Here is a 57,671-nt window from a genome sequence, read left to right on the forward strand (position 1 = left end):
CCTTTGGCGGTCAGCCATTTTTCTTTGATAATGGTTTCAAGCATGGCTTTACCATCTTTAAACAGCTTGCGCGCTTCTTCACCGACTACCTCGTCTTCAAGAATATCTGGGAAGCGGCCGTGCAGCTCCCAGCTTCTAAAAAATGGTGTCCAGTCGATACGGTCGACTAAATCTTCTAATGGGTAGTCATCAAACACTTGCTTGCCCAGCACTTTTGGGGTGAACGGCGTATAGTTATCCCAATCGTGTTGGCAGCGGTTTTCCCGCGCATCTTCTATAGAGACAATGTTTTTGCGCTTGGTTTGTGACAGACGCTTTTCTCGCATTACGTCGTATTCTTTATATATCTCATCAATCGTAGTGTGACGGGTGTCGTCGTTGATTAGTTTAGAGACCATAGGTACGGCGCGTGAAGCATCTGCAATGTAGATAGCGCCATGTGGATAGTGCGGTGCAATTTTTACTGCTGTGTGAATTTTCGAGCAGGTGGCGCCGCCAATGATGGCAGGTAAGGTTAGGCCTTCACGCTCAAAGGTTTTTACATTGTGTACCATCTCATCAAGACTTGGAGTGATAAGCCCCGACATCCCGATAATATCGACGTTTTCGGCTTTGGCGACTTCAATGATTTTTTCAACCGGTACCATTACCCCAAGATCAATGACCTCATAACCGTTACACGCGAGCACGACGCCAACAATGTTTTTGCCAATGTCGTGAACATCGCCTTTTACGGTCACCATCAACACCTTGCCGTTGGACTGTCCTTCGACTTTTTCGGCTTCAATAAATGGGTTGAGGTAGGCAACCGCTTTTTTCATAACCCGAGCTGATTTTACCACTTGCGGTAGGAACATTTTACCTGCGCCAAATAAATCACCCACCACGTTCATGCCGTCCATCAACGGCCCTTCAATGACATCCAGTGGTCTTGAGGCTTGTAGGCGCGCTTCTTCGGTGTCTTGGTCAATGTACTCTGTAATGCCTTTTACTAGGGCGTGAGATAAGCGCTCAGCAACAGGCAGCTCGCGCCAGGCGAGGTCTTCTTTTTTACCTGCTTGTTTGCCGTCGCCGCGGAACTTCTCTGCTACGTCCAATAAAATTTCAGTATTGCTGGTGCCTTCAACTGGGCATGGAAGGTTAAGTACTACGTTCTCAACTTTCTCTTTTAGCTCTGGGTCGATGTCATCGTAAATGGCTAGCTGACCTGCGTTAACAATACCCATGTCCATGCCGACTTTAATCGCATGGTATAAGAACACCGCGTGAATGGCTTCACGCACCACGTTATTACCACGAAACGAGAATGACACATTCGACACGCCGCCTGAGATCATGGCGTGGGGCAGGGTGGCTTTAATGTCTTTAATCGCCTCAATAAAATCGACAGCATAGTTGTCGTGCTCGTCGATACCAGTGGCAATCGCGAAAATGTTCGGGTCAAAAATAATGTCTTCAGGCGGGAAGCCAACCACATCTACCAATAGATGATAGGCACGGGTACAAATCTCGGTTTTACGCTCGCGCGTATCTGCCTGACCGTCTTCATCAAATGCCATCACAATGGCAGCTGCGCCGTAGCGTTTAACCAGGGTGGCTTGCTCGATAAAGGCTTGCTCGCCTTCTTTCATCGAGATCGAGTTAACAATGGACTTGCCTTGAACACACTTAAGGCCCGCTTCAATCACTTCCCACTTTGATGAGTCGATCATGATTGGTACGCGGGAGATATCTGGCTCAGATGCGATAAGGTTTAAGAACTTTTGCATGTTGGCGACGCCATCAAGCATGCCCTCATCCATATTGACGTCGATGATCTGCGCGCCGTTTTCAACCTGCTCGCGCACTACATCCAGCGCTTCTTCAAACTTTTCTTCTTTAATAAGGCGCAAAAACTTAGCTGAGCCAGTCACGTTCGCGCGCTCCCCCACATTGACAAACAGTGAGTCTGAATCAATGGTCAGCGGCTCTAGACCTGACAAACGACAGGCCACCGGAATATCTGGCAGCTTGCGCGGCTCAAATTGCTCAACGGTTTGTTTTATCGCGCTAATGTGGGCAGGCGTACTACCACAGCAGCCGCCGACAATATTAAGCATGCCAGCTTGAGCCCACTCGCCAATCACCTCAGCCATTTCTTCAGGCGTTTCATCGTAGCCACCAAACTCATTTGGTAGACCCGCATTAGGATGCGCAGACACGTAGCACTCAGAAATACGAGCTAGCTCTTCGATGTAAGGGCGCAGCTCTTTTGGACCTAGGGCGCAGTTAAGACCGATAGATAAAGGCTTGATGTGCCTTAACGAGTTGTAAAACCCCTCGGTGGTTTGCCCGGTTAAGGTGCGGCCTGACGCATCGGTAATCGTGCCCGAAATCATCACTGGCAAGCGCTCGCCAATAGTGTCGAATACTGACTCAATGGCAAATAGTGCCGCTTTTGCGTTAAGGGTATCGAAAATGGTTTCAACCAGAATGATGTCAGCGCCGCCGTCGATTAACGCTTGAGTGGACTCAGTGTAGGCAGCGACAAGGTCATCAAAGTGGATATTACGAAAGCCTGGGTCATTTACATCTGGACTGATAGAGCAAGTACGGTTAGTTGGGCCAAGCACACCGGCAACAAAACAGCTACGACCTGTCTCGGCCTCTACTTCATCTGCGGCTTCACGGGCAAGACGCGCACCTTCAAAGTTAATTTCGGCTGACTGCGCTTGCATATCGTAGTCGGCCATGGCGATGGTGGTCGCATTGAAGGTATTGGTCTCAAGAATGTCACAACCTGCGAGCAGGTATTCGCGATGGATTTGCTTGATGATATTTGGCTGGGTTAACACCAGCATATCATTGTTGCCTTTGACATCGCAGTGCCAGTCTTTAAAGCGTTCACCTCTAAAGTCAGCTTCTTCGAGCTTGTAGTCCTGGATCATGGTACCCATAGCGCCATCTAAAAACAGCGTGCGCTGCTCTAGCAATTGCTCTAGTTGCTGTAGGGTTTGGCTATGGGAACGCGCTTTATCCATTACTAAGGTACCTCTAAGTAAGCTTTTATTGCCGTTTATCATCCGCGTGTAGCATTGTGCTGAGTATTATTTATTACCACAATGTCGCTATCTAACTAACTATTTATGGGTATTTAATGATTTAAATAACTAAACTAGTTGAGTCTAGCAGCTCGGAGTTTTAGACTTTTATACGTATAGACGTCCATAATAAGCGAGTTGCTTAGAATAGAGCAAGGCGGTTTTATGAAAATTATTAAGTTGTGGTTATTGCGCCACGGTGAATGTGAGGGCGGACAAATTCTGCGTGGTAAGGTTGATGTCGCGTTATCTGATGCTGGACAAGCACAAATGAGCCGCGCAGCATCACGCATTGAGCCAAGCGTTGATAGAGTGTTTAGTTCATCGCTGCAGCGCTGCGCCAATTGGAGTCAGGGGTACGCAAAGGAAAAATCCCTTGAATGTCAGCTGGTTGAAGGGCTAGAAGAAATCGACTTTGGCGTGTGGGATGGGCAATCTTTCGAGCAGCTTTATCAAGACTATGATGAACAAATGCAAGCCTACTGGTGCGATCCATGGGATGAGCAACATACTCCAGAAAATGGTGAGTCTTTATTGAGTTTTCAGCAGCGGGTGTTGCTAGCATTAGAGCCTGTGATTAATGAGGTGGCGCAGATTGAACCTGATACCAATATTAGTGCCAATATGAGCTCCAACACTCATGTTAATCACAGTGGGGAAACAGAGGCATTTGTGCCTAGCGCGCTAATAGTGACTCACGGCGGGGTGATAAAAGCCTTGCTGGCACATGTATTAAGTACGGGGCAAACAGCCTCAATGTTCAGTCACTTTAAACTGCCTTATGCGGCGCTGTTAAGTTTGGATGTGTATGTCGAGGGCGATGATATTGATAATTGTCAGTTTTGTTTGAACTGGCCTGAAATATAAAGGATTTTGTAACGGCTATTGGAGAGTCGCTTAAGTTAGGCGATAATCAAAGCGTTATATGAAGGTTGACCTCAATTGTGAATGTCTATCGCACCTGTTATTCATGTGTATTGGGAGTATATGAGCTTTGAGGTAGCAAGCCTCTTTAGCAGGGATGCTAAAGTGGAGCCCATAATGTAAACATAGGGGACGATTTTACGGCGTCTTGCGCTATCAAAGTTCGTGTGCTCCGATGGTTAGAGCACTCATGCTCTTGCCTTGACGGTTAACCCATATTTAAATTCATTTTGATTTGGCATCAGGGAATCGGGCAATCCCGAACTGTACCCGCAACTGTGATGGTGGTTATTGTTTAACTTCACCTTTGAAGTGAATGAAGTTAGTGAAACAAGCCGCCTAAGTCAGATACCTATGCCGATGTCTTGCAGATGTCCTGCAGGATAAATCAAATCCAGTTTACCTAATTGATGCTGAGCGGGTTACTCAGCGGAGTAGTTTATGACAGCCATTTCTGTATCCGCCGTGAGTTGGACGGTGGGTAAACAGCTTATTCTTGATGATGTGAGTTTGTGTCTTGATAAAGGCAAGATGCTCGGCGTTATCGGCCCGAATGGTGCGGGTAAATCTAGCTTGCTGCGCTGCTTATACCGCTACATCACCCCAGATAGCGGTGACATTACCTTGTTAGGCAAACCGATTGAGGAATACTCGTCGCAGTCATTAGCCCTCAATGTTGCTGTGGTGCAACAAGATACCCCAGCCCATGTGGAGTTAACTGTTACTCAGCTAGTGACGATGGGGCTGACTCCGCACAAAGGGTTAATGGCAAGGCTTACCAAAGAAGATAAACAGCAAGTGAGTGATGCGATTGAGCAGGTAGGGCTGCGCGATAAAGCCTTGCAGATGTTCAATGCGCTTTCAGGTGGTGAGAAACAACGAGTGCTCATTGCCCGCGCCATAGTGCAGCAGCCACAAATTTTGGTGCTAGATGAACCGACTAACCACTTAGATGTGCGCTATCAAATTCAAATTCTTGAGCTGGTAAAAAGTCTAGGCATTACCGTGATTGCCTCAATTCATGACTTAAACCTCGCAAGCGCCTTGTGTGATGAGTTAGTTATGTTGCATCAAGGCAAAGTGGTTGCCCATGGAGAGCCTAAAACGGTACTGACCGAATCTCGCATTGGTGATGTATTTGGTGTGTGCTGCCAGGTTGGTGAGCATCCACAAAACCAAAGCCCATTGATTACTTATTTCTATGGTTACCAAGGTTCAAGCGATCTTAATACTCCTAGCTATAGCAAACATTCTCAACTGGACTCGGAGTTTGGGTCAAAGGAGTCTGCGCAATGCTAGGGCGGTTAACTAAACCAATAGCGCAGGTAGATAAACAGACGCAGCGCTATTATCTCGCTTGTGTGTTAACTGGCATCATGCTGATGATTACCCCTATACTGGCAGCCAGCTTTGGCGCAGCCAATATTGGCTTTAGCGATATTGTAACTGGCTTAGGCGCTAAAGTTTTCGGCGCTACTTTTTCCGACGCTGCAGGTTCAGGTAGTGAATCTGTATCCCCATTAGTTGAGCGCATCGTTTTTGAGCTTCGTTTTCCTCGGGTTATTCTGGCGTTTGTGGCAGGCGCAGGCCTTGCCATTGCGGGCAGTGTGCTGCAAACCGTGACTCGTAACCCACTGGCCGACCCTTATTTATTTGGCATAAGTGCTGGAGCATCATTTGGCGCTGTGGTGGTATTTAGCGTATTTGGGCAGTGGTTTGACTATTCATTGCTCGCCCAATGGCAAGATAACCCGCTTGCGCAGTTTAGCTTGCCAATCGGTGCATTTATAGGCGCGAGCTTGTCGGTGCTGCTGGTGCTGGCTTTATCCGGCAGCGGATTACATGCGCAAATTGAGCGCATGTTGTTGTCGGGCGTTGCCACCTCATTCATGTTTAGCGCACTTACCACACTAGTGTTGTATTTTTCAGACCCGCAAGCGGCCGCGTCGGTACTGTTTTGGACCTTAGGCAGTTTTGCCAAAGCCAGTTGGAGTGGCTTGCTATTACCTACGCTGGTGGTGGTTGGCAGCCTGCTGGTGATTTTAGCATTTAAACGACAAATTATGGCGCTGCAGGCGGGCGATGAGTCTGCGCACACGCTGGGTGTTAATGTGGCGCGTTTGCGTTTAAGCATGTTGTTACTTTGCTCGTTAATTACAGCAGTGCTGGTGGCAAGCTGCGGAGGCATCGGATTTGTTGGCTTGATGATCCCGCATACTATACGCTTGTGCCTACCTGGGCGGTCGCCATTATTACTTACTGCCTTGTTTGGCGGGTTATTTTTAGTTTGGGTTGATGTGGTCGCTAGATGCATCCTAGCGAATCAGGAACTGCCGGTGGGGATTATTACCTCAGCCATTGGTAGTGTATTTTTCTTATTAATTTTACGTCGCCGTCGTTAACTCACTGAGTTCAGTGCCCGGCGTTATTAGATTTTGTACTTCGGAGTCAAGATGTTTGCAGTAGATCCGGTTAGTCGCAAGTTTGATGAGCAAATCGCTCTCACCATTAATCAAAAGACCAAGCCGTTAGGCGCTTTGGGTAAATTAGAGCCGCTAGCTGCGCAAATTGCTAGAGTGCAGCTCAGCAAAGATTCTGAATGTAAAAAGTTGGAAATCACCCAACCCGGCATGTTGGTATTTGCTGGCGACCATGGCATTGCCAAGTTTGGCGTGTCGATTGCGCCGATTGATGTCACCAGACAAATGGTGCAAAACTTTGTTGCTGGCGGCGCTGCGATTAACGTGTTTAGCAAGCAAATGGGCTTTAACCTTGAAGTGATTGATTGCGGTATCGCGAAACCATTGGATAACTATCGCGGTGTCACTCAGCATAGATTAGGTGAAGGTACCAACGCCATTCACCAAGCGCCTGCGATGAGTATTGATCAAGTTCGTCATGGTTTTGGTTATGCAGAAGAAGTGGTTGAGCGTCATCATTTATCTGGCTCAAACCTGATTGCGTTAGGAGAAATGGGCATAGGTAACACCTCTGCGGCAACCGCAATGATGGCAGCGTTATTAGAGCTAGATGTGAGCCGCTGTGTTGGTCGCGGTACAGGTATTGATGATAAAACCTTTGAGCGAAAATCAGCCCTAATCAACGAGGCGCTGAAACTGCACCGCAGTAAGCTTGTATCTCCTATCCACATTTTGGCGCACTTAGGCGGTTTTGAAATTGTGCAAATGACTGGCGCCATTATGGCAGCAGCAGACCGTAAAATGATGGTGATTATTGATGGCTTTATTGCCACAGCTGCAGCCATTGCTGCAGTTAAATTACACCCAGATGCGCGTGATTACTTAATCTTTGCTCATAAATCTAATGAGCAAGGACACAGAATCATGTTAGAGCATTTAAAAGCTGAGCCACTGCTAGATTTAGATATGCGTTTGGGTGAGGGCACGGGTGCGGCGTTAGCATTGCCACTGGTTCAAGCTGCAATTAATTTTTATAACGACATGGCAAGCTTTGCCGCAGCCGGTGTAGAAGATGTTGTTTAGTCGCTTTTCGCGATCATTTTAAGCCTTAATTAACTTGATCAGTTTAAGACTTAAATAGGGGAATGTTATAGATGGAAAAGCCGAGCGTGAGTGCAAGTCAGCTAAATCTGTTGTTAGTTGCGCTTAGCTTTTTCACTCGCATCCCTGTGCCAAAATGGGTCGATTATGGCGATGATAATTTAAATCGCGCCAGTCGTTACTTTGGTATGGTTGGTTTGCTGGTGGGCGCACTCTCAGCACTGGTGTTTTATCTGGCTCAGCTAGTGTTGCCTATCGGCGTTGCGGTAATGCTGTCGATGATCGCCAGTGTGCTGATCACTGGTGGGTTCCATGAAGATGGTTTAGCCGATACCGCCGACGGTTTTGGTGGCGGTTGGACACTCGAAGACAAGCTCAACATTATGAAAGACTCGCGCCTTGGCACCTATGGCGTGTTAGCGCTAGTGCTGATACTGGCGCTTAAATGGCAGTTGTTGATTGAGCTTGCACTATACAGCCCTTGGGTGGCTTGTAGCGCATTGGTTGTTGCACACACGCTTAGCCGCGTGCTGGCGTCTAGCATGATATTTACCGAAAGCTATGTGCAAGACATTGATGTCAGTAAAGTGAAGCCGCTGGCTAACGAGCAGCACATTAATGACTTAATGATTTTGTTGCTGACGGGATTAGCTGTGTTGTTTTGTTTACCGTCAGTGGCAGGTTTTAGTTTATTAGTGGGTCTTTATATTCTTAGGCAGTTGCTATGCTTTGGTTTTAATCGTCAAATTGGTGGCTACACGGGCGATACCTTAGGGGCAAGTCAGCAAGTCGCTGAAATTGTCTGTTATATGATTTTATTGGCAGTGGGGTTTAATTCATGATCCAACTTATTCTAGGCGGTGCCCGCAGTGGCAAAAGTCACTTTGGTGAGTCAGCGGTAGCAAAGTTTGCCAACCTTGGTCAGTCTTGCGTTTATTTGGCAACGGCTCAGGCGTTTGATGATGAAATGCACCAACGCATTGAGCGTCATCAGCAAGACCGCGCCCACGTGACCCACCCAGAGCTAAAGATTGAGTGGCAGTTATTAGAAGAGCCGCTTTATCTAGCTGAAACCCTCAAACTGATTGATAAACCTAATCAAACCATCTTTGTTGATTGTCTAACTCTTTATTTAACCCAACACTTGCTAAAACAAGGTGACAGCAGTGATGAAGCGGTTGCGCTGCGTGATGCTCAGCCCAACGCTATTGTTCGCGCCCAGTTAGATAAGGTCAATCTCAGCCAGAACTGGCAGCAACAAAAGCAGCAATTATTAGCGGTATTGCCAAAAATGAAATCAAATTTGGTCATTGTTAGTAACGAAGTTGGCTCAGGCATAGTGCCGATGGGTGAGTTGTCGCGCGAGTTTGTTGATGAAGCAGGCTGGCTGAATCAGGCTATTGCTCAAATCGCTGATCAAGTAACACTGGTGGTTGCAGGTTTGCCACTGAGTTTAAAAGGCGATAAATAATCGACAAAGCGGCTGCGATTGAAGCAACTAAAGACCAGCGAGAGCAGCCCAAACCCATAAACATAACCCAGCAAGCCAATCAAAAGAGTAACGACAGCCCTTGTCTAAAGATTTAAATAAAAGTTCCAATGAAGAGTTATTGCAAACCGAGCAGGTTACTGGCGCATTAATGGTGCAAGGCACCACTTCAGATGCAGGTAAAAGCACCTTAGTTGCCGGCCTTTGCCGTTTGTTTACCCGCATGCTTTCCCGCCAAGGTGTGAACTGTGATGCTCGCGTTGCGCCATTTAAGCCACAGAATATGGCGCTCAATAGCGCAGTTACCGCAGATGGTGGCGAGATAGGCCGCGCCCAAGCACTGCAAGCCATAGCTGCCAAACAGCCGCTGCATACCGACTTTAACCCTGTGCTACTAAAACCAAGCTCAGATACTGGCGCGCAGGTGATTATTCACGGCAAGGCGTTATCAACGCTCGAAGCAAAAGCGTTTTTTGGGCCAGAGAGTAAACACTATAAATCGCTAGCATTAAAAGCCGTACTTGAGTCATACAACAGGCTTAAACAGCAATACCAATTAGTGTTTATTGAAGGCGCTGGCAGCCCTGCTGAGATTAATCTGCGTGAAGGCGATATTGCCAATATGGGCTTCGCTGAACAAGCTGATTGCCCGGTGATTATCATCGCAGACATTGATAAAGGCGGTGTGTTCGCTCACCTTGTAGGCACCCTAGCACTGCTGAGTGAGTCTGAGCAAACCAGAGTCAAAGGCTTTGTAATAAACCGTTTTCGCGGTGATATTAGTTTGCTGCAACCTGGTATTGACTGGCTAGAACAGCACACCCAAAAGCCGGTGCTTGGGGTACTGCCTTATTTGCACGATCTGCATTTAGATGCTGAAGATGCGCTTGTTTCAGGCGGCGCAACAACCACTAAGCAAGCACTGAATGTACTGGTATTAGTGCTGCCACGCATTAGTAATCACACTGACTTTGACCCGCTAAGGCTACACCCACAAGTTAACTTTAACTACGTTAGCATTAATGATGATGCCAAAACCGCATTCGAGCAGGCAGATTTAGTTATCTTGCCTGGCAGTAAGAATGTGCGCGCCGACTTAGCTTTCCTAAAACAACAGGGCTGGGATGAATTACTGCTAAGACACCTTCGCTATGGCGGCAAGGTTATTGGCATTTGTGGCGGCTATCAAATGCTTGGGCAAAGCATTAACGACCCGCATGGTATTGAGGATAAACCGGGTGAGTCACAGGGCTTAGGCTTAATCCCAATGCACACCGTATTGCAACAAGATAAAGCCCTCAAGCAAGTCACTGGCAAGTTAACCCTTAACGGACAAACTACAGAAATTACAGGTTATGAAATCCACTGCGGCCAGTCGCAACTTTTCGCGCACAGCACCGCACAATCAGCAGCCGAACCACTAATAGATAAACAACCAGTAGCCATTAGTGACTTACGAGGTAATCATTATCAAGATGGTTTTGAAAGCCAAGATAAGCAAATCTTTGCCACTTATGTACACGGCCTATTCGACTCAAAGCAGGCTTGTCAGCAGCTACTTAGCTGGGCAGGACTAGAGCAGGCACAACCTATTGATATTAATCAGATACGCGAGCAGCAACTAGAGCGCCTAGCCGATGTGCTTGAGCAGCATTTAGACATTGAAAAATTGATAAGGATAATCAGATGAGTACCGAACTAGATAACAGCACTAATGAGAATGCCAAGGTCGACAAGAACGAGCGTCACAAGCAGAGACAACAAAAAGTAAAACAAAAAGTTGATGCCAAAATTGAAGCTGCACAAATTGAGAAAGGCGTGCTAATGGTAATCACCGGCAATGGTAAAGGTAAATCAACTGCTGGATTTGGCACAGTTACGCGCGCAGTGGGGCACGGACAAAAAGCGGCTGTCGTGCAATTTATTAAAGGCGGCTGGGAATGCGGTGAGCGCAACTTACTTGAGAAAAACGGCGTTGATTTTCATGTTATGGGCACAGGCTTTACCTGGGAAACGCAAGATAGAGAAAAGGACACTGCGGCGGCATTAGATGCCTGGCAAGCTGCTGAAAAACTGCTGCAAGATGAGTCAATTAACCTAGTATTGCTGGACGAGCTAACCTACATGGTGACTTATAAATATTTAGATTTACAACGGGTTATTGACGCGCTCAATAAACGCCCAGCCATGCAACACGTCATCATTACAGGCCGCGCTTGTCACCGCGACATTATTGAACTTGCAGATACCGTCAGCGAAGTTCAGCCAACCAAACACGCTTTTAATGCGGGTGTAAAAGCTCAGCTTGGTTTTGACTATTAGTTTAGTTGTGCAGAACGGCATAACCGCCCAGAAGTGACTGGGCTAAAAATGCCATTGCAGGGTGACAGTTTGGTAGTTACTGCCCCCTTTAATTCGACCAAACGCTGAGCTGGACTCAAATATGCCAGAGCGGTGGTGAATACTATACCCGAGCCACAAATTTTGCATTGATTGACTGTTAATAACATCGCCAATATTGACCTCAAATGAGAAATCTAGATAGTTGAGCAGTTTAGATGGCTTGTAGCCTTTTTCTGCGATTTCTGAGCCTTCAATATAAGTAAGATCGCTAACATAAGATAGGCCTTCCGCTACCCCTAAGCGCCAGCGAGGGCCAAACTTGAAGGTGTAGAATGCCTTGATGGCGACAACTGCCTCGACAATATCGTTTTGCACTTCCGAGTCATAATGCCATACCGCACCTGGGGTGAAATACAACTCTATAGGTAAAGTAAATAAGGTGTCAGTCAACCTTGTGCCGTAAAACAAGGATGTCATTTGGTTATTGTAAGGGTCTTTTTCGGCGTTGCCCGATAAAATATCACTAAGGTTTGAAGGGGTCGCCCAACCATGAGCAATACGTAAGAATTGATCATTATCTTCCGTTGCACTTGGGTTTCTGTGGTCAAAACGTTGTTTGCCAGGCTCGGGGAAGAAACCAAATCCTAGGAAGCTCTCATACTGATATTGGCTATCAATTGTCGGCAATTCTGCGACAGCGTCTTCAAGTCGGCCGACGCCAAACTTGCCTAATAAGTAGAGGTTACGTGACACATGGTAGCGGGCGGTGATGCCGGCGTTGAATTGTAACCCTCCTTCGGCATCATATGTACCGACACCATAATAGTGTTGATTAAACTTATCGGTTTTCCATTGGAGCTCTGCATAAGGGATCAGATCCCAATCACCATTATGCCAATGGTATTTAGCACGTGTATACATGTAACCACGTTTGTTGGAGTCAGAAAGCAGTGCGACATCTGCTTCCCATGGGCCATCGTTAAACTTGTATTGCAGACCAAAATCAAAGGCCTGGGCCTGAGATTCATTTTGTAGCTCTTTGGGGATGTCTACAAATCGAAACCGGGTATACGCGTTCACTTGGTGAGCATCATTTTTCCAAAGATGTAGTCCGGCTTCCATACCGTCAATGAAGCCATATGCGCCTTGATACTTGAGCAGTGGCAGCACATCGTATACTTCATCATCTTCAACAGCGTATGGGATATCTCCTCGGCGTACACCGATAGCTATGCCCCAGGTGTCATATCGCAGACCATCGGATATTTGTGGTTGCGCTTGAGTGGTTTCGTCATTGTCGCGTTGAGAGGGATTGGCATATGCCAAGCTCATTGGGAGTATTAATAAGCTAATCAATTTGATGAGCTGGTAAGACATATTTCGAATCATAAGTGGCACTGTATTCCGCTCGAGGGCATTACACGAATAATGATAAAGGAATGTTATCAGGATAGCGGATTATTATCGAATTAGTCTGAAAATGAATGACTAATGGAAAGGTTGCTGAGCTAGCAGTTGCAATCAAGCACTAAAACATTGCTGCCTATGATTATTGAGCATCCCTAAATACCAAACCATGCTTGTTGAACTCACTTTTTCTTTTGAGCTTTAAAATTTCTAAGCAATAACACGCTCAGCTGCTGCTAGCGTGGTCAAGCTCTTCTTAATTTGTTGTCTTATAGCCGCTCCCCCGCTCTTAACAACATGGCTCTAAACCACTTATGTGCTGGTTCATTGGTGCGTGATGGGTGCCAAAGCATCGACATTGATACTGAGTCTGGTTGGAAAGGGGCTTCTACGATACGGCAATCAAATACGTTGGCATACTTTTTAGCTAAGGATTTAGGGACAACAGCTATCGCGTCAGAGCCTTGTACGATAGGAAACATCTCTAAAATACTAGCGGCGCGCCAGTAAGTCTCTCGTTGATTTAACAGTTCCACTCCCATCGGTTCCAAGTAGCTTGTACGTGAATCCCATTGAGCATGAACAACGTGCTTTTCTGTAATGAACTGCTCAGCACTTATCGAGTCATGTATTCGAGGATGCTCTTTAGCAGCGAGAACGACGAGATTTTCACTGAGTATTACAGCGTTTCTTAGGTGTTTATAGTTCTCAGGGTACGCACTCAAAATAATGTCAAACTTTTGAAAACGCAGCTCGGCCTCTAGATCTGCACCATAAAGTGGATGTACCTCCATTTTTACATTGGGTGCGTCACGCTGCAAAAGATGCGACAGCTCAGGTAGGACGTTATAACTTGCCACACTAATCGCTGCTATCGAAAAAGTTTTATCAACACTTTTCGCATTGAAATTACGGCTATTTGGAAACGTGGTGGTGACGGTATCAAGGGATTGTGCCAAGGCGGGATAGATGTCTATTGCTAACGTAGTGGGTGTCACACCATTGCCGGAACGGGTAAAGAGTTGATCGTCATAAAGTACCTTGAGCTTTTTTAGAGACTGGCTCACTGCAGGTTGACTAATACCTAGGCGCTGGGCTGCCTTGGATAGATTTCGCTCTTCCATTACGGCGACAAATATTGGGATTAAACTTAGGTCTGTATGCTTCATTCTCTTATATATAAAGCTTATTTTCCAATAATTATAAGCTCTGATTATAAATGATATTCGCTCATTTTGATTAAATTTTGAAATACTTCATCCGTATTGAGTTGATTAATAGGAAAACAGAATGAGAACAATCATAGCGACGAGTATTGTTACTGCTTTATTTGGTGCAAATGCACTGGCGTTAGCGAATGCTGAACCTTTAGAGATAAATGAGCCAATGATTCCGGTGCTTTCTCATAAGCACTATCTTGGTGAAGACTCGACGGCGACACACTATTGGCATGGTGAGAATCGAGGTGATATGACATGGACACCGACAGGTGGTAACGATGCGTATAGCAAGCCTTCAGCTAAGGTAAATCCAACACTAACAGCCCACTCTCAAAAAATGGATAGGGGCATATTTAGCTACAAAAACACTTTCCATACTGTATATGGCTATGGTTTGACATCGCCAACTATCATTGATGGTACAGATGGCCTGATTGTTCTTGACCCTGTTGAGTCTGTCGACAAAATGCGTGATGTAATGACTGATTTTCGTCGCGTTACGGGAAACAAAAAGCCGGTGAGTGCGATTTTATACTCGCATTGGCATCCAGATCACTATGCCGGTGTTCGTGGTATTGCAGGCGCTGAGAATGCCAAGATTATTGCACATGAATCGTTTATGGATAACGTAGTTAAAGGTTCTATGGGTGGCACAGGACCTGCGCTTGGGTTCCGTGTGGATTACTCATTGGGTACGCTGCTTAACGTAGAAGAGGGCGGAAGAATCAATGGTGGCTTAGGTCCAGACTTTGAGATTCGGGAACACAGTCTAATTGTGCCAAATGAATTAGTTACTGGGTATAGAGGCGAGCTGAGAACAACAATAGCAGGTGTGGATATGCAGATTGTTCACGTTCCCTCTGAAGCGTCCGATGAAATCATCGTTTACTTCCCTGAGCAAGAATTATTATGGGGCGCAGAAGTAATACAAGGTGAGAGCTTCCCGAATCTACACACAATCCGCGGCACTAAATATCGTAATCCGAGTGTTTGGTATCCAGGCATTGATGTGCTTCGCGAGTTTAACGCGGATGTTCTTTTAGTTTCTCATGGTCGCCCAGTAGTCGGAAAAGCCCATGTTGATGATACATTGACCGCCTATCGGGATGCGATCCAGTTTACTTATGATCAGTCCATCAAAGCCATCAATAGTGGTGCAACTCAAGAGGATCTCATTCGAGATATTACCCTACCACCACACCTTGAAAACCATCCATGGCTTGGTGATTTTTACGGTTCTATTCGTCACGCAACTAAGCAAATTTTTGTTGGCGAACTAGGTTGGTTTGATGGTGACCCAACTACCCTCAACCCACTTCACTCGGTGGAAGCATCAAAGCGCTATGTTGATATGGTTGGCGGCAAAGCTAAGATGATGAAGTTTGCGATTGATGCTTGTGACAATCAAGATTGGCAATGGTGTGCGGAACTATCTACTCATGTTGTGAGACTTGACCTTGAAGATATGGAACCTCGTCTACTTAAAGCAAGAGCGTTGCGTGCATTGGCATATCAAGAGACCAACAATAACTGGAGAAACTGGTATCTGACGTCGGCGCAAGAGCTGGATGGGACTATTGATTACAGTAAAAAAATCAACTTGCAAGCGCCTGATCTCTTGAAAGAGTTTACGACTAACCAATTGGTTGATGGTTTGAAGTACTCATTGAATGCTGAACGCAGTATAGACAAGCACTTTACTATTGCGTTTGCGTTTACCGATACTGACGAAACACACGCGTTGGAAGTTAGACGTGGAGTAGCTCAGTTCCATGAAGATTTTGAAGGGCAAGCACAAACCACTATTCGCATGTCTAAGATGGCATTTCTCGGTTTGCTGACTAGGAGTCTAGATCTTAACCAAGCAGCCTCTAGTGGTCAGTTAAAAGTAGAGGGAGAGGCTAACCTTGTCCCAATCTTCTTTAATCTGCTTGATAAACCTGCAGAGAATCCTGCTCTAACCGTACGCTAAGATCGTTGAAATAGTGGCACTGTTTAAAGATTAGAGAGTGCCACTAGTTAAGGCTCAAATATGAAAAAAGTAATGTATCTAACACTTTTTGTTGCTTCTCACTCTGTATTTGCTTGCGATGGAGATGTCGTTTTCACACTGCCCAAAGTGACTAGCGCCGATGATTTTTTAGCTTCGTTGGAGAAAGGCAAGTCGGTGCAACCAGCAGGTTATGATCTCGAGTCGATAATGAAAACGAAAGCGAGCCTGAAACTGATCAAGGTCTGCCATAAGCAAGAAGGTAAAAAGGTCTGTCACAACGTTAGAAGCTTTTAGTGAGTGTAGTGGCTTATCAACTTTGACCATCAGATAATAGGTTTCTACGCCCAATTTAAAATATCAATCGAAATATTCACCGACACTGTTCAAGTATAGGGTGACAGTGACCTACCAGTTGGTGTTATTGATTCAGAACTTTGCTGCTTGGATGCAAATAGTGAAGTCATCAGGGATAATTAACGGCGTCCTGTAGCAAGAAATCAGCAAACGGAGCATCAGAATCACTAAGCTCTTAGTTTTGCACTTTCACAAGCCAGCAACCAACAAAAAAGGCTAATCTCTCGATTAGCCTTTTGCTGTTAGCTTTGAAATCTTTAAGCTTTAAAGTCTTACAGCTTTAAAACTTCTAAGCGTTAAATCCAAAATTAGGATTTACTTCATCGCTGCAAATACACGCTCAGCTGCTGCTAGTGTGTACTCAAGCTCTTCTTCACCGTGCGCCATAGATAAGAAGCCTGCTTCATAAGCAGATGGTGCTAGGTAAACACCCTCATCTAGCATAGCGTGGTAGAAGTGACGGAAGTGCTCCATGTTGCACTTGGTTACTTGATCAAATGTAGTCATCGGCGCAGTGTCTTCAGTGAAGAAGAAACCGAACATGCCGCCAACATAGTTGATGCTTAGTGGAATACCGTGCTTGTCTGCCGCCGCTTTGAAACCTTCAGCAATACGTTTAGTTTTTGCTGCTAGCTCTTCGTATAGGCCAGGTTCGCTTAGGGCTTCCATTTGCGCAAGACCCGCAGTCATTGCAATTGGGTTACCTGAAAGCGTACCCGCTTGGTATACAGGGCCTGTAGGCGCGATAAACTGCATTACATCTTTACGACCACCGAAAGCACCTACTGGCATACCGCCGCCGATAACTTTACCTAAGGTTGTAAGGTCTGGCTTGATACCGTAGTGACCTTGCGCGCCGCTTTTTGAAACGCGGAAGCCCGTCATTACTTCATCAATGATTAGCAGTGCGCCGAACTCATCACACATCGCGCGTAGACCTTCAAGGAAGCCCTCAACTGGTGGAATGCAGTTCATGTTGCCCGCAACTGGCTCAAGAATGATACAAGAGATATCTTCTGGGTGTTGCTCGAACAATGCACGTACTGAATCTAAATCATTGTAAGTTGCTGTTAGGGTGTGTTTAGCAAAGTCTTCAGGGATACCAGGCGAGCTTGGCTGACCTAAAGTTAGCGCGCCAGAACCAGCTTTAACAAGCAAGCAGTCAGCGTGGCCGTGGTAACAGCCTTCAAACTTTAGGATTTTGTCACGGCTAGTGAAACCACGTGCTAAACGAATCGCACTCATGGTAGCTTCAGTACCTGAGCTTACCATGCGAACTTGTTCCATTGATGGCACCATTTCAATGACTTTTTCAGCCATTTGTACTTCAAGCTCTGTTGGTGCACCAAAAGATAGACCGTTCTCAACTGCATCTAGTACTGCTTGGCGAATTTTAGGGTGGTTATGACCTAAGATCATTGGTCCCCAAGAGCCAACATAGTCAACATACTTTTTGCCGTCTGCATCGTAAATGTATGCACCGTCAGCTTTTTCGATGAATAGTGGGTTACCACCAACACCGTTGAATGCACGTACTGGCGAGTTAACGCCGCCTGGAATGGTTTGTTTAGCTTGTTCGAACAAATCTGCAGAACGAGTCATTTGTGTTCCTTACCTTATACAACCGATTATCTATCGGCTTTGCGTGAATACCAATTTACTGGACACTCATACTTTTCGAGTTGATTTTCAACTCCAAGAGTTAATGCAAAAAGTGCCATACGAATAAGTAAGCCATTATCTGCCTGTCTGAAAATTGCCAGACTAGGATGGCTGTTTAAATCATTATCGAGTTCATTCGCTGCCTCGCGCGAGTCGCGTGGGAGCGGGTGCATGATCACAGTGTTCGATTTACAGTGTTGCGTGTAAATGGCGTGATTTAAGCGGAACTTACCACGATATTTGTTCGCTTCCTCTTGTGATGGGAAACGCTCTTCTTGAATTCGAGTTAGATACAGAATGTCGGCTTGGTTTAAGTTGCCTTCTAACTGTTCTGTTATTGTGATTTTATGGCCGGCTTTTTCAATGTCAGCGATCACATAATCAGGCATTGCTAATTCACTCGGTGATATCAATGTGAACTGGATATCTTTATACATGCATAACAATCGTGACAAAGAATGCACAGTTCGGCCATATTTGAGGTCACCTACTAACGCAATGTGCATGCCGCTAATGTCGCGGCCAGCATGTGCTAGCTCTTTTTGAATGGTAAATAGGTCAAGCAAGGCTTGAGTTGGATGCTCGTTTGAACCGTCACCGCCGTTAATTACTGGCACGCGGCTCCCTTTTGAGAACTCTTCAACCGAGTATGCATCTGGATGACGCATAGCGATGACATCTGAGTAGGTCGATAACACGCGCGCAGTGTCATACAGCGACTCACCTTTAGACAGTGAAGATGCGCCCATACCAACGGTTTCGCGCACTGCGCCGCCAAGTAGGTTGAATGCACAACCAAAGCTGACGCGAGTTCGCGTGCTTGGCTCAAAGAATAGGTTACCTAAAATTGCACCGTCTAACACCTTGGTACGTTTTTCACGTAGCGCGTAAGGAGTCATTTTGTGGGCAACGTTAAAGATGGTGTTAATTGCGTCCAGATCTAACTGGTTTACCGAGAGGATGTGTGAACCTTCAAACTGAGTCATCAGCCTATATTCCAAGTTTGGGGGCAGTATCACTGGGCTGTGATAATACCTATTGTTGTGTAGGGTGGCTGAGGCGCAATTGTAGCAAACTCTAATGAGCTAGGCTACACGCATAAGTTGAACTTAGACATAGCGCCAGATAGTGTGGCAGATGCTGATCCACAGTGATTTTAACAAGGCTTGATAGCAGCTAATCGCCCTGTGGAATTAAATGCAGCGGCGCATCGTCACTTAAATAGGTTTCATCAACTAACTCAAGGTGGTTATAGCGGATCATCCCTTGAATGCTATCAATGTACGCTTGACCTCGCTCTGAGTATTTGTCGAGCGTGGTGGCAAGTTCAAGTCCTGTGATGGGCTTGTCTTGGGCACGAAGCGAGGCGCGGTATTGGCGCATTGCCTGATAAGCTGGATTGGTGTTGAGGTTAAATAGGTAGCCTTTGACTGAATCTAATGGACTGTCGAAGCGAGCGATACCATAGTTACCTAGCTCTTTGCGTTGTTGCTTTGGCACCATGCCGTTGCCACTAAAATCCCACTGGCCAAAAAAGGCGTTGCCTTCAAGCGTGAAGCGTGACGTTCCCCAGCCACTTTCTTCTGCGCCCTGAGCAAGGACTAACGAAGGCGGCACTATGTCCACATTAATGAGTAGCTGCGTACGTTGTTCATCAGTCAATGCTTGCTGATTGTCTTTAGTTACTCGATAACGATTGGCAAGAATGATGAGGTCGGAGTCATCCGCTCTAGCATCTTGAATGAATTTGCGCGTGAGTAACACTTCTTCATTAGCCCTTAAAATTAACGGCGCCATTAAGCGAAAGAACACTTCTTTTTTTACATTAACCGGCAAGTTATGTGAGCTTTGTTGCCAATGCTTGCTGACGTGATTAAAGGTCAGTCTTGGCACCGCGCGATGCCCACGTTGCCAAGCTTCATAATCATAATTAAGTGACGAAAACAGTGACATGAGATCATCAAGAGAGTGAATTTCTACGTCTTTAGCTGGTTTTGACGGGCGATTGTTAGATACATAGCGAAAGCTTTTTTGTAGTCCGGTATTATTGCGATTCTCAAGATGTGGTAACTCGACCTCTTCCACGATTGCGGTTGAATTATTGGCATTTGCTGCATGTTGCTCTGACTTTTTCTGCTCATCAGCTTCGCTGTTATCTGCCCCGTCATTTGGCGCAGTATTGCTCTGGCTAACGGTTTTAACGTTAGCGCCTTCAACATTTGCGGCATCGAGACTCCCAGCTTGCGGTAAATCGCTATTATCTTTGCAGCCAACTAATCCAATGATGGCCATAATAAATAAAGTGACAAACAAAGTGCACAACAAGCTAGCTTGCCCGTTTATTGCTGAGATCAACTTCGTCATATTTATTCCTTGCGCTTGCGACAGCTATACAGCCTTTCGCCACTGAGAAATCGTAGTAAATGATGTTATTCAATTTTGTAAGCATAGCTCGCTTGGCTGCATTTACGAGTACTATAGCTGCCCTGAGCGGATCTCTTGATAAAGCATATTCCAGCTGATCACGCCAACGACGTTGTGCGGGTTTCCACGGTAGATGAACACTTCGCCGCTGCGTTTTTTCGACAGTACTTGATAAACATCGTCAAGGGTGCGGTTATCGCTTAGCCCTTCAATGGTGTGACGTGAAAGCGTGGTAGAGTCTTCAAATGATTGCATTTCCAGTTGCAGCATTTCAATTTCATCATTGTCATTTCTCACCAACACTGGGCGACCCTCGGCGCGTTTTAGTACCTCTAATAATAGCTCTGAGTCATCTTTTACAATCACAAAGCGGCTGTCCATTAGGGTACGAACCCCTTTCTTTTGCAGCCCTTGGTTCATTGGTGGCACCTTATAGCCAAGCCCCATAATATCGAGTTGCTTTAAGAACACCGATTTTGCCCCTAAGCCCTGATAAGCAAGCAGGTATGCTGGAATGGTCACGAACATTGCAGGCAAAATAATCGAGGCATCATTGGTCAGCTCAAGCAGCGCAACTAATGCCGCCAATGGCGCGCTTAAACACACTCCCATCATTACTGTCATGCCGACAATGGTATAAAGCCCAACAAAAGGCTCGATACCAGGGAACATCAACATACTTACCAGTGCGAGAATAGCGCCAACCAGCGCACCTATGCCATAAAGCGGGCCAATTAAGCCGCCGGGTACACCTAAGCCGATTGCGGCAATGGTTGCGATGATTTTGCCTGTGAGTAGTAACAACAAGAATAAGATGCTTGGGCTTTCGCTCACCGCTTCATGGATGGCTAAATCACCAGAGCCGAGTGCTTGTGGCAGCACTAACCCAATAAGCGTGGTGATAACACCTGCGGCCAGCAGCCTTTGGTGTAATGGGTAGGTTTGGCTGCTTTCAGTGACTTTGAGCAATGAGTAATTAAAGGTCGCAGCCGCTACGCCAAGTACGCCGCCACCGAGTAATAAAATAGGGTAGTGATCCAACGGAATGTGAATCACATTAATGAGATCGTACTCGTGAATATTGCCGAACACTAATTGACTGGATAATGCGCCACAAATCGCCGACAGCATAATCGGGAAGAAGTAGTGGATTTTATATTCACGGATAATGACTTCAAAAACAAAAATCACTGCAGCTAACGGCGCGTTAAAGGTAGCAGCAATACCTGCGGCGATGCCACTTGCGCTCATAATGCGTACGCTATTATCGGGTAGCTGGAATTTCTCAGCTAATACACTGGCGCTGACAGCACCTAAGTGAATGGCTGGGCCTTCTCGCCCGACAGAGAAGTTGGTGATGAGCGCAGCAAGTGCCTGAAAAAACTGTCCAGGTGCAGATTGCAGTGGCAGCTTACCGTAATGCAGCTTCATTCGGTGCAGCACATAAGCGATACCCATACGGCGGTGGCGCTTAGAGCCAATTTTGTACAATAGCCAGATAATGCCTGAACCGACAATAGGCAGATAGCTGCGCCAGTCGGTAATGGTTTCGTTAAAGTTGCTGGCTTCTGATATGGTGAAGTCGCTCGCCCAGTTAAGCAGCAAACGAAATAGGATAATCACCCCTGAGGCAATCAAGGCAAAGATAAGCGCCAGCGCGCACAATTGCACACTGATTTTGGCCTGCGACAACTTGTCGCGAAATTCATTACGCAGATATTTGCGTGTCGCCCGCTTGGCGTGAATAATAGCGGCTTTATTTAGTTTCGATTGCACAAGTTTGCTTTAAACCAAGTTGGCGAATTAAATAAACGTACTCAAAACCGAATCAATTTTGAATTAAAGGCTTGTTACTTAATGCTAAATTATCACCGCTGGTTAGATCGACTGCAAGTATTTGAACGTAAAAGTCGCTCATCTAGCTTTTATTTGCTGAGTTTGATGTGTGTAGCATTTTTACTTGGGGGCAGCGTTTACAATGTCGCTCACGACTGGGAAGAGGTGCAAGAGCATCAAGAAGACCAGCAAAAGCTTGAACTTGAGCGCCAAATAAAAAGCCTTAATCGTGAGTTGGCCAACATCAAATTGACATTGGGGGTAGCGCAGCAAGCGAATACTTCAATGCGGCAGATGTTCAATGAGCAGGTTCAGAAGCAGCAAGAGTTAGAAACAGAGCTTAAGTTTTATCGTAGCTTAATGGTGCCAGATGACAGCGTAGACGGCATTGGTATTCATGCGCTTGAGTTATCTCATGGCATGTTGCCAGATCAGTTTAAGTTGCGCTTGATTTTGACTCAGCTGCAAAAGCGCAAGCAGCAGTCCAAGGCCCAAGCGTTTATTACCCTTGTTGGTATTGAGCAGGGTGAAGCCAAACAAATTGATTTAGGCGAACTTGTTGATAACAAGTTCGAATTTGACTTTAAATATTTTCAGGTAGCTGACAGCGAGTTTAATGTGCCTGAGGACTTTAACTTGCAGCGTATTGAAGTCAGAGTAAAAGTAAAAGCTAGGCGTGGCGTGAAAGGTGGCGAAACCTTTGCAACTTTCCATGTGCCTGAGCTACTGCAAGGTGAAAAAGAACAGCGGGTAATACTTGAACAAAATAGTCAGGTAAAGGATAATCCCGAGCAGTAAACAGAAGTATGAGGTAGTAATGACTGAACAAACTGATGCAGCAATGCCAATTCAATTTACCGATGCTGCGGCAACTAAGGTGAAGGGCTTGCTGGAAGAAGAGCAAAACCCAGAGCTAAAATTACGTGTGTATGTGACAGGCGGTGGTTGCTCAGGTTTTCAGTACGGCTTTACTTTTGATGAAAAGGTAAATGAGGGTGATTTCACCATTGAGAAGCAAGGCGTACAGTTAGTTGTAGACCCAATGAGCCTGCAGTACCTAGTGGGTGGTGAGGTGGATTACACATCTGGCCTTGAAGGTTCACGTTTCTTCGTGAAAAACCCAAATGCGACCACCACTTGTGGTTGTGGTGCTAGCTTCTCGGTTTAATGAGTGCTGTCGCTAGCCGATAGATGTGCTTAGTGTATTTACTATGTGCACATAAAGTATCTAGGGTAGTAAAAACAAAAAGCCGTCTTAAGACGGCTTTTTTAGTTTTTATTAGTCGCTTTAACTAAAGCTTAATTAGTTAATTAAGCGCTTTAGTTAATTGAGCTAGCTTAAAATGTTCATATTTACTTTGCGCACAAAGCAGTTAGCGACACTTTTACTGAAACTTACCCACAGTTGCCATAGACCAAGCGCGAATAACAAGCCGTAAATAAACCAATCACCAAGTTCAATAAAGTACGGGCCAACTTCAAAGCGAGTGGGCTCTCGCGGCGTCGCATCGCCTGACATCAATAGCGGCAACATGCTGTAAAATGCCATTTGTACCACAGCATAACCGCGCAGCATATACAGCGCTGCTTTTTGGCGGCCAAATACCGCAGCAACCAACATTAGCGTGAGTACACAAAACAGCAGTGATTGTTTGTTACTGGTATCGCTGGCGAGCAAGCCGCTGACTGAGGTTAGAATATAAACTACCATCAAAATCAGTAATCGCTTAGGAAAGCGCGCTAGACTGACTTGTTCATTTGCTGACTGCCCATTTGCCACTTGCGCGTTTTCTGGTAGCTCACTTTCTTTTTGAGTAGATCGCTGCTGAGAAGGTTGCTGTTGGGCTGAGGCAGTTACTTCAAGCTTGTTGTCGCTCATATGGGTTAGTTCTCGTTGCTAACTTACATTTGTAACAGTGATTTAGTGCTTGATTTTAGCGCGTGGCGTTAGACGCTGATCGACTTCGTAAGGCGGCACAACCACTCCTAGGTCTTCTTGCACTGGGAATACCGCGATGAATAGGTCATCATCTTCCATGCCGCGAACCCAGCGAGCTTGAAATTCTTCTAGAGGGATCATCAGTGGCTCACAGTTTTTCCAATCATCAACTGCCCATAGGTTAGCGGTTTCTTCGCTTGGCCACATTGGGATACAGTCTTCATCTTCTGTGGTTAGCATCACGCAGCCGTCTTGGTCTTGCAGTGTCCAAATTTGTTTGGTGGTTTTAACCTGTTCAACTAGGTAGTCGTAACGTGCTTCAGGAGTAGCGTTAACTAGCTCTGATACAGACTTTTGTTTTTGGCTCATGACGATTCTCTTATCTCTGTAGAGGGGCTAACGGCTGTATAGCCGTTAGCGACATAATTTAATTGCGCAGATAATAGCATTCATCTGCGCTGAGGTTAATCTGTGATTAGCTGGCAGGATACAAGCAACCTAACACTGCGCGGCGGCTAGCGCCTGTGACCGCGGGCAAGTTGCCGGTTTGTTTGTGGTTGAAGCGCATAGCTAACCAAGCAAAGGCAATTCCCTCAACCCATTTAGGGTCGATATTCAGGCTTTGGGTGGTGGTCACCTTATGGTTCTCAAGAATTTGCGTGAGCCTTGCCATCAGCGCTTGGTTAAGTGCTCCGCCACCGCAAACAATTACTTCACCTGTTGAGGTCAAGCGGCGGATATCATTAGCAATGGAATAGCAGGTGAAATCAAGCAAGGTTGCTTGAATATCTTGTGGCTCAATTTGACTAAAGTTAGCCAGTTGTTGGCTTAACCAGTCGTTATTAAATAGCTCTCGCCCAGTGCTTTTTGGGTAGCTCATTTCAAAATACGAGTGAGACAACAGTTGCGACAACAAGCCTTTGTGTACTTCACCCGAGCGCGCCCAGTCGCCATTTTCATCATAGCCAAGCTGCTTTTCTTGTTGGATAAAGGCATCCATTAAGGTGTTGCCTGGGCCGGTATCAAAACCAATTACGGTTTCGCCATCGCCGCTTAGGAAGGTGATATTAGCAATGCCGCCAATGTTGAGTATGACTCGGTCTAACTCTGGTTGACTAAATACCTGCTGGTGGAACGCTGGCACCAACGGCGCGCCTTGACCGCCAAGGGCAATGTCTTTGCGGCGAAAATCTGCAATTACATCGATGCCTGTTTCAATCGCAATGGTATTGGCATCACCAATTTGCAAGGTAAAGCCTGGGTCAAGGTTTGGCATGTGACGCACGGTTTGGCCGTGGGAGCCAATGGCAATAATCTCGGTCGAGTTAAGCCCAGTTTGTTCTAGTAATGCATTGACGGCTTTAGCAAACAGTTGGCCAACGTGTCTGTCGGTTTGGCCTACGCGGTTAATCTCGTTGTTTGCAGGCGCGCAAAGTTGCTGCAAGTTGGCGAGAATATGCGGCGGAATAGGTTCGCTATGGGCGGCAACAAAGGCTGGCACGCCTGCGGCAAAGTCTACTAATACGGCGTCTACGCCATCCATACTTGTGCCTGACATCAGGCCAATATAATACTGAGGTTTAGTCATGATTGTTAAACTATGAACTCGGCAAGCCGCTAGCTGTTGTTATTCACTACTAGCGAGCTGCTGTTGCTGATTAGATTTAAGTTTAGCCATTAACTGCGCGCTAAGCTGTTTAAACTTGGCTTTTTCGGCTTTGGCTATTGGTGTCGACTTCGGCAATTTAACTGTGCGCGGGTTACGGTGTACGCCGTTAACGATGAATTCGTAATGTAAGTGCGCGCCGGTGACGCGACCAGTGCGCCCAAGGGTACCAATGATTTGCCCTTGTTTAACGGTTTGGCCTTGCTTTACTTTGCGTTTATTGAGGTGTAAATACTTAGTGGTGTAAGTGTCGTTGTGTTTGATAAATACATAGTTACCATTGTATTTGTTATAGCTAGACTTGATGACCTTACCTTTACCGGCGGCTTTAATTGGTGTGCCGATAGCGGCAACATAGTCGACGCCGCGGTGGGCTTTTACCTGACCAGTTACTGGGTGCAAACGGCGCGGGTTAAAGTTAGAGCTGACGTATTTGAAATCAACTGGTGAGCGTAAGAAGGCTTTGCGCATGCTGTTACCTTCTTCAGAGTAGTACTCGCCGTCGGTGTATCGCACCGCTGTGTATCTGTCGCCTTGGTTGTAGAACTCAGCAGCCAGGATATTGCCGTCACGCAGGAACTGACCATCCGCATACTCTTGCTCAAATATCAGCGCGAAGTGATCGCCTTTACGAATATCTAAGGCGAAGTCGACGTCCCAACCAAAGATATTGGCGAGCTGCATAATATGGTTAGCTGACAAACCTGCGCTTGCGGCGGCATTCCAGAAGTTACTGCTAATTTTTGCTTCAATAAATGCGGTGCGGGTTTCGACCTGTTTTTTCTCTACTTGCTCGTGATACTTACCGTCTTTTTTATCAATGATGAGCTTTTCAATCTTGCTCATTTGATAGCTTAGCTGCACGAGTTTGTCTTCTTGGCTCTTGGTAATCGCGATTTCTTCACCTGGCATAATTTTTAGCAGGTTCTTCTTCGCAAGTGGTAGCTGGGTGATGTCGTAAACATCTTTTGGAGTTAATCCTGCGCGGTTAAATAGGCCGCCTAAGGTATCGCCTTTAGCGACTTCATAGTATTCAATTTTATGATCTTGTCTTAACTCAGCTTTGGCTTGGTCAATTGCCTGCTCAACCTCGGCAACCTTTTCATCATAAGTAGGTGCATCTTGGGTGATGTCATCTTGGCCTTGGGTGTGTTTTTGGGTCTTTACCAGTCTGGTTTGGTTAGCGAGATGCTGGGCAAGAATGCGATCGTCTTCAGTGTCGGTACCATCTGTGCTTGAGCGGCGACTTGGCGCCGTTGGCGTGCGCTGGGAAAGGGGAACTTGATAACGAGTATTAAGGGCGAGCTCGTCAGTTTGCTCACTGGCATTGCCAGTTTGCTTTGATGCTTGAGCGTTGTCGGCAGGGATCATTAAGATAACAAGAGTAAATACAGCCAGCACACTAATGATTATTTGATGTGCCTTTGGCAGTAATTTAAATAATGTGATCAGCTTTGCCATTGACTTATGTACCAATTTCGCCTTTTTCGTTGTTATCAGCCCAGTGTACACTCTTTCATTTGCTGTGGCTAACAAGTAACATAGGCCTCTTTATTTTTATATTTTATTTAGGCTGTGGGAGTTGCGGCACAGATGGCTGAGTTAGAGCAAGTATTAGCAGAGATCAAACGTGGTACAGATGAGATTCTTCTGGAAGCAGATCTGATTGAAAAACTTAAAGAAGGGCGTCCACTGCGCGTAAAGTTAGGCGCTGACCCTACCGCACCAGATATTCACCTAGGTCACACTGTTATTCTTAACAAGCTACGTGCCTTCCAGGAGCTTGGACACGAAGTGATCTTCTTGATTGGTGACTTCACTGGAATGGTGGGTGACCCAAGTGGTAAAAATAGCACCCGTCCGCCACTGACACGTGAGCAAGTCATCGCTAACGCGGAAACCTACAAAGAGCAGGTTTACAAAATCCTTGACCCACAAAAGACTCGCATTGAGTTCAACTCAAGCTGGTTAGAAGAGTTAGGTGCTGCGGGTATGATCCGTTTAGCGTCTAAGCAAACCGTTGCGCGTATGATGGAACGTGATGACTTTAAAAAGCGTTACGGCTCTGGCCAAGCAATTGCTATCCATGAATTTATGTACCCACTGCTGCAAGGTTATGACTCAGTTGCTTTAGAAGCTGATATCGAGCTTGGTGGTACTGACCAGAAGTTCAACCTACTAATGGGTCGTGAGCTACAAAAGGCTGAAGGTCAAAAACCACAAACGGTTATCATGATGCCGCTACTAGAAGGTCTTGATGGCGTTAAGAAGATGTCTAAGTCAGCACACAACTACATTGGTGTGAGCGAGCCAGCTAATGACATGTTCGGTAAGATTATGTCGATTTCTGACGACCTAATGTGGCGCTACTTTGAGCTGTTATCTTTCCGTCCATTGGAAGAAGTTGCTCAGTTTAAACAAGATGTGGCGAACGGCACTAACCCGCGTGACATTAAGATTGCACTAGCTAAAGAGATCATCGCTCGCTTCCATGACGATGAACAAGCTGAAGCGGCTCACCAAACCTTTATCAATCGTTTCCAAAAAGGTGCGATGCCAGATGACATTGAAGAAGTGACCTTAACTGCACCAGAAGATGGGTTAGCGATTGCTAACTTACTTAAAGATGCAGGTCTAGTTAACTCAACGTCTGACGGCATGCGTATGATCAAGCAAGGTGCAGTGAAGATGGATGGCGAGAAAGTCGCTGATACACGCCAACGCTTTGAAGCAGGTATCACCGCGGTATTCCAGGTTGGTAAACGTAAGTTTGCCAAAGTAACTGTTGGTTAAGCCCATTCGCTATTAGAGCTAGTTAGTTGATAGAAATAGAAAGCCAGTCGCAAGACTGGCTTTTTTGTTTTCACTTATAAGTCCCAAACCACCCACTTCAGTAGGTGGCCACAATCAATTAGGCTTTGCCTGTATTTTTGTTTACATGACATGATTAGCTTGAGGTTGAGTTAGCTATGCAATGATATTAAAAGCACGCGGCAAGCACCTCCCTGTGGGCTCAACGAAAACATCCATGTTTTCAATGGCTTTAAATATCATTACTTATAGCTACCATTGAGACTACAAAATGACTGAAAGTCCCCTTTTAGGGAGGAAACACAAAGTTACCTTCTTTAGAAGGAGGTAATTTACAATTTGACTATGGTGGATTCGGTTACAATTACTGTGATGCCAATTGATCTGACATGGTTTGATAGTCCATCAAATCAATATGTTCGGTAACGCGCTTTTTATCCATATCAAACTTTAAAGTGGTAATGCCGGGTACGGCGATATCAATCACTTTACCAGGTTTGCCGTATTGTTCACCTGGGCCGCGAAGACGGTAACTGCCAATTAGCACGACTAGCGAGCCATGATTAAACATGTGGTCGAGGTCGAAGCGATATTCCAGCACACCACTGTGGGCGCGGGTGAAAAACTCGATAATGTTACGGCTACCAGTGTATTTCACATTAGCCGTTTTATCGAAAAAGGTACTATCGCGCGAGTAGAACTTGCGTAGCTCTTTATAGTTGTGGTGGGTGAGCGCTTGAATGTATTGCAGGGCGTATTGTTGCTCCATAGGCATTTCGCCAAAACCATTGGCTTTAGTTGGAAGTGACAACAAACACAGCAGCAAAACAATTACACGCACAATACTATCTCTTATATCTTTCGGTTATTTTTTGGTTTTTAGATCAAAAGCTGGCAATGATAGATGCCAATGAATGGCGCTAAGACGAATAATCAAGGTACTTAACATGGCTAACGATAATGCCGTCATGTTGCCCATCCCAGCTTGTAAACTTATGGTGTAGCTAATGCCACCAACAATTGATGCCGTTGCGTAAACTTCGGTGCGAAGCACCATAGGCACCTGCCTGCACAACACGTCACGAATAATGCCACCACCGACGCCAGTGATCAATCCTACCACTACGGCTGCCATACCGGATAATTCAAGCGATAGTGCCTTTTCAGCGCCAATCACAGTAAATAGGGCTAATCCAAAGGCATCTGCAATGGGCAAAGATTTGTTAGAAAGTTTGTACGGCTTGCGAATAAAGATAAGACAGGCCACCACAGTGGCTAAAATAACTGCAATATAATTAGGATCGGTAATCCAAAATACGGGCGTGGCACCAATAATGGCATCGCGAATTGTGCCGCCACCCACAGCGGTAACCGCCGCGAGCACGATAACCCCAAATGGGTCCATGCGATGCTTACCTGCTGCTAATGCACCTGATAGGGCAAACACGGCTGTACCACATAGGTCAAAAAAGTAAATCCAGTTCATGAATCACTCATTTCTTTTAAGTGAATGTTTAATGCGTCTACTGAAATGCGAATTTCAATCACAGATAAAATCAGTGAATACAGCAACAATAGTAGACTAAGGCCAAATACCAGTGAACCGACTTTATTAAAGCCGATGTAAATTAAGATCATACACAGCACGCATAGGGCAAAGCTGCTGACGCCAGTTTCTTGCATGCGTCTGATGATGGTAATGCGCTGCTTAAGGTTTTTAATTTGGTTTTGGTGCACTGGCTCGTTTGTCTGACTCAAGCTACGAATAAGCGCTGCCAATGAAAAAAAGCGGTTAGTGTAGGCCAGCAGCAGGAGTGAAATAGCTGGAAACAATAGTGCTGGTGTAGTGAGTGACACCTGAATATGTTCAAACAAGGCGATACCTTTTCGGTCGTAATTGTGATGCTAGGGATAGGCGCGATAATAACGCCTTTACAGGGGGAATTACATGCCCCTGATCCACTTTAGCGCAAACCAGATAATCGGCAACGCGAGGGTAAGTGCCAGCCAGAAGTAAAAAGCTGGGCTCACTAGCTTAGTCGCTGCGCCTATTGTATCTCTGCTCGGCATAGCTCCGGCGATGATTTTATCGCGCGCGACACGGGTGACTTCACCTTTTGTGGTCGACTCGAACTGCTGCGGCCCGCCAAGCTCAATCCCAAGCAATTGTGCGCCCAAATGATGACACGCATAGTCATTATTTGGCTGACGATTTGCCAGCTCAGCATTAAATGAAGGCATTGGCGAGCGACCTAGTGGCAGGGATAGGGTGGCTAGCCACAATAGTTTAGGAATGAAGTAAATCACCCGATTTAACGCAAATACCAATGACGAAAACACTTGATATTGCGGATGATAGCTTGGCCAGCTTAGCTCTAGCTGACGTAGCAGTTTGGCAGCAATGACCAGCGGCAGCCCGCCAATAAGGAATAGTAATATAACACTAATAAAGCCATACAGTGGCGCAGTAAGTTGCAGCTCAATGATGGCTTTGGCGATGCCCACTTCAGAGAGTGAATCGGTTTTAAACCCAACATGCTTGGCAAGTAATTCACGTGCTTTGGCTTTGTCACCATTTGCAAGCAACTTTTGTATTTGCGCGGCAACACTTGAAAAGCTTAGCTCAGGCAAGCAAAGGTATAAGATGAAGAACTCAAAGAACCAAGGGTAAGCGGCAAGTGAGGTAATAAAATAGCTGGCGACAATGATTGGCAGCGTTAAACAAAGGGTTGCCATTATGCCTGCTACTTGCCGCTGACTATTGGCTCGCCCTGGTTTATTGACCTTTGTCGCCATACCGTGAGCCAGCCGCCTAAATGCCATAAGTGGGTTTAATGCATTGATGATAGGCACATAACGGGCGAGCAAGATTGCCGACAGTAGTACCGCGCAACTTTGCAGTAAGCTGCCCTCGGCTGATGTGAGCTGTTGCCATATAGGCTCTAAGCTATTCATTTAGGCTGGTTCAATCCTTGAGGCTCTAGGTTGGATATGCTTGTTTTGCCGCTGCTACAAGGTTAGCGATCAGGTTCGAAAACCTTTACCTTTTAAAGATGCGCTAACCTAGCGTAGCAGATGCTATATCTGGTGGAGAAGCTATAGCTGTTGCAGCAGTGCAATTACCATTAGTGCGCTGTGATGACCTGCTTTAACAATGTAAGTGTCAAAGTCGACTGATGAGTCATCGTTAGCATTGTCTGAAATTGAGCGAATCACAACGAAAGGCGTGCCGAACTGATGACAAACCTGTGCAATAGCTGCCGCTTCCATTTCACATGCCGCCATGGTTGGAAAGTTATCAACCATTACTTTGGTGCGCTCTGGATCGCAAATAAAGCTATCACCAGTACAAATTAGCCCTTCAATGGCTTTTACTTCACCTAGCTCAGCAACGGCTTTTTGCGCAGCTTGTACAAGCTCAGCATTTGGAATGAAAGCTGCTGGTTGCGCTGCCATTTGACCAATTTCATAGCCAAAGCCGGTGACATCTACATCGTGGTAACGAACTTCTGATGAGATAACAATATCGCCAATGGCAAGTTCTTTAGCGAAGCCGCCTGCAGAGCCGGTATTGATCACTTGAGTAGCGCCAAATTTTTCAATCACTAGGGTAGTGGCGATACTCGCAGCTACTTTACCAATACCAGAGCGAGTGACCACCACGTCTTTACCAGCAATTTTACCGCTTACAAACTCGATGCCTGCAATTGTAGTGTGCACAGGTTCGACAATAGCCTGAGTTAAGTGAACCACTTCTGGTTCCATGGCGCCGATAATCGCGATAGTCATAATCAACCTTAAAAAATAACTGAAATTAAAGGCGACAATATAACATGGCCGCCAAGATTAATGAAAATCGTTGGCGGCCAGAGGTGAGCTTTATCTCACAGGTTTAGGTTGGTGAGTTAATCACTGAGTCATTGCTAATTACTGCTTATAAACCACGCCATCTTTCATCACAAAGCGTACTTGTTCCATCACACTGATGTTTTTCAGTGGGTCGCTATCTACTGCAATAATATCGGCTAGAAAGCCGGGCTTAATTTGCCCTAATTTGTCTTGTTTTAGCAGCGCTGCACTATTGATGGTGGCGGCTTGCAAGGCCTGAGCGGGCGTCATACCAAACTTCACCATACGCGAGAATTGCTTACCATTGTCGCCGTGTGGGTAAATCGCCGCATCTGAGCCAAATACCATTTTTGCACCCGCTTTAACTGCGCGGCGAAAGCTATCACGCTGGGCTTTTGATACCAGCTTTTCTTTGTTGATGTTTTCTTCCGGGACACCATTAGCTTCACCAAAGGCGAGGGTGTATTCGGTGTTGTAGATATCGCAAGATAAGTAGGTACCGGCTTTAACCGCCATATCAATGGCTTCTTGGTCCATAAAGCTGCAATGCTCAATACTGTCGATGCCAGCTTTAATAGAAGCCTTGATGCCGCTAGTGCCATGGGCGTGAGCAGCAATCACCATGCCTTGCATGTGAGCTTCATCTACCGCAGCTTTAATTTCTTCATCACTAAGTTGTTGGATGCCGACTTTAGTACCCTTGGAAAATACCCCGCCAGTGGCGCAAATTTTAATGGCGTTAGCGCCATATTTAATGTTTTCGCGCACTTTCGCGCGCACTGCCCATGGGCCATCTGCCACACCTTGGGCGCGAATTTGCTTTTCAGGGGCTGAGAAGTTGTCGTCGCAATGGCCGCCGGTGACACTAATGGAGTGACCCACAGCCCATATACGCGGGCCAACAATGTCGCCGTCGTTAATGCCATCTCGGGTGGCGATAACCGCATAACCCGATGAGCCAAGATCGCGCACCGTGGTAAAACCTGCCATTAAGCTTTTACGGGCATTTTTAACCGCCTTAATGGTCTTGCGCGGTATCGATTGGTTTTTTGCCGCGAGGAAGTTGTCATCTGCATTACTCGAAAGGTGAACATGCATATCCATCACACCTGGTACTAGTGTTTTACCTTTAAGGTCGATGACATTGTATAGGTTGTGGTTACTGAGCTTATCGTACTGGGTGACTTGAGTGATTTGATTACCGCTGATCACAATCGCTGCATCTTCAATGGTTTTGCCCTTGGCGACATCGACATAAGCATCAGCAATAATCAGGGTGTCTGATGCATTTGCTAGCGGCGATAGCAGTGCCGCCCCCAGAGTTAGCAGTAGTGTTTTTTTTATTTTGTTGTTATTAACTTTTGCAATAAGGCACATCTAGGAACATCCTGTATAAATTGTGAATCTAGATTCATCATAAGCGATAGTGCTGATTAAAATCTAGCCTTTGTAATGCGCGGATTTAAGGCCAGCTAGATATATGTTAAAGGGCTGACAATAAAAAGTGCGCAGCTGATAAAAGCCGCGCACTTTTTAGTTTAACCGTTTTAGCTATTTGAGCCGTTTTAGCTCTGTAGCTAGGTTAGGTGATTAATCTTCAAGATAATTAAGGATGCCTAGTGCAGCATCGCGACCTTCGGCGATGGCTGTAACTACTAGGTCAGAGCCTCGCACCATATCACCACCGGCAAACACTTTAGGATTGGTGGTTTGAAATGGATTGTCATCAAGCTTAGTTGCTTTAACTAGACCCCAATCATTGGTCTCAATACCAAAGTCTTTAAACCAGTCAGCAGGACTTGCCTGGAAGCCAAAGGCAATGATGATGGCGTCAGCTTCTAGCACTTGCTCGCTATCAGAAATCACTTCAGCACGTTGACGACCAGACTCATCAGCTTCACCCATTTGGGTTTCAACGCATTCAATGCCAGTTACCTTGCCATTTTGAGTTTTGATAGCCGTTGGTTGGCGATTGAATAAGAAGTTAACGCCTTCTTCTTTGGCGTTTTGTACTTCACGCACCGAGCCTGGCATATTGGCTTCGTCGCGGCGATATGCACAAGTTACGCTCGCCGCGCCCTGACGCACAGCTGTGCGCACACAATCCATAGCGGTATCACCACCACCGAGTACCACAACTTTTTGCCCTTCAAGGCTTAAGTAAGGCGTGTCAGCTGACTCTGTACCCATTAGCTGGTGGGTGTTACCAATAAGATAGGGCAGCGCTTGAATCACGCCTTCTGCATCTTCATTTGGCAGGCGGGCTTTCATTGCGCTGTAAGTACCCATACCTAGGAACACGGCATCATACTCATCCAGTAAGCTCTGGAAGCTAATATCCTTGCCAATCGTCACGCCAAGTTTGAACTCAATGCCCATGCCTTCCATCACTGCGCGGCGTGTCGCCATCACAGATTTGTCTAGCTTGAACGCCGGAATGCCGTAGGTAAGCAGGCCGCCAATTTGTGGGTACTTATCAAACACCACGGCTTGTACGCCATTGCGAGCGAGAATATCTGCACAGCCAAGGCCCGCAGGCCCCGCGCCAACAATAGCAACACGCTCTTTACGCGGCGTGACATGCGTCATATCAGGACGCCAGCCTTGAGCAATAGCGGTGTCGGTAATGTATTTCTCTACATTACCAATGGTAACGGCACCAAAGTCATCATTTAGGGTACATGCGCCTTCACAAAGTCTGTCTTGCGGGCACACGCGGCCACAAATTTCTGGCAAGGTATTGGTTTCATGAACTAGATCAGCCGCTTCCATAATCCGCCCTTGCTTAGCCAGCTTAAGCCAGTTCGGAATATAGTTGTGTAGTGGGCACTTCCACTCACAATACGGGTTACCACAATCAAGGCAGCGGTCTGCTTGCTCATCAACCTGGCCTTGTGTGAATGGTTGATAGATCTCGATAAACTCTATCGCACGTTTCTCGGCAGCATGTTTGGTTGGGTCTACGCGGCCGACTTCGATAAATTGAAAATCATTACTCATCTTGGTTTACCCCGCCTTTACCGCTAACTCTGGACTTTTCTGCTCGATTTTTAATAAATCGCCCACTGCAATGTTCTTAGGTTTAACCAGAACAAAGCAGTCAATCCAGTTGTCAAAGTCGCTTAAAATCATATTGGCGTGTTCGCTGCCAGTTTCTTGCACATGGGCTTGGATCAGCTCTTTTAAGTGTGCCTGCTGAATGCTTGATTCAATCTTATGGGTGTCGACCATTTCGGTATTCACCCGGCGGTGGAAGCGGCGATGTTGGTCAAACACGTAAGCAAAGCCACCTGTCATACCCGCACCAAAGTTAACCCCGGTTTTACCAAGCACAACCACGATGCCACCAGTCATGTATTCACAACCGTTGTCACCTAGGCCTTCGACTACCGCAATAGCGCCTGAGTTACGCACTGCAAAACGCTCACCGGCTTTACCTGCAGCGTATACGCGGCCGCCAGTGGCACCGTAAAGGCAGGTGTTACCCATAATCGCGCTGCGCTCTGACTGGAACGGGCTGCCCACAGGTGGGTGAATGACAATCTTGCCGCCACTCATACCTTTGCCCACATAATCGTTGGCATCGCCGCATAGTTTTAACTCAAGGCCTGGGCTATTCCACACGCCAAAGCTTTGGCCTGCACTGCCGTTAAAGCCTAGTGAGATGGTCTCTTTGGCGCCGTTTACGCCAACTTTGGTGGCGATAAAGCCAGAAAGACTCGCGCCCACTGAGCGGTCGGTATTGTTAATTGCATACTGATTTGCGTAAGGCTCACCATTCAATACAGCGGCTTCACAATCGGTCACTAAGGTTTGGTTTAATGCGCCAGGATCAGACGGTGGGTTAGTCTCTTTCCAGGTAATATCAGTGCCTTGTGGTACTTGTGGCTGATACAGGATTGGCGCTAGGTCTAAACCTTGTTGTTTTTCGGTTTGACCATCTAAAGCTTGCAGCCAATCGCTGCGGCCAACCAGTTTATCAAACTCGCTTACGCCTAGTTTCGCCATCCACTGACGCACTTCTTTGGCAACGAATTCAAAGTAGGTAACCACTTTGTCAGGTAAGCCGTGGTAGTGATTGTCGCGAAGAATTTGATCTTGCGTTGCCACACCAGTCGCACAGTTATTCAAGTGACAAATACGCAGGTATTTACAACCTAATGCGATCATAGGCACAGTACCAAAACCAAAGCTTTCTGCGCCAAGTAGCGCGGCTTTAATGACGTCTGTACCTGTCTTTAGCCCACCATCAACTTGCAAACGAATTTTATGGCGCAGGCCGTTTTCAACTAACGCTTGATGCACTTCGGCAAGGCCAAGCTCCCATGGTGAGCCGGCATACTTAACTGAGGTGATTGGGCTTGCGCCTGTACCGCCATCATAGCCAGAGACTGTGATCATATCGGCATAGGCTTTTGCCACACCTGTAGCAATGGTGCCAATGCCTGGCTCAGATACCAGTTTGACCGATACCAGCGCTGTTGGGTTAATTTGTTTTAAATCGAAAATTAGCTGAGCTAAATCTTCAATCGAGTAAATATCATGGTGCGGCGGCGGTGAAATCAAGGTCACGCCCGGGCGAGAGTGACGTAGACCGGCAATTTCAACACTCACCTTGTGACCTGGTAGCTGACCGCCTTCACCCGGTTTTGCGCCTTGGGCAACTTTAATTTGTAGCACTTCAGCGTTAACCAGATAATGCGCCGTCACACCAAAGCGGCCTGATGCGATTTGCTTAATCGCAGAATTTCGCTCTGAGTTGAAGCGGCTTGGATCTTCACCGCCTTCACCCGAATTTGAGCGCCCGCCTAAACGATTCATGGCTACTGCTAAAGCTTCATGGGCTTCTGGGCTAAGTGCACCAATACTCATGGCGGCGCTGTCAAAGCGGCCATATAAGTTGCTAGCATCTTCTACCTGAGCTTCATCAATGCTGCTTTGATTGCCGTTAATACCGATAAGGTCGCGTAAGGTGGCAACTGGGCGGTCATCAACTAACTCGGCAAACTTTTGATATTTAGCAAAGTCGCGAGTATTGAGTGAAGCTTGCAGTGTATTAACGACGTCTGGGTTGAAACAGTGGTATTCACCGCCTTCAACGTATTTCAGTAAACCACCTTGAGGCAGGGGTACATGCTTGCGATAGGCGCTCTTGTGTAGCACTTTTTGGTCGCTAGCAATGTGCTCAAAGCTCACGCCTTCAATACGACTCACAACACCTTTAAAACATAGCTCAACCACCTCTTTTGACAGACCCACGGCTTCAAATTGCTGCGAGCAGCGGTAAGAGCCAACGGTACTAATGCCCATTTTCGACATGATTTTGCGTAGGCCTTTTTCAGTGCCTGAGCGGAAGTTAAGCATTAGTGCTGCTGTGTCATCTACCTGGTTAAGCTTAGCCATTGCCGAGATTGACTCGTAGACCAGATATGGGTAAATCGCAGTTGCGCCAAAGCCAAGCAGCACGGCAAAGTGATGCGGGTCGCGTGCTGATGCGGTTTCAACAATGATGTTGGTGTCACAGCGCAGACTTTTATCAACTAGGCGAGTTTGTACCGCGCCCACTGCCATCGCCGCAGGAATAACCTGTACATTTTTACCGACGGCGCGATCAGATAGCACCAACAAGGTTGTGCCACTGCGAGCTAAGCGCTCAGACTCGTCAGTAATACGCTCGATAGCTTGCTCCAAGCTTTCGCTGGCATCGTAATTTAAGTCGACCGTATTGGCGCGGTAGTAATTACTATCTAGCCCCAACAATTGATTAAAGTCGCTAAACAGTAAAATAGGTGAGTCAAACATCACCCTGTAGGCGTTACCTGTGGTTTCGCAGAACAGGTTTTGCTCACGGCCGACACAGGTTGCCAGACTCATTACGTGCTTTTCACGTAACGGGTCAATCGGAGGGTTAGTCACCTGAGCGAACTTTTGACGGAAGTAGTCATAAAGCGAGCGTGACTTTTTCGACAGCACTGCCATCGGCGTGTCATCACCCATAGAGCCAGTGGCTTCTTCGCCTTTGTTTGCCAATACCCAAATGACTTGTTCAAGTTCTTCGCGGCTATAACCAAATTGTTTTTGGTATTGCAGTAGGGTGTCTTTGTCAAACACGCTCGCACCCAGCTTTGCTTGATCAACTTTGTCAGCAGGAATGAGGGTTTGGCTATTCTTCGCCATCCACTCTTTGTATGGATGACGGCGTTTTAAGTCATTATCGATTTCAAATGATTGATAAAGCTTGCCATTAAGGGTATCGAGAACCAATAGCTCACCAGGGCCAACTCGGCCTTTCTCAACAACTTCATCTGCCGCGTAGTCCCAAATCCCCACTTCTGAGGCTAGGGTGATAATTCTGTCTTTGGTGATCACATAGCGAGACGGACGCAAACCATTACGGTCAACCGCACAAGCAGCATGACGGCCATTGGTCATTACAATACCCGCAGGGCCATCCCAAGGCTCCATGTGCATAGAGTTGAAGTCGTAAAACGCTTTTAGCTCGTCATCCATTTCTGGATTTGACTGCCACGCTGGTGGAATAAGCAAACGCATGGCGCGGTATAGATCCATACCGCCCGATAGCAGCATTTCTAGCATGTTATCGAGCGACGATGAGTCTGAGCCGGTTTCGTTCACAAACGGCGCTGCTTGCTGTAAATCAGGTAGTAGCGGCGAGCTAAACTTATAAGCCCTCGCTCGTGCCCATTGGCGGTTACCGGTAATGGTATTAATTTCACCATTGTGGGCAAGGTATCTAAATGGCTGTGCAAGCGGCCACTTAGGTGAAGTGTTAGTAGAGAAGCGCTGATGGAATAAACAAATCGCACTTTTTAGGCGCAGGTCAGCAAGGTCTTGATAGAAATGCGGTAGGTCCGCAGGCATTAATAGACCTTTGTAAACGATAACCTGACCAGACAGGCTGGCGACATAGCAGTCTTGCTCTGACTGAATTTGTTGTTCAAGGCGACGGCGCGCCATATATAAGCGGCGCTCAAGATCTTTTTCACGCCAGCCAACAGGTGCATTAATTAATACTTGATAGATTTGCGGCAGACTTTCGCGACCAATCTCACCTAGTACCTCTTGGTTAACAGGCACTTTACGCCAGCCTGCAACACCTAAGGTTTCTCGTTGTAGTTCTTTTTCTAGAATAAATTTGGCTTCGTCAGCTTTTTGCTGATCTTGGCTTAAAAACAACATTCCCACCGCAAAGTTACGGCTAAGGTGCCAATCGTTTTCTGCTGCAACAGCTTTGAAAAACTCTCTAGGCATTTGCATTAGCAAACCACAGCCATCACCTGTACGTCCGTCGGCGGCAATACCACCACGGTGTTTCATGCGATCAAGACCATGAATCGCAGTACGTACAATTCGGTGACTGGCTTCACCATCCATTTGTGCAATCAGACCAAACCCACAATTGTCTCTTTCGAAACTGGGATGATATAGGCTCATACAACCCCCCTAAAGCTATATAGATACACGACATCGGGGTTAAAATTAGAATATTCCATATATATGCACCCGAACCATCCAAATTAAACCGAGAATGAATAAAGGTCAAACCAAAAAAACTGCAGTTTATGAAAGTTAATTACTGATTTTTTGAAAATATCGGTCAAGTTTACGTTGACGTAAAGAGTTGGCTTGTTGGTTTATGTTGTTGATATATAGTGTTTTGGTTTGGTTTTTGTCGATTGTGTGACCTAGTTTGAAATTTTCATATGTATTGTTTTTGATATAGAAATATTGAATTTTATTTCAAGTACAGTTTTGTGGGATTAATTGGGTTTATTTGTATAATTATTCACTTTGATTGAGTTTGTAGGACAGTTTTGTTTAAAACATTGACAGTTAATTAGCTAGATTGCCTGCGATATGGGCAAAAAAAGCATGTTTTTTGATTTAGCGCCAAGTTTCCTGTTTAAGTTTTCCCTAAAATTGCGCCTTTTTTAATGAAAGGCAGTAGCAATGGGCTTAGATGATTACGTCAACACGTTTGGGGCAGAGTGCAAACGCCGTTATGGTGGACGCATTAAAAAGCTCACTATTGACGCTGCATTTACTTGCCCCAATCGCGACGGCACTTTAGGTAAAGGTGGCTGCACTTTTTGCAATGTTTCTTCGTTCAACGAGCAACAAGGCAAAGGCCAAAGCATTGAGGTGCAATTGCACCAAGGTAAGCAGAACCTGTTGCCCAGTGCACGTCAGTCAAAATCTAAGTATATTGCTTATTTTCAGGCTTACACCAGCACTTATGATGAGTATGAAGTACTCAAAAATAAGTATGATCAGGCGCTTGCTGATGAGAACGTCGTTGGCTTGCACATAGGTACGCGCCCAGACTGTGTGCCAGATGAAGTGTTAGACCTGTTGGTTGAGTATCAACACCGTGGTATCGATGTGTGGCTGGAACTTGGACTACAAACTGCCAATGAGCAAACGTTGAAGCGCATTAATCGTGGTCATAGTATTGCACAGTATCAAGATACAGTTGAACGAGCTCATCAACGAGGGCTAAAAGTTTGTACTCATTTGATCTTGGGGCTACCCGGTGAATCTGAAGCAGATTATATGAATAGTCTTAACTATGTGCTCAAGGTCGGCGTTGAAGGACTGAAGGTACACCCGCTACATATAGTCGAAGGTAGTACTATGGCCAAACAATGGCGCTATGGTTCACTCGATACTATCTCAAAACAAGATTATGCAACAAACGTTGCTAAACTTATTCGTCATACTCCAAGCGATGTGATTTTTCACCGAGTCACTGCTTATGCTAAAAAGCCAATGTTGTTGGCGCCAGATTGGTGTGCGTTTAGGTGGGAGGGCTTAGTTGCCATTGTCGATCAACTACGCGAATTTGGTGGTCAAGGCAGTGCCTTATTTGAACGTTAAAACTACCAACAAATAGTTATGGTTAAATGTTACTAAATGTGCAAAAGTCGACTAAATCGTATCTTTTTTGAGCGGTGGTAATATTAATCTTGCTAAAATGTTAAAGTTTTGTGCGGGTATTGGCTAATATCTCTGCCTAGCGGTCGCTATTCTTGCATGGGCGCTTTTACTGAGTATGATATTCCTAACTTCAATGTCTTACACTTGTAATTAGAGGTGCCCTTAATGGCCACGACAGAACTAGAGACAGTATTAGATCTCAACACACTTGAGCAATATATCAGCGCAATTGGTGCAGCAACATTACTTAAAAGTGTAGTGTTATTTGAGCAACTTATGCCTGAGTATGTTGGTAGCTTAGTTAAAGCTAGCGAAGCTAGTGACAAAGATACTCTTTGTGCAGAAGCTCACAAGTTCAAAGGTGCCGCTGGTTCAGTTGGTCTTAAGCGTATTCAACAGCTTGCACAAAAGCTGCAGCATGGTGAAGAAGCGAGCTGGGAAACAGAAAACCAAGCTTGGCTAGCTGAGGTTGTAGAGCATGCAGAAGCTGATTTACAACAACTAAAGTTATTCTTAGAAGCTAAGTCATAATCACGATCGAAAGAAAGTTTAGACTGTAAAAAGTTTCTAGCTAAAACGCACAAGCGACTGATTCGTCTTGTGCGTTTTTGTTTTATCGGCTTGTGACTTCCAGTCGATTCACTGCTGTTCATTCCCTCTCTCGAGTAGCTTAAGTCCCCTATCTAGCTATTGCGTCAATAACCAACACACATATCTAGATTCTACGTGTACTATGCTCTGCGATATTTGTTTATCCCGGTCACAATAACCGCATCTTAACTTGTGAAAACTGCGTTGATAATTCACTATCTTCATTAAATCTTAATTTAGCAATCGGTTTTATGAAAAATCTACCTAGCTTAAAAAACCTATTTTACTTGGTTAACTTGCATCAAGAGCAGAACTTTAACCGCGCGGCTAAGAAGTGTTTTGTTAGTCAATCAACGCTTTCTAGTGGTATTCAAAACCTCGAGGAGCAGCTTGGACATCAGTTAATTGAGCGCGACCATAAGTCATTTATGTTCACTGCAACGGGTGAAGAAGTAGTTGAGCGAGCGCGTAATATTCTGACCAATGTTGATGATCTGGTTGAGCTAGTGAAGAATCAGGGTGAGCCGATGACTGGTGAAATTCGCTTAGGTTGTATCCCGACTATTGCACCATTCTTACTAAGCCGAGTGGTTAAGATGTGTCATCAGGATTACCCTGAGTTGAGCTTGCTACTAAAAGAAGACACCACAGAGCGATTGCTTGATGCGCTAGGTAAGGGTGAGCTCGATTTACTTATTTTGGCTTTGCCTGTGGACACTAGCGGCTTCCACAGTATGAAGGTGGGTATTGATCCTTTCAAAATGGTGATCCACCAAGATTTGTCATTAGACATGGCGCAGCCAATTAATTACCAAGAAATGCCTGATGAAAGTATTTTTCTGCTGCAGGCTGAGCACTGTATAACGGGCCACGCAATAACTGCTTGCCAGCTAGGTAACAGCGCTAAGATTAATCCGTTTGCCGCCACGAGTCTGCATACCTTGGTACAAATGGTGAATAGCAAGTTAGGCACTACTTTTTTACCGCAAATGGCTATCGATGCAGGGATATTGCACGACACTGATTTGAATATCATGTTGCCGCCAGGTGAGTCTCCGTATCGTGATATTGGTTTGGTTTGGCGTCAAACTACCAGTCGCATTAAAACCTTTAGAACCTTAGGTCTAGCGATTAGAGAGAAGTTGTTGCAACAAGCTGAATAAATATAGCAATTGAACACAAGTGGAATAGATACTTAAACGGCGTACATATGAATATGTACGCCGTTTTGTTATGTAGGATATAGGTGTTTGGGACGATTTGTTTGGCGCTAATTACTGGCAGAGCGTTTAGGGGCAACGCCAAAAACTTCAGTGGGGTGTTGTTTGCCCTTTAGGGTAACAAGACCTAAGTTATCCAGAACATACTGGCTGTCAGTCAAGTCTAGACGCTGTTGTAAGCTACCAGAAATAAGCATGCGCTGACCTAGCGGCGTACACTGGTCTTGCAGTCTTGCTAAGGTATTGAGTACATCGCTAAAGAAGCTAATCTCTTGTTTGTGTACACCAACTACGGCTGCTACGACCTGGCCACAATGTGCTGCGGCTTTAAACTTAGGCACAAATCCATATTGCTCTTCAAAGTAACTGCGTTGCCAGTTAAGTTGCTGACAAAACTCATAGTAAATGTTCATGCAGCGATCATTTTTCACGCCTTCTTTTAGCGGCCAATGAATTAGCACTGCATCACCCATATAACGGTAAATTTCAGCTTCGTTGTTAGTTACTGTGTCAGCAAGCATGCTAAAGCTATCTTGAATCAAGCGACTAAAGCGATAGTCACCGAGCTTTTCTGCATGGGCGGTAGAAGATGCCATGTCGATAAATAGAAACAGGCGTTGCTCGTACCTTGGTTGGTGATACTTGCCCATACCAATGTTAAGTAGCACTCGTGGGCCTACTAAAAGCCCCATTTGCTCAATAAAAGCCAGGCCAACACGTACGGCAACTAAATATAGAATGAGTGATTGAAACGCTGGAGTATATAGAATGTGCGCTGTGAGCATTTGCCTTAGCGTCACCATGTGGTTTTCAATAGCCCACATATTGAGGAATTGGGTGACATAAGCCAGCGTCATCGCCCCTAGCAACAGGAATAAACCTTTGAAAATTACCGAGAAGATATAGGGCAGGCGACTAATGGCACTGATGTCGGCAATGACATTCGACATCCAATGCAGGCTACCAAATACAAAGCCCATAAACACAGCAAGGGTGGCAAGATCTGCAGCGCCAATAGCCCATTGCGGCAGTTCAGGTGATTGGGCATAACGGAAAAATACAAACGCAGCCATGGCGACAAACCATGCCAGAATGGCAAAGAGTAATTTTTTTGTTTGTCGACGTGCTCTCACTAGGGGTATTCGGTACTTTTGGCTGAAAAATCAAAGCCAGTAGTTTATAGAAAATCTGCACAGAGTGTTAGTAAATATTGTGACCTAGATCAATTCGGGTCGATAAATTCCAACCTATGTCGATAAAACCGTAGAATTATTTTCTTGTTCTGATTCAGTCTAAGGACTTATGTAAATGCGCGTCGCAAAATCTGTTGAGTGAATGCAATTTTTAAATAGAAGCCACGTGGGTTAGAAAGTTTAATTTCTCCGTTGCGGCCGATGCTTTCAGTTAACACACGGCTATTAGCTGCTTTAGGCCTTAGTTGCAGCACTTCGCCATGTTTAGCAGTGATGGTATCGACCTTACCAAGAGCAATAAGCTCCATTATCTCTTCCCAATCCTGGCGAAGCTGAGCTAATTCAAGCTCGCTAGGCTGCCATAAAACCGGGTTGCCCACACGGCGTTCTCCCACTGGAATATGGCGTTCTCCTTGCACTGGGATCCAAAGTACATGGCGCAGTTTATGATAAACCACACTTTGCTCCCACCTGAGACCGCCAATGTCGGTTAGTGGCGCAACAGTAATATAGGTGGTTTCCATTGGCTTGCCTTGATTATCAATTGGGATGGTTTTTAACTCCACACCAAGATGGGCAAAATCTGGTTCGGGTTTTGAGCCAGCTAGGGCGCCAAGCTCGGTTTCGATGAGTTGTCCAACCCAGCCTTTTTCGCGCTTGAGATTTTCAGGCACTGGAATACCATGTTCGCCTGCAATATCGGCTAGGCGAATACCAGCCATATGGTTGGCACGCGCCATGAGTTCACTAATTGATGTAGGGCTAGAACTTGGCATTGGTGTGACTCTAGTTGACAAATAATGGGAGGTTACCAGTGATAGCTTCCAGTAATTTTTCTTGGTTCGCAAGTGGTGTTACTGAGATTTATCAGTAGCGCTCAAAATATCATCATAGCGAGTCATTGAGGATATTAGTTACTCATGGACATTTATTATCACACTGTTTTATTTAGACTTTTGTCGAAATGGTAGTCTCGCTCGCTATTTGAGTTAGCCGTTAATTAACCTTTTCCCGCCGCTTTCCAACATAGTTATCCACAGAATGTTGGGATAACTCCAATAAAATACACGCTATAAAGGATCATGTTGTCGACGTCAACGGCATTTTCACGCTTTTTTTTCAGTTTTTTTGCTATTTTTATCTTGCGTTATGTGAATAACTTTAGCTGATGTTATAACAATCGATGTTGATAAATTTTTGTGGTGTTTTTTTATACACTTTAAGTTGGTGTTGGTGTCATCTATTTGGGGTTCTAGTTAAGCCGCTGATTTAGTTTGTGTTTATGTATTTTGGTTAGCTGTTTTTAATATGTAATATTTTAATCTTTTGCAAAAAATCACAGATATAAATGAGTTTCGAACAGAGATATCCACAGAAATTGTGGATAGCTATAAAACTGATTACCTTTATCTGTTGATAAAAGTGTAAATGACGTAGGGTTATCCAAAGAGATGGCGCTAAACCCCATTTGCTGATACAGGAGCTTTGTGAAACAATCAGACGTATTAACAAGATTTATGATTTCGGAGTCCATGTGATTGACAGCGACGGTTTTCGCGCCAATGTGGGCATCATTATCTGTAATAAGTTTGGTCAAGTCATGTGGGCTAGACGTTTCGGTCAACATTCATGGCAGTTTCCGCAAGGCGGCGTTGACGATGGTGAGACGCCTGAGCAAGCGATGTACCGCGAGTTATATGAAGAGGTTGGTCTAAAGCCAGAACATGTAAAAATTCTGACTACGTCCCGTTCATGGCTGCGTTACCGCCTGCCAAAGCGCTTGGTGCGTCATGACAGCAAACCTGTGTGCATTGGCCAAAAACAGAAATGGTATTTACTACAATTAAAAAGTCACGATAGTGCGATTAACCTTGATTCTTCCGGCCATCCTGAGTTTGATGACTGGCGCTGGGTGAGTTATTGGTATCCTGTTAGGCAAGTCGTGTCTTTTAAACGTGATGTATATAGAAAGGTAATGAAGGAGTTTGCATCGACGACGTTGTCGCTGCAGAGCAAAGAGTCGTACCGTAAAAGGGGGCGCCACGGTAGAGGTTAGGGGAGTTTACTCACATAGCTATAGTAGTGATGATGCGTTTCTACTTTTCAGTATTTACTATTCCTAGCCAGTAACTTAGAGCTGCAATACCAGTTCAATAGTTTTAGCTCGCCATCCTATTCGCTCTAGCTTTGGTGCCTGCTTAAGTTAGAACATCGCCGTTTGAGTTTAGGCCAACAACTAGGCTGATTTCATAAGGAGTGAAACAGTGATTAAAACGCTAAGGGATATCACACAAGCCGTAGCTACTGCTAGCGACTTTGGGCATGCCTTAGCCTCCTTAGTTACGCAAACTAAACTCGCCATGCAAACTCAATGTTGCTCAGTGTATATTCTCGAGCAACAACAACTGGTGTTATCGGCAACAGATGGATTAAGTCCTGATGCGATTGGCAAAGTCGCGATGCCAGTTACTCAGGGGTTAGTTGGTCTTGCAGCCCAGCGCGAAGAATTAGTTAACCTTGCTGACGCACGCACTCACCCTCGTTTTAAATTATTCCCAGGTGCCAAAGAAGATGAATACCGTGCTTTTTTAGCGGCTCCGATCATCTATCAAAAAGTGGTCGTTGGCGTCATTGTGGTGCAGCAACCTCAAGCAAGGCAGTTTGATGAGGGTGAAGAAGCTTTTTTGATGACGCTAGCCGCTCAGCTTGCCGTAGTGATAAAGAGTTTAAAATATAAAGATTCAATCGATAGTGCAGCGCATCAGGTTGTGTATAAAGGTACACCTGCATCGAGTGGTATTGCCATTGCTAAAGGGGTCGTGTTTGGTGGTGCGATCGCGTTGGAGCAGCAAGACGTTGCCATTAAACCCGATGCGGTAAATGCTGAAATAGCTAGGCTAAAACTTGCAAAAGAAGCGTGCATGGAAGAACTGTCTTCACTGTCGCAACGTTTCGAACAAGAAAGTGCTGCTGACGTAGTATCTATTTTTAACGCATTTCAACTCTTGCTTGATGAGCATAGCCTCGGTGGCGAGTATATCAATGAGATCAACCAAGGCTGGCAAGCTGAGTCAGCCGTTAGCCGTGTGTCGCTGCGTTATATCGCTCAGTTTGAGCAAATGGATGATCCATACTTGCAGCAGCGAGCCAGTGATATTCGCGAGTTAGGGCAAAAGGTTTTAAAACAGCTTATTGAGCCTGAGCAGTTACAGTTTGAATACAATGAGCCTGTGATCATTCTCGCCAAGGAGATTGATGCAAGTTTGCTAGTTGCATTCCCGCGAAATAAGCTAGCGGGGGTAGTTACTGAACAAGGTGGTGTCAATGCCCATGGTGCCATCCTTGCGCGAGCTATGGGGATCCCTGCGCTTGTTGGTGTTGAGCAAATTCTTTCAGCAGGCACTGAGCAGCAATTACTGATCGTTAACGCAAACCGTGGTGAGTTACTTGTCTCTCCATCAAATTCAGTGGTCGATGAATATCGAGCGCTATTAACTGCGGATATACAGAAGCAACAAGCATTTGAGTCAGAAATTAATCAACCTACGGTTACCATAGACGGTCAGCGTATTGAGTTGCTAATGAATGCAGGTCTAATTTCTGGTGTAGAAAATGTTTCGACCCACGGCGCCGATGGCATAGGGTTATATCGCAGTGAAATTCCATTTATGCTGCAGCAGCGGTTTCCAAGTGAGCTCGAGCAAATTTCAGTCTATCGCACCATATTGCAGGCCGCTCAAGGCAAGACAGTGGTGATGCGTACCTTAGATGTTGGCGGTGACAAGCCTTTACCTTATTTCCCTATTAATGAAGATAATCCATTTTTGGGTTGGCGCGGCATACGATTATCGCTAGATCACCCTGAGCTTTTTTTGGTGCAACTAAGAGCAATGCTTCAAGCAGCCGACGAGTGTCAACAGCTACATATTTTGCTGCCGATGGTCAGTAATCTTGCCGAGGTCGATGCTGCGCTCGGTTATCTTGAGCAAGCTTATCAAGAGCTGACACAAGAGTTAAATATAGAGATATGCAAACCTAAAATTGGTGTGATGTTAGAGGTACCAGCATTGCTGTTTCAGCTTCAAGATGTTGCTCAGCGGGTTGATTTTGTGTCGGTGGGTAGCAACGATTTAACTCAGTATTTGCTGGCAGTGGATCGCAATAACCCGAGTGTCAGTACCTTGTTTGATAGTTTTCATCCTGGCGTACTGAGAGCACTTAAGCGTGCGGTTGAAGATTGCCGTTTATATGATCTTGATATCAGTATTTGTGGCGAACTGGCAGGTGAGCCTTTGGGCGCGCTATTGCTGGTTGCGATGGGGTATCACAAATTGAGTATGAACCAGGCAAGCCTAGCTAGAGTTAATTATTTATTGCGCCGAGTAAACCAGCATGAGCTGCAGGGTGTGTTAAAGCAAGTCATGATGCTTGCGAATGGCCATCAGGTTCGCGAGACCATGATGGCATTCATACGCAAACATGAATTGTGTCATATCGTTGATTAAGAGTTCGGGCTAACTAAATATTCAAGCGAGAAGTTAAGTGGATAATATTTTTCTAATTTTTTCTATTTGTTTGGCTATCGGTGCGATTGTCGGCTTTTTGGCTGGACTGCTAGGTATTGGCGGTGGGCTGATTATTGTGCCGTCGCTGATTTATCTGCTTCCTTGGGCTGGATTTGACAACGAGCAATTAACCCATGTCGCAATTGCAACCTCCCTTGCCACAATTATTTTAACTTCATTGTCTTCTGCAAGGGCTCATCACAAACAAGGCAATATTCCCTGGCCTTTGTTCAAATCAATTGTGCCGGGCATCGCCATTGGCGCATTATCTTCAGCGTTTATTTCTGAGCAAATATCATCTGACAAATTGCAGCAAGTGTTTGCGGTATTTGTGGTGTTAATGGCACTGCAAATGGCATTTCAGTTTAAACCCAGTAAAAGTGAAACCATGCCAAGCTTAATGGTTATGTTTATCTGCTCACTGCTGATTGCAATGGTAGCTGGCCTAATGGGCATTGGTGGCGGTGTGTTGTTAGTGCCATTTTTAAGCTATTGTGGCTTGCAAATGCGCCAAGCGGTAGGTTTTTCGTCTGCAACAGGCTTTCTTATTGCGATCGTAGGAACTGTGGGATATGTGTTGGCGGGGTTAAATGTTGATCAGATGCCAATGGGCACCTTAGGTTACATTTATATTCCTGCACTGATTGGCATTATATTAAGCTCCATGTTAGTTGCACCTTTCGGAGCCAAAGCCGCCACTGTGTGGCCGACAAAAGTGCTCAAGCGGATCTTCGCGTTATTGCTGTTTGTTGTAGGTATCAAGCTGATGTGGTTTTAACTTGAAATCCTCCTCTGTGTATGTGCTCTTTATTGCGCTCTTCATTACGTTCTGTAATTCTTCATTTAGCTTAGCGCTTTTAAACGCTAAGTCATTCTAGCCATAGACTAGCTTTATGCTACGCAGCGTTAACCTTGGGTTAACGCTGTTGTATTCCCTTTAAAATTGCTCCCTATTAAAACTACTCCCTATTAAAACTACTCCCTATTAAAACTATGATTGCTAGTGATGTTTAATTAACGCTCCTTTCTTAGCATCAGAGCATTCGATGAATTTCTCTCTTAGCTGGTGATTATAACTGGTGATTATAGCTGGCGGTTGTAGTTAGCAGTGAGAGAGCTGATGCTAAGACAGTGGAGTAGTTAATGCAGCTTGGTTTTTTAGTCAGTGCAGTTTGTTTATATGTTGCAACCATTGTCTTTTCTCCGTTGCAGGCACGTGAGTCTGATGACTTTATGCGTATTGGTGGTGCGTTAAAGTTTAACTATAAGTACATGGTAGATTCGCCAGACTCTAAAGGCACTGCCGGTGACTTTTACTATGATGTTGGCTCACTGAGCTTTGATTCAAAGCAAGGTAAGTTTGGCTTATCTGCCGATTATCGATTTAAAACCGATCATCAATACATTAAATACGCCTATGGCTACTATCAGCCTAGTGATACTCTGCATTTCCAGCTTGGGTTGAACACCGTTCCTTTTGGTAATCAAAACCTAATTTCAAACAGTTACTGGTTCGGTTTACCTTACTACCTTGGCTTTGAAGATGATAAGGACATGGGACTGAAGTCAATCATTAAGCATGATGGCGCGACGACTGAGTTCGCTTATTATGTTAGTTCTGAGTACTCACCCACTAATAAAAATCGATACGCTGCTGATTTGTATGTTGGTGAAGTTGATGGTAAGCAGTATTTCAATGAAGAAGCTAATCAGCTTAACTTGCGCCATACCGAAAGCTTTAATCACTCACGAGGTTCTTTCGCGCTAGGTGTGTCGTATCAATATGGTCAAATTATTCATCAAAAGAATCAGACTAAAGGCGACCGCAGTGCTTGGGCTGTGCACCTAGAGTCAAAAGTTGACGATTGGACACTGCAACTGCAAATGATGGAATATCAGTTCAATGCTCCAGATTCGCAAGATAAAAATCGTATTGCAATGTCGTTAGCAGGCTCTAGTTACGAAGTTGCCTCAAAGGCAAAAGTGTACAATGCCAACCTCGCTCGTAAAGTGAAAACAAGTTGGGGTGAGCTTAAGCTATACAACGATTTTGGACTAATGACGCCAAATGTAAATGATCCTAAGTTTGCAAACAGTGTACAAAATGTCACAGGCGTTACCACGCGAGTCGGTCCTATTGAGGTGATGCTAGATTACATTGTCGGTCATAACCTGGTGTTTTTATCTAAAGCGAATAATCATGTTGGGTTACCTCTTGAAGCCAATAACTGGGATAAACGTCTAAACTGTAATATGGCTTATTACTTTTAAATTAGTAAAGTCATGCTAATGCGACAGTGACATCAAAGCGCGAGTGAAAAAGCTTGAGTCACACAAAACAAACTGTACATCATCTAGTCTGGCCCTGGGGTCTATTTGGGGCTCATCAAGTATTCATTGTAATTAGCTATTTTGTTAATGGGCAATCTTAACATTAGCAAACCTCTCCTAGTTGCTTAGTATTGAATAGTTATTGCAAACCACTATTAATCAACCGCTTACTATTTCTTGTTGCCAAGTTGCTGTGACTTCAACAGTGCCAAATTCAACAGGTCTAGTGATTAGCATATCTAGTCGCTAGTTTTCCTGCTTAGTTACATACCTCCTTATTGGTAATTATTAGTGATGAATGACACTTATGGTTACGTGAGTTTGAGATTTTTTGTCCATAGAACCTGACTAAGTTAACTAACGATTTGATTTGTATGATTAATAACGTTATTGATTTGGTTTTGATTGTATAAATTTGACTGAAAAATATAGTTGAATAACTTTGAAAACCGCTTTTTTTAGTGGTTTTTTGCGTTGTAAAGCCAGAAATATTACTGAGCATAGTGTGTGCAAACTTGGTAATCACCATAAATGGATTAACATTTTCATTAAATCTCCTCATTAGCTGCAAATAACTAAACAATAGTTTGGAGTTTGAGGTGAGTCACATAACTCCATCACTTTGTCGATTTGCCAACCCATCAGCTTCACAGTTTTTGTGTGAACGTGGTGTGGATCAAGTTAGGCGGAATGTTAACAGGGCATGTCTAACACTCGAATTTATTAATTAAAATTCATAATGATGCGTAGTAATCGGGATGTCATTAATTTCAAGCTAAAGATAAATCCATATAGGTCCATGTTCGTGTATCAAGGAACAATTTTGGGAAAACTATGGAATGACCTGTTGGCCATGATTATCTGCTAAAGACAAATTTTTGATTTGGAAACAAGTTTTTGGTTTGTTTCCGCTAGGAGAAATAATGAAAAATTCCACTCTCGTCATGCTAGCTGCATTGTCACCAACCGTCTTAGTCGCCGCTCACGCTAACCAAGCTACTCAAGTTAGTGTTCAAACTGCACAGTTCCAGCCAATCTACCAAACCAAGACATACAGTACTGGTTTGATTGCTTCTGAGCGCGTACAAATCATCGCATTGACAACAGGCTTCCTGGAAAACAAGCGCGTTCGCAACGGTCAAACCGTGAAAGAAGGTGATTTACTGGTTGAGCTTGAAGATATTGATTACGCAATTGAGCATAAGAAAGCGGTTGCGAACGTGAGCCTAGCTAAGGCAACTCTTAAAGAAAAGAAAGCGGCTTATGAGCGTGCTGTTAAAGTACGTAAAGGCGGTGACTTATCTGAGTCTACCTTTGACAGCATGGAAGCCGCTTATGAAACGGCTAAAGCTCAGTATGAACTTGCGATTGCTACTGAGCAGCGCGCTAAAGTTGAGCTAGAGCGTACTAAAATCCGTGCAACGACTAGCGGTAAAATCACTGCGTTATACGTAGATGAAGGTCAGGTGATTTCACGTGGTGATGAAGTTAGCTACATTGTTAATGACGCGCTTATTGACGCAGTTGTTGAAATTCCAAGTAGCGACAGCTTCATCAACAGCATCGACAATCTATCTGCTGACCTAGTTGTTAACAACCAACCATACGCTGACAACGGTAAGCTGTTCGCTGTTGATGGTGCAATTGACCCTCGCAAAGGCACGCTACGTGTGCGTTACCGTTTTGAAAACAAAGGCGACTTACTAGACGGTCAATTCGCTAAAGTTGTGCTTTCTAACGTATCTGAGCGCGGTAACATCGTTGTTCCTCAAGCTTCTGTACTAACTGACCGTCAAGGTCGTTTCGTATACGTAGTCGTTGACGGCAAGATTGAAGCTAAGCGCGTAACCACTCATGGTACTCACGAGTTAAACGAAATTGTTGAAGGCCTAAGCGTAGGTGATCAAGTGATCACTAGTGCGACCATGAAGCTTTACCCTGGTCTTGAAGTTCAAATTAAGGGGTAATCCATGAGTAAATTCTTTATTGAACGACCTAATTTCGCCGTGGTTGTGGCATTGTTCATGACCCTAATCGGCGCAATTGCTATTACCCAACTACCCGTTGGTCAGTACCCTAACGTTGCACCACCAACCGTAATGGTTTACGTCAACATGGACGGTGGTTCTACTGACGTAATGCAAAAGTCGGTTGCTTCTATTATTGAAAAAGAAGTGAACGGTGTTGAAGGCATGACTTACATGAAGTCAAACATCGGTAACGACGGTTCTTACTCGTTAGAGATCAGCTTTGAGATTGGTCTTGATGCTGACCGTGCGGTAACCCTAGTACAAAACCGTGTAAACAAGTCGCTTTCGCGTCTACCTGAAGGTGCTCGTCGTTATGGTGTAACGGTTGAGAAAGTATCTTCTGGTATGTTGATGGCGTTCTCTGTACGTGACGAAACCCAGAAGATGGACGCGATTGAGCTGTCTAACTGGACTTCGGTAGCGCTTAAAGAAGGTCTACAACGCATCTCAGGTGTTTCTCGTGTAACCGTAATTGGTGAAAAAGAATACTCTATGCGTGTTTGGTTAGACCCATCTAAAATGGCTTCAATGAACTTGGCTGTTGAAGATGTACAAGCGGCGTTAATGGAGCAAAACCAAATTCTTGCTGCTGGTCGCTCTGGTATTGAGCCAAGTATGGGTATGCACTCTTGGGAATACACCTTTAAAGTAGACAGTGCACTTAACAGCGCTGAACAGTTTGAAGAAGTGATTGTTCGCTCTGATCAATACGGTGTAGTTAAGGTTAAAGACATTGCTCGCGTTGAACTAGGTTCTGCACAGTACCTAGCAAACACGTACCATAACAACCAAGCTGCAACGACAGTATTTATGTATCGCTCACCAACGTCTAACGCGATGGATGTAGGTAACGCTGTAAAAGAATACCTAGCGGCTGCAAATACACCAGATGGTGTTGTTATTGATGTGCCATATGACGGTACTGTATTCGTACAGGCTGCGATTGATGACATCTTTAGCACATTATTTGATGCGATTATCCTAGTAACCATCGTTACTTTATTATTCCTTCAAAGCTGGCGTGTAACGCTAATTACCGCAACAGCTATTCCAGTTTCGCTTATTGCTACCTTTGCAATCATGCTTGCAGCAGGTATGACAATTAACATCATCTCGATGTTCGGTCTTATCCTTGCGATTGGTATTGTGGTTGATGCGGCGATCATCGTTATTGAAAACGTTGAGCGCTTATTGGAGGAAGACCCAAGCCTATCTATACGTGATGCCGTTCTTCAGTCTATGGACGAAGTAACCGGTCCTATTATCGCATCTATGCTGGTACTACTGTCTGTATTTGGTCCTACCTTATTTATGCCAGGCATGACAGGTATCATTTACGGTCAGTTCGGTATCGCAATTAGTGCTGCAGTAGTTGTATCGACCGTTGTTGCTCTTGTGCTTACTCCGGTTATGTGTGTGCTGCTGATGAAGCGCGGCGAGTCTAAGAAAATCTGGTTATTCCGCGTATTCAACACTGGTGTTGATACCACGCGTGATGGTCTAGGTGGTCTAGTTAACTTCATGGGTCGTCGCTTCCTAATTGCTGGCGCATTCATGGCAGCGATTATTGGCGCGATTGTTTTCCTTGGTAACAACACTTCTACTGGTTTCTTACCAGATGAAGATAAAGGTACCTTATTCGCCGTAGTCATGCTTCCTGATGGTGCTGCACTTCACCGTACTGACGCAGTCATGCAAGACATTTCTGACAAAGTACAAGCGATTGATGGTGTTAACACGGCGCTTTCGGTAGCGGGCTTTAACCTTATTACTAACACTGCAGGTCCTAACGCGGGTCTGCTACTTGTTTCACTTGCGGATCTTGAAGAGCGTAACGAAGCGGGTAACCAAGATCAGTGGACTATTCTTGCGCAAGTACAAGCTGCAATTGATGGTAACGAGTCTGTATACGGTTTTGCTTTCGCACCGCCAGCTATTCCTGAACTAGGTCTAGTATCTGGTTTCGACTTGATGTTCAAAGACACTCAAGCTCGTGACCCAGTTGAACTAGCTGATGCTGCTTATGCATTCATCGAGAAAATTAACGCTGACCCACGTGTTGTTGGTGCTTACACTACCTTTAATGCTAACACACCAAACATCAAGCTTGAGATTGACCGTGAAAAGATCAAGATGATGGGGCTACGTATGGACCAAGTGTTCAACACGATTCAGGCACAATTTGCTGGTGCATATTCAGGTGAGTTTAACCGCGATGGTCGTAACTTCTACGTGTTTGTTCAAGCTGAGCAGGTGACACGTAAGAATATTGAAGACTTAAACTTCTTAACTGTACGTAACGAAGATGGTGAGTTAATCAACATCAGCTCGCTAGTCACACCTAAGACTGTATTTGGTCCTCAGGTTATACAGCAGTTCAATCTAATGCAGGCGGTTAACATTAACGGTTACCCAGCTCCAGGTTATGCCTCTGGTGATGCGATTGCGGCAGTACAAGAAGCAGCAAAAGACTTACCAGCAGGTTTTGAAATCGAATGGGCAGGTCTAACTAAGCAAGAGCTAGCAGCGGGTAACGCGGCAGTTGTAGCATTTATCCTAGCGATTGTATTTACTTACCTACTACTGGTTGCTCAGTATGAGTCTTGGGTTGTCGCGCTGTGTATTATTCTGTGTGTTCCAACAGCACTTCTAGGTACGCTATTTACCGTTTGGGCTATGGGCACTGATATCAACATCTATGTACAGATTGCGATGGTACTACTTGTAGGTATGGCGGCACGTAATGCAATTCTGATTGTTGAATTTGCTAAGCAACTACGTGAAGAGCAGGGCTATAGCATTGTTGATGCAGGTGTAACTGCGACTAAGATGCGTTTCCGTGCGGTACTAATGACAGCACTAAGTTTCATCTTAGGTCTGGTACCACTTATGTTCTCTGATGGTGCGGGTTACGCAGCGCAGCAAGCAATTGGTTGGGCCGCATGTGGTGGTATGATTTCGGCAACAGTAATTGGTATGATTGTGGTTCCAGTTATCTACATCATGCTGCAAACATTGCGTGAAAAGTGCATTGACGTAAAGATTAACAAGCCAGCAGAGCAACAAGCTGCGCAGAGTTAATCAACACGCTTGAAAGCCCTGGCATTTGCCAGGGCTTTTTTCTGCCTAAAACCATCTACTTCAATAGGTGGTTTTAGGCATACTGCCTTTACCGATCACTTTTCTATCTGCGGGTTTGTTGACTTCAAGTCGTTAGCATCTGGAGCCCAACTTCCACTAGTTAGATTACCAAGAATTAACTTGCCAAATTCGTCTATTACCAATTGTTTCCAGTTCTCTTAATGATGTCTAGCAAATGCTAATCCTTAGAATAGTTACCAAAGCAAAGTTACTAAGTTTGACCAATTCGATATATGAGGAAGTTGACCTGCCTTAGTAACCAACAATGCCGCTAAGGTATTTATTCAAGATGAGGTACAAGATGAAAAAATCTCTATTAGCATTAGCTCTTGCCGTAGGTGTTGCAGCTCCTACTTTCGCAGAAGACAAGCAACCAGATCCATCTGATCTAACAGCAGTTAACTCTTTCGCATTCGCAACTGTTGACGACCAAGGTAAAATCCAAGGTATGGTTGGTGTTGCAGGTGCTTACTCTGAAGGCAATAACTTTATCGGTCTAGTTGAGCATGGCGTATCGACTAAGACTACTGACAACGGTCACAAGGCACAAAACTCTCGCCTACGTTACTTCCAAGTCATTGACACCGGCAGTGCGGCGCTTCCACAAGCTGGTTTCTCTGTTGATTACATGAAAGGGTGGGCTGCTACAGATCAGTCTATTTCGACAGACATTGTCGCATTAGGTGCGATTGCAAAAGTAACGACGCCATGGGAAGCCGTTTCTATTTTCCCTAACCTTGCTTACGTAACTGGTAGCGCGGAGTCTACAGACCCAAGCATCAAAGCTGACATCAAAGGTTACCAAGTCAACCTATTTGGTTCTATTGCTCTAGATGAAGCGGGTAAGTACCTTGTTATCCAGCCTCAGTTCATGAGCGTTGACGTTGAGCCAAAAGGTGTTCAAGGTAAAGGCGAAGCAAACGTATTTAAAGTAAAAACGGGCTTCGGTATGCCAATCAGTGCAGACGGTCTATGGTGGACAGAGTTAAGTCACACATACACTCGTACTGATGCAGCAGTTAAAGCCATCGATTTTACTGGCGTCGACAACGACAACAAATTCGAAATTGGTGTTTCTTACTACTTCTAATCGAAGTTTGTAGAACACTAACAAGGGCCAAGCA

General features: G+C 45.3%; 44 protein-coding genes and 1 riboswitch (1 of these 45 only partly in view). Of the genes, 23 read left to right on the forward strand and 21 right to left on the reverse strand.

Going from position 1 to position 57,671, the window contains the following annotated elements; translation table 11 throughout:
• Window positions 1-3,020: the 5' portion of a methionine synthase gene (gene metH / locus G3R49_RS10035; RefSeq protein ID WP_167869566.1), read on the reverse strand. The gene continues 697 nt to the left of window position 1, outside the view; only the first 3,020 of its 3,717 coding nucleotides appear in the window; its start codon is at window positions 3,018-3,020; the stop codon falls past the left edge of the window.
• A gap of 225 nt (window positions 3,021-3,245) precedes the next feature.
• Between metH and G3R49_RS10040 the strand changes: the two genes are divergently transcribed.
• From G3R49_RS10040 to cobO, 8 genes are all read left to right on the forward strand, one after another.
• A complete protein-coding gene (locus G3R49_RS10040; RefSeq protein ID WP_167869567.1) occupies window positions 3,246-3,947 on the forward strand; it encodes a histidine phosphatase family protein in 702 nt (233 codons plus the stop codon).
• Between the two features lie 255 nt (window positions 3,948-4,202).
• Window positions 4,203-4,379: riboswitch (cobalamin riboswitch) on the forward strand.
• A 66-nt stretch (window positions 4,380-4,445) separates the two neighbouring features.
• On the forward strand, window positions 4,446-5,303 hold the full coding sequence (locus tag G3R49_RS10045; RefSeq protein ID WP_167869568.1) for an ABC transporter ATP-binding protein: 858 nt from the start codon (window positions 4,446-4,448) through the stop codon (window positions 5,301-5,303).
• Window positions 5,304-5,380: 77 nt separating this feature from the next.
• Window positions 5,381-6,406, forward strand: coding sequence for an iron ABC transporter permease (locus G3R49_RS10050; RefSeq protein ID WP_245335347.1), 1,026 nt, complete (start codon window positions 5,381-5,383; stop codon window positions 6,404-6,406).
• 51 nt (window positions 6,407-6,457) lie between these two features.
• A complete protein-coding gene (cobT, locus tag G3R49_RS10055; protein WP_130601411.1) occupies window positions 6,458-7,507 on the forward strand; it encodes a nicotinate-nucleotide--dimethylbenzimidazole phosphoribosyltransferase in 1,050 nt (349 codons plus the stop codon).
• A 71-nt stretch (window positions 7,508-7,578) separates the two neighbouring features.
• Window positions 7,579-8,367 (forward strand): adenosylcobinamide-GDP ribazoletransferase, encoded by a 789-nt coding sequence (locus tag G3R49_RS10060; RefSeq protein WP_167869570.1) that lies wholly within the window; start codon window positions 7,579-7,581, stop codon window positions 8,365-8,367.
• Window positions 8,364-8,996: a bifunctional adenosylcobinamide kinase/adenosylcobinamide-phosphate guanylyltransferase gene (gene cobU, locus G3R49_RS10065; protein ID WP_130601415.1), complete on the forward strand. Its 633-nt coding sequence runs from the start codon at window positions 8,364-8,366 to the stop codon at window positions 8,994-8,996. The genes G3R49_RS10060 and cobU overlap by 4 nt, the downstream gene beginning before the upstream one ends.
• A gap of 169 nt (window positions 8,997-9,165) precedes the next feature.
• Window positions 9,166-10,704 (forward strand): cobyric acid synthase, encoded by a 1,539-nt coding sequence (locus G3R49_RS10070; RefSeq protein ID WP_167869740.1) that lies wholly within the window; start codon window positions 9,166-9,168, stop codon window positions 10,702-10,704.
• Complete coding sequence (cobO, locus tag G3R49_RS10075; RefSeq protein WP_167869571.1) at window positions 10,701-11,336, forward strand: cob(I)yrinic acid a,c-diamide adenosyltransferase; 636 nt, start codon at window positions 10,701-10,703, stop codon at window positions 11,334-11,336. The genes G3R49_RS10070 and cobO overlap by 4 nt, the downstream gene beginning before the upstream one ends.
• 42 nt (window positions 11,337-11,378) lie before the next feature.
• On the opposite strand, the gene G3R49_RS10080 is transcribed toward cobO, so the two are convergent.
• The gene (locus G3R49_RS10080) at window positions 11,379-12,689 is read right to left on the reverse strand and encodes a MipA/OmpV family protein (RefSeq protein WP_245335330.1); all 1,311 of its coding nucleotides are present in this window, start codon (window positions 12,687-12,689) and stop codon (window positions 11,379-11,381) included.
• Window positions 12,690-13,033: 344 nt separating this feature from the next.
• Complete coding sequence (locus G3R49_RS10085) at window positions 13,034-13,933, reverse strand: LysR family transcriptional regulator (RefSeq protein ID WP_167869573.1); 900 nt, start codon at window positions 13,931-13,933, stop codon at window positions 13,034-13,036.
• A 121-nt stretch (window positions 13,934-14,054) separates the two neighbouring features.
• On the opposite strand from G3R49_RS10085, the gene G3R49_RS10090 reads away from it, so the two are divergent.
• Both G3R49_RS10090 and G3R49_RS10095 read left to right on the forward strand, forming a co-directional pair.
• Window positions 14,055-15,956, forward strand: a complete 1,902-nt coding sequence (locus G3R49_RS10090; RefSeq protein ID WP_167869574.1) for an alkyl/aryl-sulfatase — start codon at window positions 14,055-14,057, stop codon at window positions 15,954-15,956.
• Between the two features lie 60 nt (window positions 15,957-16,016).
• Window positions 16,017-16,271 (forward strand): hypothetical protein, encoded by a 255-nt coding sequence (locus tag G3R49_RS10095; RefSeq protein ID WP_167869575.1) that lies wholly within the window; start codon window positions 16,017-16,019, stop codon window positions 16,269-16,271.
• Window positions 16,272-16,646: 375 nt separating this feature from the next.
• Here the strand turns inward: G3R49_RS10095 and hemL are convergent, their stop codons facing one another.
• The 4 genes from hemL to G3R49_RS10115 form a co-directional block, all read right to left on the reverse strand.
• Entirely contained in the window at window positions 16,647-17,933 is a 1,287-nt protein-coding gene (gene hemL, locus G3R49_RS10100; protein WP_130601427.1) for a glutamate-1-semialdehyde 2,1-aminomutase, read from the reverse strand.
• Between the two features lie 26 nt (window positions 17,934-17,959).
• Window positions 17,960-18,979 (reverse strand): aspartate carbamoyltransferase, encoded by a 1,020-nt coding sequence (locus tag G3R49_RS10105; RefSeq protein ID WP_130601429.1) that lies wholly within the window; start codon window positions 18,977-18,979, stop codon window positions 17,960-17,962.
• 190 nt (window positions 18,980-19,169) lie between these two features.
• Window positions 19,170-20,357, reverse strand: a complete 1,188-nt coding sequence (locus G3R49_RS10110; RefSeq protein ID WP_245335331.1) for a glucosaminidase domain-containing protein — start codon at window positions 20,355-20,357, stop codon at window positions 19,170-19,172.
• A 111-nt stretch (window positions 20,358-20,468) separates the two neighbouring features.
• The gene (locus tag G3R49_RS10115; RefSeq protein ID WP_167869576.1) at window positions 20,469-22,193 is read right to left on the reverse strand and encodes a chloride channel protein; all 1,725 of its coding nucleotides are present in this window, start codon (window positions 22,191-22,193) and stop codon (window positions 20,469-20,471) included.
• 81 nt (window positions 22,194-22,274) lie between these two features.
• On the opposite strand from G3R49_RS10115, the gene G3R49_RS10120 reads away from it, so the two are divergent.
• Window positions 22,275-23,051, forward strand: coding sequence for a DUF6776 family protein (locus tag G3R49_RS10120; RefSeq protein ID WP_167869577.1), 777 nt, complete (start codon window positions 22,275-22,277; stop codon window positions 23,049-23,051).
• A 19-nt stretch (window positions 23,052-23,070) separates the two neighbouring features.
• On the forward strand, window positions 23,071-23,421 hold the full coding sequence (gene erpA / locus G3R49_RS10125; protein WP_055024237.1) for an iron-sulfur cluster insertion protein ErpA: 351 nt from the start codon (window positions 23,071-23,073) through the stop codon (window positions 23,419-23,421).
• 165 nt (window positions 23,422-23,586) lie between these two features.
• Here the strand turns inward: erpA and G3R49_RS10130 are convergent, their stop codons facing one another.
• The 4 genes from G3R49_RS10130 to G3R49_RS10145 all read right to left on the reverse strand — a co-directional run bounded on the left by G3R49_RS10130 (window position 23,587) and on the right by G3R49_RS10145 (window position 27,319).
• On the reverse strand, window positions 23,587-24,132 hold the full coding sequence (locus G3R49_RS10130; RefSeq protein WP_245335332.1) for a hypothetical protein: 546 nt from the start codon (window positions 24,130-24,132) through the stop codon (window positions 23,587-23,589).
• Window positions 24,133-24,174: 42 nt separating this feature from the next.
• Complete coding sequence (locus G3R49_RS10135) at window positions 24,175-24,561, reverse strand: DUF2750 domain-containing protein (protein ID WP_130601439.1); 387 nt, start codon at window positions 24,559-24,561, stop codon at window positions 24,175-24,177.
• Window positions 24,562-24,667: 106 nt separating this feature from the next.
• Window positions 24,668-25,780: an anhydro-N-acetylmuramic acid kinase gene (locus G3R49_RS10140; protein WP_167869578.1), complete on the reverse strand. Its 1,113-nt coding sequence runs from the start codon at window positions 25,778-25,780 to the stop codon at window positions 24,668-24,670.
• 39 nt (window positions 25,781-25,819) lie between these two features.
• Window positions 25,820-27,319, reverse strand: coding sequence for a peptidoglycan DD-metalloendopeptidase family protein (locus tag G3R49_RS10145; protein WP_167869579.1), 1,500 nt, complete (start codon window positions 27,317-27,319; stop codon window positions 25,820-25,822).
• Window positions 27,320-27,451: 132 nt separating this feature from the next.
• Here G3R49_RS10145 and tyrS point away from each other — a divergent pair, with 132 nt between their 5' ends.
• The gene (gene tyrS, locus G3R49_RS10150) at window positions 27,452-28,651 is read left to right on the forward strand and encodes a tyrosine--tRNA ligase (RefSeq protein WP_167869580.1); all 1,200 of its coding nucleotides are present in this window, start codon (window positions 27,452-27,454) and stop codon (window positions 28,649-28,651) included.
• Window positions 28,652-29,033: 382 nt separating this feature from the next.
• On the opposite strand, the gene G3R49_RS10155 is transcribed toward tyrS, so the two are convergent.
• The 8 genes from G3R49_RS10155 to gltB all read right to left on the reverse strand — a co-directional run bounded on the left by G3R49_RS10155 (window position 29,034) and on the right by gltB (window position 39,973).
• The gene (locus tag G3R49_RS10155) at window positions 29,034-29,510 is read right to left on the reverse strand and encodes a nuclear transport factor 2 family protein (protein WP_130601447.1); all 477 of its coding nucleotides are present in this window, start codon (window positions 29,508-29,510) and stop codon (window positions 29,034-29,036) included.
• Between the two features lie 24 nt (window positions 29,511-29,534).
• Window positions 29,535-30,155 carry a trimeric intracellular cation channel family protein gene (locus G3R49_RS10160; protein WP_167869581.1) on the reverse strand — a complete coding sequence of 207 codons (621 nt, stop codon included), beginning with the start codon at window positions 30,153-30,155 and terminating at the stop codon, window positions 29,535-29,537.
• Window positions 30,152-30,532, reverse strand: a complete 381-nt coding sequence (locus tag G3R49_RS10165; protein ID WP_130603536.1) for a DUF2721 domain-containing protein — start codon at window positions 30,530-30,532, stop codon at window positions 30,152-30,154. Before G3R49_RS10165 ends, G3R49_RS10160 begins: the two co-directional genes overlap by 4 nt.
• Before the next feature lie 81 nt (window positions 30,533-30,613).
• The gene (locus G3R49_RS10170) at window positions 30,614-31,624 is read right to left on the reverse strand and encodes a cobalamin biosynthesis protein (RefSeq protein ID WP_167869582.1); all 1,011 of its coding nucleotides are present in this window, start codon (window positions 31,622-31,624) and stop codon (window positions 30,614-30,616) included.
• A 141-nt stretch (window positions 31,625-31,765) separates the two neighbouring features.
• The gene (locus G3R49_RS10175) at window positions 31,766-32,458 is read right to left on the reverse strand and encodes a 5'-methylthioadenosine/adenosylhomocysteine nucleosidase (protein ID WP_167869583.1); all 693 of its coding nucleotides are present in this window, start codon (window positions 32,456-32,458) and stop codon (window positions 31,766-31,768) included.
• 138 nt (window positions 32,459-32,596) lie between these two features.
• Window positions 32,597-33,895 (reverse strand): amidohydrolase family protein, encoded by a 1,299-nt coding sequence (locus G3R49_RS10180; protein WP_167869584.1) that lies wholly within the window; start codon window positions 33,893-33,895, stop codon window positions 32,597-32,599.
• A gap of 213 nt (window positions 33,896-34,108) precedes the next feature.
• Window positions 34,109-35,518: an FAD-dependent oxidoreductase gene (locus G3R49_RS10185; protein ID WP_130601457.1), complete on the reverse strand. Its 1,410-nt coding sequence runs from the start codon at window positions 35,516-35,518 to the stop codon at window positions 34,109-34,111.
• 6 nt (window positions 35,519-35,524) lie between these two features.
• Window positions 35,525-39,973, reverse strand: a complete 4,449-nt coding sequence (gene gltB, locus G3R49_RS10190) for a glutamate synthase large subunit (RefSeq protein WP_167869585.1) — start codon at window positions 39,971-39,973, stop codon at window positions 35,525-35,527.
• 516 nt (window positions 39,974-40,489) lie between these two features.
• On the opposite strand from gltB, the gene G3R49_RS10195 reads away from it, so the two are divergent.
• The 3 genes from G3R49_RS10195 (at window position 40,490) to oxyR (ending at window position 43,230) form a co-directional block, all read left to right on the forward strand.
• Window positions 40,490-41,416 carry a TIGR01212 family radical SAM protein gene (locus tag G3R49_RS10195; protein WP_167869586.1) on the forward strand — a complete coding sequence of 309 codons (927 nt, stop codon included), beginning with the start codon at window positions 40,490-40,492 and terminating at the stop codon, window positions 41,414-41,416.
• A 225-nt stretch (window positions 41,417-41,641) separates the two neighbouring features.
• Window positions 41,642-42,007, forward strand: coding sequence for an Hpt domain-containing protein (locus G3R49_RS10200; RefSeq protein ID WP_130601463.1), 366 nt, complete (start codon window positions 41,642-41,644; stop codon window positions 42,005-42,007).
• Between the two features lie 311 nt (window positions 42,008-42,318).
• Window positions 42,319-43,230 (forward strand): hydrogen peroxide-inducible genes transcriptional activator OxyR, encoded by a 912-nt coding sequence (gene oxyR / locus G3R49_RS10205; RefSeq protein WP_130601465.1) that lies wholly within the window; start codon window positions 42,319-42,321, stop codon window positions 43,228-43,230.
• Between the two features lie 107 nt (window positions 43,231-43,337).
• On the opposite strand, the gene G3R49_RS10210 is transcribed toward oxyR, so the two are convergent.
• Together G3R49_RS10210 and mutH are read right to left on the reverse strand one after the other, a co-directional pair.
• Entirely contained in the window at window positions 43,338-44,420 is a 1,083-nt protein-coding gene (locus tag G3R49_RS10210) for an adenylate/guanylate cyclase domain-containing protein (RefSeq protein WP_130601467.1), read from the reverse strand.
• A 167-nt stretch (window positions 44,421-44,587) separates the two neighbouring features.
• Window positions 44,588-45,256, reverse strand: coding sequence for a DNA mismatch repair endonuclease MutH (gene mutH, locus G3R49_RS10215; protein ID WP_130601469.1), 669 nt, complete (start codon window positions 45,254-45,256; stop codon window positions 44,588-44,590).
• A gap of 758 nt (window positions 45,257-46,014) precedes the next feature.
• Between mutH and rppH the strand changes: the two genes are divergently transcribed.
• The 7 genes from rppH (at window position 46,015) to G3R49_RS10250 (ending at window position 57,637) form a co-directional block, all read left to right on the forward strand.
• The gene (rppH, locus tag G3R49_RS10220; RefSeq protein ID WP_130601471.1) at window positions 46,015-46,536 is read left to right on the forward strand and encodes an RNA pyrophosphohydrolase; all 522 of its coding nucleotides are present in this window, start codon (window positions 46,015-46,017) and stop codon (window positions 46,534-46,536) included.
• A 208-nt stretch (window positions 46,537-46,744) separates the two neighbouring features.
• Complete coding sequence (ptsP, locus tag G3R49_RS10225; RefSeq protein ID WP_167869587.1) at window positions 46,745-48,985, forward strand: phosphoenolpyruvate--protein phosphotransferase; 2,241 nt, start codon at window positions 46,745-46,747, stop codon at window positions 48,983-48,985.
• Between the two features lie 37 nt (window positions 48,986-49,022).
• The gene (locus tag G3R49_RS10230; protein ID WP_167869588.1) at window positions 49,023-49,823 is read left to right on the forward strand and encodes a sulfite exporter TauE/SafE family protein; all 801 of its coding nucleotides are present in this window, start codon (window positions 49,023-49,025) and stop codon (window positions 49,821-49,823) included.
• A gap of 365 nt (window positions 49,824-50,188) precedes the next feature.
• Window positions 50,189-51,316 carry a hypothetical protein gene (locus tag G3R49_RS10235; RefSeq protein ID WP_167869589.1) on the forward strand — a complete coding sequence of 376 codons (1,128 nt, stop codon included), beginning with the start codon at window positions 50,189-50,191 and terminating at the stop codon, window positions 51,314-51,316.
• Between the two features lie 983 nt (window positions 51,317-52,299).
• Window positions 52,300-53,343, forward strand: a complete 1,044-nt coding sequence (locus tag G3R49_RS10240; RefSeq protein WP_167869590.1) for an efflux RND transporter periplasmic adaptor subunit — start codon at window positions 52,300-52,302, stop codon at window positions 53,341-53,343.
• A 3-nt stretch (window positions 53,344-53,346) separates the two neighbouring features.
• Entirely contained in the window at window positions 53,347-56,487 is a 3,141-nt protein-coding gene (locus G3R49_RS10245; RefSeq protein ID WP_167869591.1) for an efflux RND transporter permease subunit, read from the forward strand.
• A gap of 361 nt (window positions 56,488-56,848) precedes the next feature.
• Window positions 56,849-57,637: a hypothetical protein gene (locus G3R49_RS10250; RefSeq protein WP_210147183.1), complete on the forward strand. Its 789-nt coding sequence runs from the start codon at window positions 56,849-56,851 to the stop codon at window positions 57,635-57,637.
• The last annotated feature ends 34 nt before the right edge of the window (window positions 57,638-57,671 follow it).

Origin of the sequence: Shewanella sp. WXL01 (assembly GCF_012263345.1) — a bacterium.
In the GTDB taxonomy this organism is placed as follows: domain Bacteria; phylum Pseudomonadota; class Gammaproteobacteria; order Enterobacterales; family Shewanellaceae; genus Shewanella; species Shewanella maritima.

Excerpts from the sequence above, each read along its gene's own strand:
- G3R49_RS10250 (WP_210147183.1), top strand. The coding sequence starts at position 56,849 with ATGAAAAAATCTCTATTAGCATTAGCTCTTGCCGTAGGTGTTGCAGCT.
- G3R49_RS10110 (WP_245335331.1), bottom strand. The coding sequence starts at position 20,357 with ATGACGAAGTTGATCTCAGCAATAAACGGGCAAGCTAGCTTGTTGTGC.
- G3R49_RS10050 (WP_245335347.1), top strand. The coding sequence starts at position 5,381 with ATGCTGATGATTACCCCTATACTGGCAGCCAGCTTTGGCGCAGCCAAT.
- G3R49_RS10060 (WP_167869570.1), top strand. The coding sequence starts at position 7,579 with ATGGAAAAGCCGAGCGTGAGTGCAAGTCAGCTAAATCTGTTGTTAGTT.
- G3R49_RS10070 (WP_167869740.1), top strand. The coding sequence starts at position 9,166 with ATGGTGCAAGGCACCACTTCAGATGCAGGTAAAAGCACCTTAGTTGCC.
- G3R49_RS10040 (WP_167869567.1), top strand. The coding sequence starts at position 3,246 with ATGAAAATTATTAAGTTGTGGTTATTGCGCCACGGTGAATGTGAGGGC.
- G3R49_RS10200 (WP_130601463.1), top strand. The coding sequence starts at position 41,642 with ATGGCCACGACAGAACTAGAGACAGTATTAGATCTCAACACACTTGAG.
- erpA (WP_055024237.1), top strand. The coding sequence starts at position 23,071 with ATGACTGAACAAACTGATGCAGCAATGCCAATTCAATTTACCGATGCT.
- G3R49_RS10095 (WP_167869575.1), top strand. The coding sequence starts at position 16,017 with ATGAAAAAAGTAATGTATCTAACACTTTTTGTTGCTTCTCACTCTGTA.
- G3R49_RS10105 (WP_130601429.1), bottom strand. The coding sequence starts at position 18,979 with ATGACTCAGTTTGAAGGTTCACACATCCTCTCGGTAAACCAGTTAGAT.
- G3R49_RS10235 (WP_167869589.1), top strand. The coding sequence starts at position 50,189 with ATGCAGCTTGGTTTTTTAGTCAGTGCAGTTTGTTTATATGTTGCAACC.
- cobO (WP_167869571.1), top strand. The coding sequence starts at position 10,701 with ATGAGTACCGAACTAGATAACAGCACTAATGAGAATGCCAAGGTCGAC.
- G3R49_RS10185 (WP_130601457.1), bottom strand. The coding sequence starts at position 35,518 with ATGAGTAATGATTTTCAATTTATCGAAGTCGGCCGCGTAGACCCAACC.
- G3R49_RS10160 (WP_167869581.1), bottom strand. The coding sequence starts at position 30,155 with ATGAACTGGATTTACTTTTTTGACCTATGTGGTACAGCCGTGTTTGCC.
- G3R49_RS10140 (WP_167869578.1), bottom strand. The coding sequence starts at position 25,780 with ATGACTAAACCTCAGTATTATATTGGCCTGATGTCAGGCACAAGTATG.
- G3R49_RS10145 (WP_167869579.1), bottom strand. The coding sequence starts at position 27,319 with ATGGCAAAGCTGATCACATTATTTAAATTACTGCCAAAGGCACATCAA.
- cobT (WP_130601411.1), top strand. The coding sequence starts at position 6,458 with ATGTTTGCAGTAGATCCGGTTAGTCGCAAGTTTGATGAGCAAATCGCT.
- gltB (WP_167869585.1), bottom strand. The coding sequence starts at position 39,973 with ATGAGCCTATATCATCCCAGTTTCGAAAGAGACAATTGTGGGTTTGGT.
- G3R49_RS10120 (WP_167869577.1), top strand. The coding sequence starts at position 22,275 with ATGCTAAATTATCACCGCTGGTTAGATCGACTGCAAGTATTTGAACGT.
- G3R49_RS10175 (WP_167869583.1), bottom strand. The coding sequence starts at position 32,458 with ATGACTATCGCGATTATCGGCGCCATGGAACCAGAAGTGGTTCACTTA.
- G3R49_RS10240 (WP_167869590.1), top strand. The coding sequence starts at position 52,300 with ATGAAAAATTCCACTCTCGTCATGCTAGCTGCATTGTCACCAACCGTC.
- cobU (WP_130601415.1), top strand. The coding sequence starts at position 8,364 with ATGATCCAACTTATTCTAGGCGGTGCCCGCAGTGGCAAAAGTCACTTT.
- G3R49_RS10135 (WP_130601439.1), bottom strand. The coding sequence starts at position 24,561 with ATGAGCCAAAAACAAAAGTCTGTATCAGAGCTAGTTAACGCTACTCCT.
- G3R49_RS10080 (WP_245335330.1), bottom strand. The coding sequence starts at position 12,689 with ATGAGCTTGGCATATGCCAATCCCTCTCAACGCGACAATGACGAAACC.
- tyrS (WP_167869580.1), top strand. The coding sequence starts at position 27,452 with ATGGCTGAGTTAGAGCAAGTATTAGCAGAGATCAAACGTGGTACAGAT.
- mutH (WP_130601469.1), bottom strand. The coding sequence starts at position 45,256 with ATGCCAAGTTCTAGCCCTACATCAATTAGTGAACTCATGGCGCGTGCC.
- G3R49_RS10090 (WP_167869574.1), top strand. The coding sequence starts at position 14,055 with ATGAGAACAATCATAGCGACGAGTATTGTTACTGCTTTATTTGGTGCA.
- G3R49_RS10045 (WP_167869568.1), top strand. The coding sequence starts at position 4,446 with ATGACAGCCATTTCTGTATCCGCCGTGAGTTGGACGGTGGGTAAACAG.
- G3R49_RS10245 (WP_167869591.1), top strand. The coding sequence starts at position 53,347 with ATGAGTAAATTCTTTATTGAACGACCTAATTTCGCCGTGGTTGTGGCA.
- G3R49_RS10180 (WP_167869584.1), bottom strand. The coding sequence starts at position 33,895 with ATGTGCCTTATTGCAAAAGTTAATAACAACAAAATAAAAAAAACACTA.
- G3R49_RS10170 (WP_167869582.1), bottom strand. The coding sequence starts at position 31,624 with ATGAATAGCTTAGAGCCTATATGGCAACAGCTCACATCAGCCGAGGGC.
- G3R49_RS10195 (WP_167869586.1), top strand. The coding sequence starts at position 40,490 with ATGGGCTTAGATGATTACGTCAACACGTTTGGGGCAGAGTGCAAACGC.
- G3R49_RS10130 (WP_245335332.1), bottom strand. The coding sequence starts at position 24,132 with ATGAGCGACAACAAGCTTGAAGTAACTGCCTCAGCCCAACAGCAACCT.
- G3R49_RS10085 (WP_167869573.1), bottom strand. The coding sequence starts at position 13,933 with ATGAAGCATACAGACCTAAGTTTAATCCCAATATTTGTCGCCGTAATG.
- oxyR (WP_130601465.1), top strand. The coding sequence starts at position 42,319 with ATGAAAAATCTACCTAGCTTAAAAAACCTATTTTACTTGGTTAACTTG.
- hemL (WP_130601427.1), bottom strand. The coding sequence starts at position 17,933 with ATGACTCGTTCTGCAGATTTGTTCGAACAAGCTAAACAAACCATTCCA.